We start from the raw sequence: 57,671 nt of genomic DNA on the forward strand, positions 1-57,671 counted from the left end.
TAAGAACCAACAGTTGTTGCCATTGTGAGCACGTAGAAAAAATTATAATTCTTTTATAACCGAACTATATTTTGGTGAGTGACTTTCAGAAAAAAGCTCCGAATTGGGGTTCGGAGCTTTGCTATAAAATAGTATGCAATGTTTTATGCCAGCAGGTGGTCGCTCAAGGCCTGCAGCGTAGCTTGCTTGTCGTCGGTTGAAACCAGCACCGAAATGTTGTGACGGCTTCCTCCGTAAGAAATCATCCGAACCGGAATGCCTTCCAGTGCATTAAATACTTTGGCTGCAAAGCCATGCTCATCGGCAATCAGGTCGCCCACGATACAGATGATGCTTTGGTTTTCGTCAACCTCTACTTCTCCGTATTCTTTCAGTTCACGAACAATGTCGTCCAGTTTGTTGGTGTTGTCGATGGTAACCGAAACCGCGACCTCCGAGGTGGTAACCATATCCACCGGAGTCTTGAAGAACTCGAATATTTCGAACAGGTTTTTCATGAAACCATAGGCCATCAGCATGCGGTACGAACGTACTTTGATGGCTGTGATGCCGTCTTTGGCAGCCACCGCTTTGATGCCGGTGCCACTGGCATCGTGGGTGATCAGTGTGCCGCTGTCCGAGGGGTTCATGGTGTTTTTCAGGCGTACCGGAATGTTTTGAATCTTGGCCGGCAGTACTGTTTGAGGATGTAGGATTTTAGCCCCGAAGTAGGCTAGCTCTGCTGCCTCGTAAAAAGATAGCTGCTCAATCTTTTTGGTGTTTTGCACATAGCGCGGATCATTGTTGTGAAAACCGTCGATGTCGGTCCATATTTGGATCTCATCGGCCGTGATTGCTGCTCCGATCAGCGAAGCCGTATAGTCGGATCCACCCCGTTGCAGGTTGTCCACTTCGCCATCGCTGTTGCGGCAGATAAATCCCTGAGTGATATAGTAGTCTGCATCGCCTGTTGTTTTCAGTGTTTCTTCAATCAGGGGTTTGATGGCGTGCAGGTCGGCAGCCTTTTCGGTGTCAATGCGCATGAAATCGAGTGCCGGAAGGAGCTTGGCGTTGAACTTGTTTTCCTTCATCAACTCGGTGAAAAGAGCTGTCGATATCAGCTCGCCCTGTGCTACAATGGTGCGTTCGCCCAGGTCGTTGAATTCGCCGGCCGTGAATGACTTGATGGTGTCGAAAGCCGTTTTTACCGCTTTTTCTGCGGCCTTTCGGGCGTCGGCTGTTTTATACAACGAGCTGATGACGTTCTCGTAATTTTGTTCAAGTTTAAGAATTCGTACCAGAGCATCGTCCTTGTTGCGTTTTGCCAGGTAATGTGCAATTTCCACCAAGGCATTTGTTGTGCCCGACATGGCCGATAGGACAATCAATTTCTTTTCTCCGTCAGTAATCAGTTTCATTACTGCGTTCATGTTCTCAATGCTTCCAACGGATGTTCCGCCAAACTTTAATACTTTCATCGGTGAATGCTTTTATTTACAGCCCTTGTCCGCAAAGTTTTCAACTTCTTTTTCGTTGCATTGGGACAGGCTGATTTTCAGAGCTCAATTTTTGCTTTTAAATGGAAAGCAAAGATGCAGATTTTATTCTGAAATCTAAATGGATCTACACACGAAGCAGCGGTAATCATCAATTTCTTAAGGAAGGGATTGTTGCGAGGCCTGCCATCGACAGCCGACTGTGTTAACCGTTTTTAGTCCGCTACGTATAAGCTTGCAGAAAACGGCTTTTGCATAGCCTGTTATAGAATATGTTGGCAGAGCCGTAAAATATTTGTTATTTGTAGGAAAACTTTTCGGTGGATGTCCTTTCTTCGTCAGAAGAGTGCAATTAGGGGTGGTTGCACGGACGTCCACCTTTTTTATGAAACTTTCTTCGGGTGATGCGGTTTCCAAACCGCATCGGGGGTGTTTTGAATTGCGATTGAGCTTGAATCAGCAGCCACGAATCACTTTGTAGCAAAGCTGTGTTGGTGAACGTTGTTCCAAACCCGACTGCTTTTTCTATTTCGACTTTTGATCAAGGAGGAACCTTGTCCTACCGGACGGGTTTTCATTTTTGTAGTCCTGCCCGGCCGGTCTGACGGGGACACAAAAACGAAACAAAAAGGTCATGGCTGATTTTTATCTGCAACCGCCATCTGCCGAAAAGCTAAGTTCAACCGGGTGATCTCCGATCCGGCAGCTGCCGGATCGGAGCTTCTCGGGTTCTCTAAGCTTTTCGTTTGATTCCGGCCTTGTATAAAAATAGGCCAACCGGTTCCCAACTTTTTCTCATTGATCGAAACGCCTTCTTTCTTGTTGATGGCCTTTTAGAGCGACAACCCGACAACTTTTGAAAACAACGACAACAGCCTGGTCGAAAAATAGTAAACTTTCATCCCAGTTGGTGATTCCGCGCAATCATACAGGTATTCTGCCTAGAAATTTCCAAAAATAGCGTGTTTCTCCGAGTTGAAATAGATGGTTGAATAAATGTTGAAATTCTCCCGGTTGGTAAAAAGCTTCCGTTCAATATATAAAACAGGATCTCCTTTTTTGATGTTCAGTAGTTTGCCGATTTTAGGATCGGCTTTCAGTGCTTTCAGCTTTTGCTGGCCACCTTTTACCTCAATCTGGTATTGCGTCCGCAGGATCTCGAACAGCGATTTGTTCTCGAAAGTGCGACTTGTAAACCGGGGCAGGTTGATATTGGGGATGTGGTTGATGTCGTAGAAAACCGGTTGCCCGTTTACAATGCGCAGGCGCTCCATATAGATGCAACCAAAATCGCGCTCAACTTCCGAGATCTCGAAATGAAAGGGTTCGGGCCACGACATGATTTCCGGCTTTTGCAATATCTGGGTTTGCAGAAAATCTTTGCCGATGGCAGACGAGGTTCCCGAAATCGACAGGATGCCGATATCCTGCGGTGGTTTGCGAACGATACTTCCTTTTCCCTGCTTTTTCTGGATGAACCCGTCTTGCACCAAGGCTTCCAGTGCATGGCGAACGGTGGGGCGAGTCATGTTGTGCACGGCGCAAAGTTCGTTTTCCGACGGCAATAAACTGCCTTCTTCGTAAACGCCCGAGACAATGTGCTTGCGCAGCGATTCGTATAGTTTCTTGTATTGTGGTAATTTATTCTCAGCCATTCTGTTGTCTTTACAACTTTCCCAAGCTTCAATCTGATTATCGGTTTGTATTAACGTTTCAATAAGAGGTTGAGCCCTTGGGTTTGTGGTGTTTTGTCAAAATTTCAATTCAAAATTAAGAAAAAATATTAAAAGTCAATTTTCAACTTGTATTTACAAGTGGAAAAATATAAGTTTACAATCTGAATCCCGAAAATGACTATGTGATGGATTTGTGGAGGTTATAGTGAGTCGTGGATTCTGAATGTTGTATTTACAAGTTGGTTTTATTGAAGGCCGGTTTGTAAATGCCAACGAACAAGACGAGACTAATTAAACGAAATAAAATTCCACTATGGCTATTCCAGTTATTCTGCCCCGCCAGGGGCAATCTGTCGAGACCTGTATCATCGGCGAATGGTACAAACAGGTGGGTGACGCCGTGAAAAGCGGTGATATCCTTTTCTCCTACGAAACCGATAAAGCATCATTTGAAGAAGAAGCAAAGGAAGATGGCGAGTTGTTGGCCATCTTCTTCGAAGCCGGAGATGAAGTTCCGGTGTTGACCAATGTTGCCGTTTTGGGAACAAAAGGTGAAGCTGTTGACGAGTTTCGCCCGGGAGGCGGAAGCGCACCGGCTGCCGAAGAATCAAAACCTGAAGTTGAAGAGGCTGCGCCTGTTGAGGTGCAGAAAGAAGTTGTGTTGGTTGATAAGCCAGTCGGCGATGTGAAGATTTCGCCTCGGGCGAAAGTGATGGCCGAGAAATTGGGGGTTGCCTACGAACAAATTCAGGGCAGTGGCCCGAACGGCCGTATCATTGCGCAGGATGTCGAAGCCGCAGCTGAAAGCTTCCCGAAGATGACGCCGCTGGCTGCCGAGAAAGCGAAAGCCGAAGGTTTGGAAGCTCCGAAAGAAACAACAGGTTTGGGTGGTCGTGTTGCCGCAGCCGACCTGATGAACTACAACCCGGTTTATGGCGACGACTTCGAAGTGAAAAAGCTACCGAACATTCGCAAGTTGATTGCAAAAGCCATGCACCAGTCGTTACAAAACTCGGCTCAGTTGACGCACCATCTGAGCGCCGATGCCCGCAAGGTGATGGCACTGCGCAAACAATTCAAAAAGAAACTGGAAGCCGGAGAGATCTCTCAAAATATCACGATAAACGACCTGGTTTGCTTTGCAGTTGTTAAAGCATTGAAGAAATTCCCGCAGGTAAACACCCATTTCATTGGCGACAGTATGCGCTGGTTCAAAAAAGTGCATTTGGGCTTGGCGGTTGATACCGAACGTGGCTTGATGGTTCCGGCAGTTAAAAATGCCGACGATCTTTCCATTGAAGGACTTTCGTCTCAGTTGGCATCAGTTGCCGGTGCAGCTCGCAAGGGCAATGTTGATCCGGAGTTGTTGAAGCCGGAAGCGGCAAGTTTCACCGTTTCGAACCTGGGTAATTACGGCGTCGAAATGTTTACGCCGGTCATCAATCTGCCGCAAACGGCTATCCTGGGTGTCTGCACCATTGTTCCCCGCCCGAAAGATTTGGGTGATGGCGTCTATGGTTTTGTACCGATGATGGGCTTGTCGTTGACCTACGATCACCAGGCGCTGGACGGCGGTGAAGCAACGCTGTTCCTGAAAGAGATCAAAGAGCAAATTGAAAATCTGACGATATAAGCCCCCTCCGGCTCCCCCGTGGGGGGAGAGTGAAGAGAGCTCGAAAATAATTAACGAACTGCTGTCTCCATGAACGAAAGCCTCCCCTCCGGGGAGGATAGGAGGGGCTTTTAATTTTAAATCATGAGTACAATATATGATATCGCTATTTTGGGAGGAGGTCCCGCCGGTTATGTTGCTGCCGAACGGGCAGGAGCAAAAGGACTGAGCGTGATCATCTTCGACAAAAGAGCATTGGGTGGTGTTTGCCTGAATGAAGGCTGCATTCCAACCAAGACTTTGCTGAATTCGGCTAAAGTTTTGGAATATGCCCACGAGGCATCAAAATACGGAATCGAGGTCAATGGTGTAGGCTTCGATTTCGGAAAGATCATGGCCCGCAAAGACAAGGTTGTGAAAAAACTGGTGTCGGGCGTGGGCATGAAAATGAAACACGCAAACGCCGAGGTTGTGATGGCCGAGGCTGTAATTAAAGAAAAGCGTGGTGACCTAATTACGATTACTGCCGACGGAAAAGATTACCAGGCCAGCCGTCTGCTGATTTGTACCGGTTCTGAAGCTGCTGTTCCGCCAATTCCGGGATTGGATAAGGAGCTGGTGTTGACAAACCGCGAAATTCTGCAACTGAAAGAATTGCCCAAAAGCCTTGTGATCATCGGAGGTGGTGTGATCGGTACTGAGTTTGCCGATTTTTACAACGCCATGGGAACGAAGGTAACCGTGATCGAGATGTTACCCGAAATCCTGACAGGCGTGGATGAAGAGATTTGTGCCTTTGTGCGCAAAGAATTCACCAAGCGCGGAATCGAGTACCACCTGAATGCCAAAGTAACAGAGCTGAAAGGCAAGGAAGTGATTTTTGAAAAAGATGGCAAAGTGCAGTCGGTGACAGGCGAGCAAGTGCTGTTGTCGGTTGGTCGCCGTCCGAATGTGCAGGGAATCGGACTCGAAAACATTGGCGTTGAGTTTTCACCCCGCGGCGTGAAGATCGACCAGTTTTGTCGCACCAATATTCCGAATGTATACGCTGCCGGCGACATTACCGGATTCTCGCTGTTGGCTCACACGGCCAGTCGCGAAGGGGAAGTTGCCATTAACCATATCTTGGGGCGCAAAGATGTGATGCGCTACAATGCCATTCCCGGTGTTGTGTACACACATCCCGAGATTGCGGGTGTAGGTTTGACCGAATCTGCTGCCAAAGCAAAAGGTATTGAGGTAGAAACCCGCAAATTGCCAATGGCTTATGCCGGGCGTTTCATCGCTGAAAATGAAGGGAAAGACGGCTTCTGTAAGGTTGTCGTTGGTAAGAAATACAAGGATATCCTCGGTGTTCATATCGTTGGTGGAGTCTGCTCCGAAATGATCTGGGGCGCCTGCGCCTTAATCGAAGCCCAGCTCCGTGTTCAGGATGTCGAAGAAATTGTCTTCCCGCACCCAACGGTAAGTGAGATTATCAAAGAAACCATTTTTCAGTAGCCTCCCCCAGCCCCTCCGGTGGAGGGGTGAAAGAAAGGCTCATTCAAATTTAAAATTAACAATAGCTGCTCCGGCAAGTCCCCCTCCGGGGGATTTAGGGGGCTAAAACTAATTAGATATGCCTAAAATTCAATTTATTGATCCGCAAGATGTCAGGAAAGCTGGCGAAGTGACTTTCAAGCCAATTCCTGTTAATCAATACAACAAGACAGTTGAGGAGGAAAAAGCAAACTTCTCGAAAGATGATTTTCTGCGTATTTACCACGACATGGTGGTGATTCGCGAGTTCGAAACCATGTTGAATGAAATCAAAACCAAAGGCGAGTACAATGGTGTGCCTTACAACCACCCTGGCCCGGCTCACTTGTCGATCGGGCAGGAGGCTGCGGCTGTTGGTATGGCTTACACGCTGGGTGTTGAGGATTTCATTTTCGGTTCGCACCGTTCGCATGGTGAGATCCTGGCGAAAGGTTTATCGGCGATTCACAAATTGAACGACGACCAGCTGATGGATGTGATGAACAAGCATTTCGACGGCAAAACTTTTGCGCCGGTGAAAGAGAATTTCAAAGGCACCGTGAAAGAGTTGGCGATCCGCTTCCTGATTTACGGGACGCTGGCCGAGATCTTCGCCCGCGAAACCGGTTTCAATCGAGGTTTGGGTGGCTCTATGCACGCCTTCTTTACACCTTTCGGCGTTTATCCGAACAACGCCATCGTAGGTGGTTCGGGCGATATTGCAGTGGGTGCAGCGCTCTTTAAAAAGGTGAACCGCAAGGATGGCATTGTGGTGGCCAACATCGGTGATGCTTCCATGGCTTGCGGTCCGGTTTGGGAAGGTTTGTCGTTTGCAACCATGGACCAGTTCAACCAGTTGTGGGAAGGCGATATGAAGGGTGGTCTGCCGCTGATCATCAACATCATGAATAACCAGTACGGTATGGGGGGCCAGACTTGTGGGGAAACCATGGGATACAACATTGCTGCGCGTATTGGCGCCGGTCTGAACGACGACCAGTTGCACGCTGAACGCGTAGATGGTTACAACCCGCTGGCGGTGATCGACGCCTACAAACGTAAACGCAAAATCCTGGAAGAAAAGCGCGGCCCTGTTTTGCTGGACGTGCTGACTTACCGTTTCAGCGGTCACTCGCCGTCTGACGCATCGTCTTACCGTTCGAAAGAAGAGGTGGAAGCCTGGCAGGCAGTCGATTCAATTTTGTGGTTTGGCGCCGAATTGGTGAAAGCCGGAATTGCCACCGAAGATGAATTGAATGGTACCCGCTCGGCAACAACCGACCTGATTACCTGGGGTGTGAAACTGGCGATTGATCCGGTCATTTCACCTTTGATGGATATGGAAAAATACCCGGAACTGATTGGTGACATGATGTTCTCGGACGAGTCGGTTGATGCGATGGAAGATCGCCCGGTTGAGGTGAATCACCCCATGGCCGAAAACCCGCGGGTGAAGCAGCTGCAAACGAAAGAGCGTTTTGCCTTCGATAAGGATGGCAAGCCTTTCTCTAAAATCAAACAATATGGTTTGCGCGATGGTATTTTCGAAGCCATTGTCGACCGTTTCTATAAAGATCCGACCCTGGTGGCTTACGGTGAAGAAAACCGTGACTGGGGTGGTGCATTTGCGGTGTATCGCGGCCTGACTGAGGCGCTGCCATATCACCGCCTGTTCAACTCGCCGATTGCTGAAGCATCCATTATCGGTACTGCTATTGGTTATGCCATGTGCGGTGGGCGTGTGATTCCCGAAATCATGTATTGCGACTTCCTGGGCCGTTGCGGCGACGAGGTGTTCAACCAGTTGCCGAAGTGGCAGGCCATGAGTGGTAATGTGATTAAAATGCCGGTGGTGGTGCGTGTTTCGGTTGGTTCTAAATACGGCGCTCAGCACTCGCAGGACTGGACAGCCCTGGCGGCTCATATTCCGGGCCTGAAAGTGTGTTTCCCGGTTACACCGTATGATGCCAAAGGCTTGATGAACTCGGCACTGCAGGGAACCGACCCAGTTATCTTCTTCGAAAGTCAACGTATTTACGATATTGGTGAGCAGTTTCACGAAGGTGGTGTGCCCGAAGGATACTACGAAATTCCGTTCGGCGAGCCGGATGTGAAGCGCAAAGGTTCGGATGTGACCATCCTGACCATTGGTGCAACGCTGTACCGTGCGCTGGAAGCTGCCGACATTCTGCAGGAAAAATATGGCCTAAGTGCCGAAGTGATCGATGCCCGTTCGTTAGTACCGTTTAACTACGAGCCGGTGATCGAGTCGCTGAAGAAGACCGGTCGCCTGGTGATTTCCGGCGATGCATCGGCCCGCGGATCGTTCATGCGCGATTTGGCCTCGAACATCACCGAGCTGGCCTTCGACGAGCTGGATGGCCCGCCGGTAGTCGTTGGCTCGCGCAACTGGATCACACCTGCTTATGAGCTGGAGAACTCCTTCTTCCCGCAAGCCGACTGGATCATCGATGCCATTCACGAAAAAATTGTTCCGTTGAAAGGGCACGTGGTGAAAAGCAACTTCACCGCGCCCGAACAAATCCGGCGTAGCAAGTTGGGCGTTTAGTTGATAGTTGATTGATCGAAATTGAGGGTTTCACTCGGAGTGAAGCCCTCAATCCATTTAGAACGGCGCAGTAGCCGCAGGGATCGGAACAATGACCGTTTCATCGGAAACAACGACTGCTCCGTCGCCCCCGCTGGCCGGCGAGCCAAACAGGAATGGAAATCGCGTTGCTGGCTGCCGGTTGAGTCAAGCACCGATGGAAATTGGCTCCCGAATGGTCGGTCGGGGCAAGCACGCATGGAAAATGCTTCCCGAACGGTCGGTGGAGGCAAGCACGGATGGAAATTGCTTCCCGAACCGCCGGTGGAGGCAAACACGCATGGAAACGACCTCTCAAAAAGAACAAGCTGTTTCCATTTGTTCATGATTGGCTCTTTCGGACCTAATGTCCACTATTTTATGCTGATAAACACCGCTACCGCGCGAATCCCTTCGCGTGATTTAGTCTATTCCTCCAGACTATTATGCAATTGTGCGTTACACTAGGCTATTGCTTAAGTCTCGTTGGGGTCGACCCCAATTTCTCAAGCATCTCGAGAAATTTCGTTTTGCCAATCTTTCCAACGGCGTAATCGAGTACGTTTCCTTTGGGATCGGTGAAAATTGTGATCGGCGTGCCGCCAATGTTATAGCGCTTGACTAGCTCTTGCGAATTGGGAGCATCAACATCAATCATGATTGGTACAACTTGCGAATTGATGGCCTTCATGACTTCCTTATCTGCAAAAACTTCACGCTTCATGATTCGGCAGGGTACACACCACTTCCCCGTGAAAAACAGCAGCATGTTTTTGCCCGAATCGTTGGCTAGCTTTTGTGCTTCGACCATGTCGTCAGCCCAGACGACATCATTCGAAGGTACATAAAACGAATACCAGGCATAGCCTAAGGAGGCGACCAGGAAAGTCAACCAAAACCATCGCCAAAATGGGTGAGACTTCTTTTTCATAGCCGTGGTCGCAGAATTCGTGGGAGAATTGTCTGTTTGTTTCATCGAGCATCATTTTCATATAAATATAACGAATTTGAAACAAAACCTCGCTCGGCCGGGGGACTCGAAGTTCGCTGGAGATAGGGGGGGCGGATCTATAATCCGAGAAAATCGTGCGCTATTTCGCAGGTGTTTCAGCCGGTTGGTCGTCCGGCAACGAAGCGTGCAGTTGCGGCGTTGCTGGTTGTTCATCTCCAAACGGAATGGCCTGCAAGCGGGTCATCAGCGAATCTTTCAGCTGGGTGTATTGCGGCATCAGCGCTTCTTTTACGGGTTCAACAGGCGGCGCTTTCACTTTCAGCGGGTCCATGGCCGATCCGTTTTTAAACACGCGAAAGTCGAGGTGTGGCCCTGTTGCCAGTCCGGTTTTACCGACGTAGCCGATTACTTGCCCCTGGCGGATTCGCACTCCGGGGGCAATGCCTTTGGCAAAGTTGTGCAGGTGCATGTAGCAGGTGGTGTAAACCGAATTGTGCTTGATGTAGACGTAGTTGCCGCCACCGCGTGCCTGGTAGCCCTTGCGGGTTACAACGCCATCGCCAATGCTCTGAACCGGAGTTCCGGTTGGTGCGGCATAGTCGATCCCCAGGTGCGGGCGACGGATTTTGAGCACCGGGTGCAAGCGGCTGCGCGAAAAGCGGGAACTGATGCGCGAGAACTTCAGTGGTGCTTTCAGGAACGCTTTCTTCAGGCTTTTCCCCTGGTCGTCGTAAAAGCTGGTGATGCTGTCCTGCTCAAACTGAAAGGCATAAAAATCCTCGTTTTGATGTTGAAACTGGCAGGCATAAATGGCATTGATGCCCACAGGGATGCTGTCGACATAGTTTTCTTCGTAAATCAACCGGAATTTGTCGCCCTTCTGGATGCCGAAAAAGTCGATGGTCCAGGCATAAATCTCCGACAGCTCGATGGCCAGCACCGGGTTCATGTCGTTATCCTTAAGGGCATTCCAAAGCGATGAGTTGATCACGCCCGAAGCGGTCTTTATCTTCCGGCTGATGGGTTTTTCGCCTTTGTAGATGTTCAGACTGTCGGTCAACTGAAAAACCACATATTCAATGGGGTCGGCCTCGTAGATCCAGTATTTTGCTTCGCTTGTGCTGTCGGGTGTGCAGAAAAAGAAATAGTTATTGCCCTGCTTTATTTTGCGCACATCGAAAATGGTTTTCGATTTTTGGGCGATCTCTGCAATGGTTTGATACGATACCCCATACGGAAGCAGGATGTCCGACAAGTTTTGGTTGCGCTTGATGGTTCCGGCGTCAATCTGAAAGGAATCCACCGGAAGACCGAATTTGAAAACCGGCTCGGGAACCACAACTTCTTCGGCTTCGGGCTGGGGAGCTGGTGTGTCGGTTTTTCCTTTTTGGATAAAAATCCAAATGACCAATGCGACTGCTGCTACTACAAAAACTCCTTCAACCCAATACTTCTTCATACTAAAATTTGATCTTTTCGAACCCGTTGCCATAAACCCCCATGACACTACCCATGGAGATAAAAGCATCCGGGTCAATTTCTTTTAATTTCCGGAATATCATACTCGATTCGCGTTTGCGAACCACCGTCATGATGATTTTTACATCTTCTTTCGAATACCAACCGGTGCCGTCGAGCACAGTAACACCCCGGTGGGCATTTTGGTTGATATAATCGGCGACTTCTGTAAATTTCTTCGAAAATATAAAAATTTGAGCAGAAGCGTTGGCTCCGCTTAAAAAAGCATCGATAGCATAGGAAACCACCCACATGTTCACGTAGCCGTACACCAACTTGGCCGGCGAGTTGAAAATGAAGTAGCTGGAGCCGATGATGATCACATCGCAGTACATAATGATACGGCCCGGGCTGATGTTGCGGTATTTGTTAATAATCATGGCAATGATGTCGGTTCCGCCGGTACTGCCGCCGCGCGTAAAAACCAAGCCAATGCCAACTCCGCCGAGCATACCACCCAATACCGACGATAGGAAGATGTCGTCGATCAGCGGTTCTTTAATCAGGCCCGGGGTGACCCAAAACAGCACGGTGGCAACGGTCATGCTCCAGATGGTTTTGATGCCGAAGCTGGCGCCCAGCATCTTGATGGCTACCAGAATCAGGAAAACATTGATGATGAAATAGGAAATTGCCATGGGGAAACCGGTGCTGTACAAGAGAAGCGCCGACAAACCACTAATGCCGCCGCCGGTAATCTCGGCAGGAATCAAAAACAAAGTCCATCCAACGACATACAAACTCATCCCCATCGTAATGATGAAATAGTCGTACAATAAGATTCTTAGTTTCTGTTTGCGTTCTTCAGTCATCGCCTTTAAATGTTAACTTTTTTCGGGTTTGCGTGTGTCTTTTAAATTGGGCGCAAAAGAAGAATATCTAAGCTGAAAAAATCCTGTTAAAAGTCAGGACTTCTAAAAATTTCGATAAAGTTTATATTCGCTTCAAGCGCTTGGTTGCCAGCGTATCATTGGGGTGGCTAAAAGGTTGATATCTGTCAGGTTTTGCTCGTACTTGCGGCAAGTTGCGGGTGTGGGCCATGGTTGGAGCGATCAGCGCCGTATCTACCAATAACATTGAATGCTTTACAGAAGCGAGAAATGCCGAAGCCGCGGCTTTTTTCTGAAAGTCTTACTCCGCAGAGGTGCTAAGGCGCAATATCAACAACTGGTTTTGATAAGATGTAGACCGACAACCCGACAACTGTTGAAAACAACGACAACAGCCTGGTTGAAAATCCTAAACTTTCATTCCTGTTGGTGATTCCCCGGAATCATGTTTTTTTTTGTTTAGTTCAATCGCCTAAACCGTTCGTGCTGCTTGTGCGTTTCAATTAGCAAAGCCCCCGAATAGCAGAGGTACGATGAAAATACTATTAACCGGAGCAACCGGCTATATTGGCAAGAGACTTTTACCGGTTCTGGTGGAGCAGGGCCACGAGGTGGTGTGTTGTGTCCGCGATCGCAACCGTTTCAATCCGCCGGGCTCACTGCTTCCGAAAATTGAGGTGATTGAAAATGACCTGACGCGCAAAGAGACGCTTGCGAACATTCCCGACGACATTGAGGCGGCTTATTATTTGGTGCACTCCATGTCGGCAAGCCGCGAGTTCGATGATCTGGAAAAGCTTTCGGCCGTCAATTTCAGGGAAGCAATGGAACACACCCGAGTGCGTCAGCTGATTTATTTGAGTGGAATTGTGAATGCGGACGTTTTGTCGCGTCATCTGCAATCGCGGAAGTCGGTTGAGCAGGAGTTGGCGCGTGGCCCTTATGTGCTGACGACTTTGCGTGCCGGAATTATTATTGGCTCGGGGAGTGCTTCCTTCGAAATTATTCGCGATTTGGTGGAAAAACTACCGCTGATGGTGGCGCCCAAGTGGTTGAACATCCGCTGTCAGCCCATTGCTATCCGCGATGTTATTCGTTTTTTAACCGGTGTTTTAGGGCAGGAAAAGCGTTGCGCCGGCTGTTTCGACATTGCCGGCAACGATGTGCTCAGCTACAAGGAAATGCTGCTCACCTTTGCTGAGGTTCGCGGATTAAGACGCCGGATTTTGATTGTTCCGGTGATGACACCCCGCCTGTCGTCCTATTGGCTGTACTTTGTTACCTCCACTTCGTACAAGCTGGCCGTTGCCCTGGTCGACAGCATGAAGGTGGAGGTTGTTGCGCGCGACAGGCGGCTGGCCGATCTGCTGGGCATTCAGCCGTTGTCGTATCGGGAGGCCATTGTGAAGGCTTTCGAAAAGATTGAGCAGAATGAAATTGTGTCCAGCTGGAAAGACTCCACCATCAGTGGGCGCTTAAACTATCGGATTTCCGATTTCATTCACCTGCCGCAGTATGGTTGCCTGCGCGATGTCAGGCGCCGCAAGCTGGGCGACCGCGCAAGGTGCATTGAGCGGATCTGGCGTATTGGCGGAGAAACGGGCTGGTATCACGGCGACTGGTTGTGGCGACTTCGTGGTTTCTGGGATAAGCTTTTTCACGGCGTGGGTCTTAGGCGTGGACGAACAAGCGTTGACCGTCTTCAGGCCGGGGATACGCTCGACTTTTGGCGCGTGTTGTATGCCAATCGCCACGAAGGGCGCTTGTTGTTGCTGGCCGAGATGCGTTTACCCGGCGAAGCCTGGCTCGAGTTTCGCATTGATGGCGATGAGCTGGTGCAGACGGCGACCTTCCGTCCCCGGGGCCTCTCCGGACGACTGTACTGGGCGTTGGTTTATCCTTTTCATGGCTATATTTTCAGCGGATTAATCCGAAAACTTACCGAATAAGAGCCGCAATAGAAAAGGCCTCACCGTAGTGAAGCCTTTCTGTCTGAAATTCGTTGTTGAGATCGTATTATCCGGTAAGTCGACAATCGATGGCTTAATGGTTGTGTTTGTAAACCGTTCCGGGATATGCTTCGAGCGCTTTCTCCAGAATGATCAGCGCTTTGGCCAGATCTTTTTTCTTTAGCACGTAGGCAATACGTACTTCGTTGGTGCCATAGCCCGGGGTGGTGTAGAAGCCCGTTGCCGGAGCCATAAAAATGGTCTCGCCTTCGTAATTGAACTCTTCGAGCAGCCAGGCGCAAAATTTATCCGAGTCGTCAACCGGAAGTTGGGCAACGGTGTAAAACGCTCCCATGGGAATGGGCGAGTACACACCATCAATGCGGTTTAGGCCGTCAATCAAAAACTTGCGGCGCTCAACATATTCGTTGTACGAGGCCATCAGGTAGTTGTCGGTTTCTTCCAGAGAAGCTTCGGCGGCAATTTGGCCGATCAATGGCGGACTCAGGCGAGCCTGGCAAAACTTCATCACGTTGCGGCGCACCTCTGCGTTTTTCGAAATCAGCGCTCCGATGCGGATGCCGCATTCGCTGTAGCGTTTCGATACCGAGTCGATCAGGATGACGTTCTGCTCAATACCTTCCAGGTGAAAGGCTGAGATGTAAGGCGCACCGGTGTAACAAAATTCGCGGTAAACCTCGTCGGAAAACAAATACAGGTCGTACTTTTTCACCAAGTCGCGGATGGCATTCATCTCCGATTGGGTGTACAGGTAACCTGTCGGGTTATTGGGGTTGCAGATCATGATCCCCTTGGTTTTGGGGCTGATCAGTTTCTCAAATTCTTCGATCGGAGGTAAGGCGAAACCTTCTTCAATTTTCGAGGGAATTGATTTGATGACTGCTCCGGCAACAATGGCGAACGCTTCGTAGTTGGCATAAGCCGGTTCAGGAACAATAATTTCATCTCCCGGATCCAGGCACGACATAAAGGCAAAGGTAACAGCCTCGCTACCGCCGGCGGTCACAATGATGTCTTCAACATCGACATTGATTTTGAATTTATGATAATAGGCAGCCAGCTTTTGGCGAAGCGATAAAATTCCTTCACTTGGGCTGTACTCCAGTATTTTTCGGTCAATGCTCCGAATCGCATCCAACGCTCGCTGAGGAGTGGGAAGGTCAGGTTGACCAATGTTTAAGTGATACACATGTATTCCTCGTTGCTTGGCTTGGTTAGCCAGGGGAACCAACTTCCTGATCGGTGAATCAGGCATTTTATTTCCCCGAATCGACGTTGTAGGCATATTATTCTTAAGTATTTATCAAGGAGGGCAAATATACAATTATCAAATTTAAATTGAAATCAGTCGGTCGCGACAAATTTGAAATTGTAAAAGATTTAATTCTTCGGAATTATTAGCGTCAATTGCCCGGTTGCCGTATCTTCTAAAAAGGGGCGGTAAGTGTTGGTACGGACTGCGCATTTTTTTGCGTTTTGTCATGTTTTACACGTTGCTAATGTCCTAAATTTGAAGGAGGATTATTAAAAAAGGATGCGATATGATTATTGGAGTACCTAAAGAAATTAAGAATAACGAGAACCGGGTGGCTTTAACACCCGCAGGCGTTGCCGAGTTAATCAAAAACGGGCATAAAGTGTATGTACAGGAAACTGCCGGTACCGGGAGCGGATTTGCCGACGAAGCCTACCTGGCCGTTGGCGCGCAAATGTTACCGACAATTGAGCAGGTATACGCAATTGCCGAGATGATTATCAAAGTAAAAGAACCGATCGAACCTGAATATAATTTGATCAGGAAAGGGCAGATCTTGTACACCTATTTTCATTTTGCCTCGTGCGAACCGCTTCTGAAAGCGATGATGGAGCGTGAAGCTGTTTGCTTGGCTTATGAAACCGTTGAGCTCGACGATCACTCCTTGCCGTTGTTGGTGCCCATGTCGGAGGTCGCCGGTCGGATGTCGATTCAGGAAGGTGCAAAATACCTGGAGAAAACCTACGGTGGTTACGGGGTTTTGCTGGGGGGTGTAGCAGGTGTTCCGCCGGCCAAAGTGCTGATTATCGGCGGTGGTATTGTTGGTACCGAGGCGGCCAAAATGGCTGCCGGCTTGGGAGCCGATACAACCATTATGGATGTCAACCTGAAACGCTTGCGTTACCTCGACGACATAATGCCGGCTAATGTGAAAACCATGATGAGTAACGAATATAACATTCGCGAGATGGTTCAAACACACGATGTCATCATTGGTGCCGTGTTGATTCCGGGAGCTAAAGCACCGAAGTTAGTTACACGTGATATGCTTTGCAGTATGCGTCCCGGAACCGTGTTGGTTGATGTGGCCGTTGACCAGGGCGGTTGTTTCGAAACAACCAAACCTACAACGCACGATGCCCCCACTTATGTGATCGACGATGTGATTCACTATTCGGTTGCAAATATGCCCGGAGCTGTACCGCGTACTTCAACCCTGGCCTTGACAAACGCTACTCTGCCGTATGCCATTCAGCTAGCCAACAAAGGTTGGCAGAAAGCTTGTAAAGATAGTGTCCCCCTGAAAAAAGGGCTGAACGTGGTTGCCGGGGAAATTGTATATCCCGGCGTTGCCGAAGCTTTCGATATGGCGTTAGCTGATGTGGATACCTTCTTGTAATTGATACGATTTATGACTTGGAGAGCCTCGCCGTTTGGGTGGGGCTTTTTGTTTGGCCGGCGATAGCGGATGTTAGAGATGCGGATGTTTTCGCAATAAAACTTAGAAGTGAACATTCGCCCGAGATTCGCGACGGTAAATAGATGGTTGTGTTGTACAAGCACCATAAAAGTTGCTATCTTGTACTAAGTCTATGAACACACTTTGGAATATTAACAATACGCTCGAGAGTTACCAGCAGCTGATCGATTTGTACAATCAGCATAAAGAGGATCGGTTTGAGGATATCCACCTGGAGCTACGAAATTGGTTTGCCGCCAACATGAGTGCTGCGCTAGGCGCTATATTAGATCGTTTTCAGCAAAATATGAATAGCATCAATTTCGATTACATTAAGCCTGACACCGAGGCAATTCTGTTGAAAAATGATTTCCTGGCTTATTTTGGTTATCCGCATAGGCTAGATAGTTATCACACCACGATTCGTTTCTTAAAACTAAAGCCCACCGACGGGAAATACTTTAATAACTATGTGGTCGAAGAGTTGCTGGGGAGGACTGAGTTACCGGAGATGTCGGATTTGGTGAAAGATAAAGTTGCGGAAGCGATCTATGAGATTTTTGTCAATGCACAGATTCACAGTGAAACGGATTCCATTTATACTTGCGGTCAGTTTTTCCCGGCCAAAAGTAAGATCGAGTTTACGATTGTTGATACCGGAATTGGATTTAAGGAGAAAGTCAATCGTCGGTTTGGGACGAATCTGACAGCAACGCAGGCTATCAAATGGGCAACACAAGATAAGAACACCACAAAAGTTGGAGTTTCGGGAGGTATTGGCCTGGCTTTGTTAAAGGAATTTGTACGAAAGAACAAAGGGAAAATGCAGATTGTCAGTAATGACGGCTTTTATGAGTATTCGCGGGTAGGCGAACAAACTTCATTGTTTAATGGTTGTTTTCCAGGGACAATTGTAAATTTGCAGTTCCGAACAGACGACAGTAGTTCGTATGTGATGCGAACTGAATTAAGTGCAGACGACATATTTTAACGACATGGAAAGAACAAAATTGAATATTGTAAACATTGTAGGTAGTCCCTTTTGCGTTGAAGCAAATGACGGGCAAAAGGTTTACGAGTTGATCCGCAAAGCCTTTCAAGAGAAAAGAAAGGTTGTCCTTTCGTTTTTGAATGTTGATATGCTCACCACTGCTTTTCTTAACACTGCTGTTGGTCAGTTGTACAAGGATTATCCCGAACAAGAGGTAAAAGAGAATCTGTCGGTTGAAAATATGACGCAAAGTGGCTTGGTTTCTCTGAAGCGGGTTGTTGATACGGCAAAACTGTATTACAAAGATCCTGAGGCAATGGAACGGAGTATAAAAGACATTTTAGATGATTAATTATGGCCGGGCGTTATTCTCTATCACGGGTTAATTCAATTTCCGGTCGTCCGGTATTTTTTGACGCCAATGTTTTAATTTACATCTTTTGGCCCACAGGTCTTTATCGCTGGGAGTCAAATTATTCTGCAGTTTTTGGACAATTACTACGTCAAAGTAATGAGTTATACGTCGATTTTCTGGTTATTTCGGAAGTTATCAACCGAATACATCGTGTGGAATATGAAAAGTATTTAGCGATTAGTGGTGCTAATAAAGCAACATTAAACTACAAAGCATACAGGGATTCTGAGGAAGGAGAGCGTGCTCTTGCTGATATCTATCTTATTGTGGAAACCAGTATTCTAAGTTGTTTTACGGTTGTAGGTAAGATGTTCACCGAAGCAGATATTTTGTCGTTTTTAAAAGTAGAGCAATTGGATATTATGGATAAGGCCATCTTATCTATTTGCCAAGAGAATAGCTTTGTTCTTTGTACGAACGACCGCGATTATAAATCTTCGGATATTGATATCTTAACATCAAATCCAGCAATTCTCAATCACGCATAAGTTGTATTCGTAAGATCGGTTATTCTTCAATTCGCCCATCGCGCATACGAATAATCCGGTCGGACTGGCGGGCAAAGTTTTCGTCGTGGGTAACAATGACCAGTGTTTGATTAAATTCGTCGCGTAGTTTGAAGAATAAATCGTGCAGGTCGTCGCGGTTTTTGCTGTCGAGGTTACCCGATGGCTCGTCGGCCATGATTACCGCGGGTTTATTGATCAGCGCCCGCGCAACAGCCACACGCTGGCGTTCACCACCTGAGAGTTCCGAGGGTTTGTGGGTGAGTCGTTGTGAAAGCCCCAAAAAGTCGAGTAATTCTTTGGCGCGCTCTTCGGTTTCTTTTTTCCCTTTTTTGGCAATAAGGGCAGGCAAACAGACATTCTCCAAGGCATTAAACTCGGGGAGCAGGTAGTGAAACTGAAACACGAAGCCGATTTCCCGGTTGCGGAAGGCGGCCAGTTGTTTTTCGCCTAATTTGAAAACCGATTCATCTTTTATCAGCAGTTCACCCGAGTCGGGATTGCTTAATGTTCCCAGAATCTGGAGCAGCGTTGTTTTTCCGGCACCGCTGGGGCCAACAATTGAGTAGAGCTTGCCGGTAGGGATTTCCAGGTCAATGCCTTTGAGTACCTGTAAGTCGCCAAATGTTTTCGTGATGTTTTTTGCGTAAATCAAGGGCTGATGTGTTTGTTTGCCTAAAGATAGTTAAAGCAAAATAATTTCGCGCGCTAAATAGGCGATGTAAAGAGCAAGCAGGATCACTCCGGTTACCCAGTTTATTTTCCATCGTTTTATCAGCAGTAACACGGCAAAGGCGATTAAGGAGGCAAACAAAATTAATGATGAGCCCGTGAGATTTTGTCCGCCGGCAGGAATCCCCTCGCCGCTTGCCAGAATGGCAATCAGGAAAGGTAGGCCCAGCCCCACCAGGATGTCGAAAATGTTGGAGCCAATGGCATTGCTGATTGCCATGTCGCCTCGTCCTTGTTTGGCCACAATCAACGATGATATTAAATCCGGAATCGAGGTTCCGGCAGCTAAAACGGTCAGGGCGATAATGGTCTCGGGGATGTTCAGGGTATGTGAAATATGGATGGCTGCTTCAACCAGTACCCAGCTCATTCCGGCAATCAGTACGATGGAGATGAAAAAGATCCAGTAGTAATGTTCCGGCTTTGGAAAACAAAAGCTTAGCATACGGTCGATCAGGTTTGGCTTTTCATCTTCGTCCTCCTTGTTATCGGCGTCTTTGCCATTGTCGGTATACGGGAGCCAGCGTCGCCACCGTACAACGGCAAATACATAAATCGCGTACAAGGCGAGGAACAATAGCGAGTCGATCAGGCTAAAGTTACCATCGATAATTCCCCACAGAAGCAGTACTACGGCAATGAAATAAAAGGCAATGTCGCGAATCATGGGTTGCCAGGTGAGCGAGGATTTGCGCACCAGGGCAACAATACCGCCAATGGCCAGCAGGTTAAACAGGGCACTGCCAACAATGCTGCCAATACCAATAGCATCGTGATCGCCGGGTTTTATAACAGCAAAAAGCGCTACAAACAACTCGGGAGCGCTGGAACCCACGGCCATTAAGGTTGCGCCTGCCGCGTCCGACGACAATTTCCAATCGTGCGAAATGCGGTCGAGGGAAACCACAAAAAATTTATCGACGATGCTGGCCAGCAGCACAAAGCATAGCAGCATGGCTACGGTGTATAAAATCAGACTAATCATGGATGGGCTTATTTTTTATCGATATCCTCTTCAATTGTTTGGCTGAGCTTTTCGCCTCGTTCTCTCATGTTGGTGGATACCTCCTGGATGTCGTCGGATATTCGGGAGGTTTCCTGTTTTACCGTCGACTGAATATCCTGCACGTTGCGTTTGAAATCGCTGGTGTTGCTTTCCAGCTCGCGTTGAATTTCGTTTGTTGCTTTTTTGAATTCGCGCAATCCCTTACCCAGTGTTTTAGCAATGTCGGGGATCGCTTTCGATCCGAAAAATAAAAGGGCAACCAGAAAAACAACGACAATTTCGCCGCCGCTAATAAATAACAATGAAGTGGTCATGCATCAAAATTTTAGGCAAATATACAAACAGTTTTACGACTTCCTTGGTTTGATCCGGAGCAATCGATATTCTGCTTTATGAGTTCGTGAGTGCTTAAGTTCATACCTCCTTAAAGCTGAATGTCCATAGCTTCATCTGTTCTTCAATTTATCAGTTCTTAGCGCTCCGGTCGGTTTATTGTCTTGTTTGAAGATCAGGAAGTGCTACTCATCCGCAGAGGTGCACCGACTGTAACAAACGAAAAAGCCCCCGGGGGTACCGGAGGCTTTCAGTATGTTGCAGATTGCTGGGAATTACTTCACAGCTTTCTTTTCTTTCGATTTTTCAACACGTTGGTAAGTATCGTATACCACCGGTGTTGCCACAAAAATAGAGGAGTAAGTACCGACCGCAACACCAATCAACAGGGCGAATGTGAAGCCTTGGATTGAAGTACCACCAAACAGGAAGATGGCCAGGATTACCACGAATGTACTTAACGAAGTACTGAAGGTCCGGCGAAGCGTTGAGTTCATGGCTTCGTTCATATTCACTTCCTCAGAACGTTTCGGGTGAATTTGGAAGAACTCACGGATGCGGTCGAACACTACCACGGTATCGTTAATGGAGTAACCCACAACCGTCAGGATTGCGGCGATGAATGCCTGGTCAATTTCCAGTGAGAATGGCAGGAAGCCATGCAGCAGTGAGAAGAAACCAAGGGTGATGATGGTATCGTGCGCCAGAGCGATCAGGGCACCCAAGCCAAACTGCCAGTTGCGGAAACGAAGCAGGATGTACAGGAAGATGATCAACAGTGAGAAGCCGATTGCAATCAAAGCGTCTTTCTTGATGTCATCGGAGATAGTCGGACCAACTTTCTGTGAGCTCATGCGGTATTCCGAGTCAAACTGAGCCATGTTAACATTGCTCTCGATGAAACCACCTTGTTGCAGACCTTTCAACATCAACTCATCAACTTCTTCGTCAACTTCAGTCGATAATTCGTCGATTTTGTATTCGGTGGTGATTTTTACCTGGTTGTTGCCACCAAAGGTTTTCACTTCAGGAGCTTCGCCGTAAACAGCCGCCAGGGCTTTACCAACTTCGGCTACTTTCACGTCTTCATCGAAACGAACAACATAAGTACGTCCCCCTTTGAAGTCGATACCGTAGTTGAAGCCTCGTGTAAAGATTGACAGCAGCGAGATTACGATTAAAATACCTGAAATGATGTAAGCGATTTTCCGTTTTTCCAGGAATTTAATCTTCGCGTTACGTAACCAGTTGTCGGTCATTTTCGAGGTGAAGGTGATGTTCTTACCTTTTGTTAATTGACGTTCGAAGGTTAAGCGAGTCAGGAAGATGGCTGAGAACAACGAGGTGAAGATACCGATAATCAGAGTTGTTGCGAAACCTTTGATCGGACCTGAACCGAACAGGTACAGCACGATACCGGTTAGCAAGGTTGTAACCTGGCCGTCGATGATTGCCGAGTAGGCGTTTTTATAACCGTCGGTGATGGCCAGTTTTAAGCCTTTACCCGATTTGATTTCTTCCTGGATCCGTTCGTAAATCAGCACGTTGGCATCCACCGACATACCAATTGTCAATACGATACCGGCAATACCGGGCAATGTTAATACCGCACCAATTGAGGCCAGTACCCCGATGATGAAGAACAAGTTGGCGATCAGCGCGATGTTGGCGGCCAAACCGGCTTTTTTGCTGTAAAAGAACAACATATAAGCCAATACCAGCGCAAAGGCAATTACAAACGACCACAAGCCGCTGTTAATGGCTTCCTGACCCAATGAAGGTCCAACGATTTCTTCCTGGATAATGTGCGCCGGAGCCGGCATTTTACCCGATTTCAGAATGTTTGCCAAGTCTTTTGCTTCTTCCACCGATTCCAGTCCGGTGATGCTTGAGCGACCGCCGGTAATTTCGCCGTTTACGGTCGGGTAGGAGCGTACAAATCCATCCAGTACGATAGCAATTGATTTACCCACGTTATCTTTAGTCATACGAGCCCATGTTTTCGCGCCTTCGCTGTTCATGGTCATCGATACTTCGGGGCGGCTGCCAAACTGTTCGTAGTCCTGACGGGCATCAACAATCACGTCGCCATCCAGTGGAGCGCGGCCGTCGCGGCCTGTTACTTTAATCGCGATTAAGCGGAAATAGTTGCCACCCTCGTCAATCGGTTTGGAAGTCCACATAAATTTCATGCTTCGTGGAATGACCGACTTCACTTGAGGCATATTCAAATAGGCATCAACGGCTGCCGTGTCTTTAAAGTGCGCTGTACCGGCAATTGGTCCGGGGTACATCTGTCCGTCGGGCGTTGTTGCAGGTTGCAGCACGGCAAACAGTGGATATTGTTTTTTGAAGTCAGCCATTTGGTCAACTGCAGCCGAGTCGGCCGAGCTTTCCATTTCCTGCAGAAGGCTGTTGTCGGTAGCTTCCGCAGTTTCAGCATCTGTTGCTGCGGCTTCGGTTTTCGCCGTGTCTCCATCCAGCGACTGAACTTCTTTGACGATTTCGTTGATTTGCATCAACACCGGGTAGATTTCGTTGTTGCGGTTGTCGTAAGTTTCCCAGAACTCCAGTTTGGCAGTTCCTTGCAACAACTTACGCACACGCTCGGGATTGTCAACACCCGGCAATTCAACCAGGATACGTCCCGGCGTTTGCAGTTTCTGGATGTTGGGCTGAGCAACACCAAAACGGTCGATACGTGAACGGATAATCTGGAAGGCATTGTCAATTGCCGCATTGGTTTCGGTGCGGATTACCTTCATCACGTCAGCGTTTGATGACGTGGTTTTCACTTTGTCCTTCAACTCCCAGGTACTGAAGATTGCTGCCAGTTGTGCATTCGGGTCAATATCCTCGAAGGCCTTGCCGAACAGGGTCACGAAATCTTCCTGGCTATTGCGTTGCATGGCTTTGGCACGCGCCAGCGCTGCATTGAAGGTGGTGTCGCTGCTGTAGTTTGACAACGACTTGATCAGGTCGGCCACGGAAACCTCGAGGGTTACGTTCATCCCGCCTTTCAGGTCAAGACCCAGGTTCATTTCAAGCGCTTTTACATCCTTGTAGGTGTAGTGTTTTAAGCCCAGAAAGTTGTAAACGGTTGTGCCGGAAACAGAGTCGAGGTAAACGAGTTCCTTCATGTTGTCTCCCTGTGCATACTCGCGGGCATCCTTTTCGACCTTGCGGGCGACATAGGTAAAAGCAAGCTGGTAGGCACAAACCAGAGCCAGTAAAATGGCAAAAATTCTGATTAATCCTTTGTTTTGCATTTGTTGTAAATTTAAAATCTATCGTTTTTAAAATGAATTTTCGTCGAGATGTGAAAAAGGCGTAATTCTCCCAAGCCTGAATTGAGGCGGCAGGGAAAAGCGAAGTTAAGCGGAAGCGGAACTGTCGTCGGGGTTGCTGTGGTGACAACAGTTAAATTTCATAAAATGAGCCGATAACAGGAAGTAGACCTCCCGATTTAGCGATTCGGCTTTCAGGAAATGGAATGAGCGGTTGTTGTGCCATTCGGCTAAAAGGTCGCTGCGTGTTCCGGCAAACACCAAGCCCGAGAAAAGCTTGTCGGCGCCGTGGATTAAGCGGAATGTGCTGGCCGGGTTAACACAGAACTCGGGTGTTGAAATAATATTTTGCGATGATTCAGAATGGCTTAGCGGGCTTTTTTCAATTGTTGAGCCTTGATGGTAAGCGTCAAACAATACGGCCGACAAAACCACAGCCAAGCCGAGCAGCAGGCGGTAAACGGTTTTGCGGTTCATGTATTTTCTGACTTTCATCGGATCGGTTTTGTGTTTAGCAGGGATTACCCTCTCAAAATTTTATTCAACAGCTGGCAAATATATTCATTTTTAGGAAAACAGTATGCCTGGTCAATCTATTTTAAAACAGATTTTTTGGCTATCGCAAAATAGGTTTGGTTTGAAAGCGAATGGATTTGGCCAGATAGTCGATTTGGCATCCGTAGTTGGCCAGTACATCACTCCCCAACAGGCCGGCCACTTGTTTGTTGTGGTAGCGCTGGTAAATCTCGTTGACGTGTTTCAGGTCGATCAGGGCAACTTTCAGGTTTCTGATTTTCACCTGTCCGAATTGAATTTTGGCGATGTTGCCCACTTTGGTATCGACCATCCCTTCGTTGATGCCCGCACTTTGGTACTTTTGGCGCGATGTACTTTGCACCAGGCTGAAGTATTGCTCCTGGTTGCAGTCGAAGACGGTTTTGGAGGCTCCGGTGTCGACAATCCACCAGGCTTGGTCGCCGTTCCACAGGCGGCTTTTCAGCATCAGGTGGAAGTTGTGCTCTTCCAGTTCGACAATTTCCAGCGGTAGCTCAATGGTTTTGCGGAACAGTTTTTTCATTCAATCAGCTTTCATCCTTGTTTGAAAGGCTAAAGATAGTTGGATTTTTGGATTCCCCGGGGGTTGGCTGAGCGCTGCGAATGAATGGAAAAAGAAAATGCCACTGCGTGGGCAATGGCATTTTCAGTATGGTGAAATTAATTCGTTCGACCTACAACAAGCCGTTTACTTTTTTCACAGCTTCTGCACTTTCAGCAAATTTTGCTTTTTCAGCATCAGAAAGCTCGATTTCAACGATTTTTTCAATTCCGTTTTTACCCAACACACAAGGTACGCCCAACGAAATGTCCGATTGGCCATATTCGCCATCCAGCAAAGCCGAGCAAGGGAACATTTTTTGAGAGTCGAGTGCAATTGCACGAACCAGCTCCGATACGGCTGCTCCCGGAGCATACCAGGCACTTGTTCCCAGTAACTTGGTCAGGGTTGCACCGCCCACTTTTGTCGCTTCCACAACTTCTGCCATTTTTTCGGCTGAAAGGAATTCGGAAACAGGTACGCTGTTGCGAACTGCTTTTTCAATCAACGGAACCATGCCCGTGTCGGAGTGAGCACCGATAACCATGGCCGATACATCTGATTGGGGACAATCCAACGCTTCGGCAATACGATATTTGAAGCGAGCGCTGTCCAGAGCACCACCCATACCGATAATGCGGTTTTTAGGCAGGCCTGTGGCTTTGTGAGCCAGGTAAGCCATGGTGTCCATGGGGTTACTAACAACAATCAAAATAACGTTTGGCGAGTATTTGATCAGGTTTTCGGAAACTGTTTTCACAATTCCGGCATTGATCCCGATCAACTCTTCACGAGTCATACCCGGTTTACGAGGAATACCGCTGGTGATCACTGCTACATCGCTACCAGCTGTTTTCGAATAATCGTTTGTAGTGCCGGTAACTTTGGTGTCAAAACCATTTAACGATGCTGTTTGCATCAGGTCCATGGCTTTTCCTTCAGCAAAGCCTTCTTTGATGTCGATTAATACAACTTCGTCTGCAAAATCCTTAATCGCAATATATTCAGCGCAACTTGCACCAACCGCACCAGCACCGACTACAGTAACTTTCATAACGTAAATATTTTGGTATTTGAATTTCTAAATAGGCTAACAAAGATAAAATCTTTTGTGGTTTGGCCATCCTTTTTAACTTTCTTTTATACACCCCGATGCCGTTCTTCTGTCAACTTGTTGCACAAAAGTTGCACATTGCTGTAAAAATGAAAACGACGGCTGCCAATTTGCCTGTTACAGTTGGTTTTTGATGTCGGAGATTAATCTTTTTGCTAATTGCTCGGCTTTGTCGGGCGAGGTCGATTCGGCATAGATGCGAATGATTGGTTCGGTATTGGATTTGCGCAGATGCACCCACTCGTCGGCAAAATCGATTTTTACACCGTCGACGGTACTCACTTGTTCTTTCGCATATAGTTGCTCTATTTTCGATAAAATCAGGTCGACATTAATCTCGGGAGTCAGTTCAATTTTATTTTTCGAAATGAAGTAGTCGGGGTACGTTTTGCGCAGTTCTGAACATTTCAAACCCGATTTTGCCAGTTGTGTCAGGAACAGGGCAATGCCAACCAGGGCATCGCGGCCGTTGTGGCTGGCCGGATAGATGACTCCGCCGTTTCCTTCCCCACCGATCACCGCATTTGTTGCCTTCATAGCGGTAACAACATTCACTTCGCCAACGGCTGATGCGGTGTAACTGCCACCATGTTTCCCGGTGATCACCCGCAATGCCCGGGATGAGGACATGTTCGACACCGTATTGCCCGGGGTTTGCGAAAGCACGTAATCGGCCACAGCCACGAGTGTATATTCCTCATTGAACATGCTGCCGTCTTCGCTGATGATAGACAAGCGATCCACGTCAGGGTCTACGACGAAGCATACATCAACCTGTTTTTCCTTCACAATGGCACAGGTCTCAATCAGGTTTTCAGGGAGTGGCTCGGGAACGTGTGCAAACAGTCCGGTCGGTTCTTCGTTGATGGACACAATGTTTTTCACGCCCAAGGCTTCCAGCAAAGCCGGAATGGCGATTCCACCCACCGAGTTCACGGCATCAAAGGCAACCGAGAAGTTGGCTGCTTTGACTGCTTCCACATCAACCAGGTCCAACGCCAGAACCTGACGAACATGTTCTGCGGTGTAGTCTTTTTCAATCATGCAGCCCAAATCGTCAACGTCGGCAAACGAGAAGCTCTCCTCTTCGGCATATTTTAAAATGGTAGCTCCGTCGGCTGCAGAAATGAATTCACCCTTTGCGTTCAGAAGTTTCAGTGCATTCCATTGTTTGGGGTTGTGGCTGGCTGTCAGGATGATCCCGCCGTCGGCTTGCTCGCCTGTTACGGCAATCTCGGTTGTTGGGGTCGTTGCCAGGCCCAGGTTCACCACGTCGATTCCCATTCCCGACAGGGTGGCACAAACCAGGGCATTCACCATTTCGCCACTGATACGGGCATCGCGGCCCACTACTACTTTACATTTCTTCTCGCCGGAAACGCCTTGCAGCCACGTGGCGTAAGAAGCCGTAAATTTCACCACGTCGAGTGGCGAAAGACCTTCTCCGGGTTTTCCGCCAATGGTGCCGCGGATGCCGGAAATAGATTTTATTAAAGTCATATCTGTTATTTTGTATGTTTTGGGTGATTACATAAAATGAAGATAACTGTCAACCAGGCTTGAGAAGTCCTGGTTTTCGCCGTATGTTTTAATATTGTTGATGAGCTCCCGATCGTTGAACGAACGAAGGCGATGGATACAATGATCGATGACCGTTGGAGGGAACACCTGGTCGGTTTCGAACTCGGCGCGGAAGTGTTCCAACTTGTTGGCAGCCTCGGCGCACGAGGAGGGCAGAAAGGCGAAGGGCTGGGCATCGGCTTGTTCAAACAGGTTGGTGTCGGTTTTTAGTTCGTCCGCGTTTTTGATCGATTCGCTGCTTAACAGACCATCGAGGATGCTCATGATCAGGGCTGCGGAAAGCAGATAGGGGTTGGCCGATCCGTCGGCGCCGCGGTACTCGAGGGTTTGCCGCGACGATAAGTCCACCGAGGTCTCGGGCTGGTGATTGGCATGCGCCGAGAGCGATTCGGGGCGGTTCCAGCCCAGCGGCACACGGATCAGGGTCGACCGGTTTTGCATGCCCCAGCAAATTTGGTTGGGCGTTTGCTGGCCTTCCATCAGGCGCAGGTACGACACCGGTGTTGGATTGGCAAAGGCACAAACTGCCGGAGCCAGCTTCAGCAGTCCACCAATCATTTTCAGGCTGGTGGTGGTTAGCATTTGCTGATCCATGAGTATGTTTTTGCCGGCGTGTTCAACCAGAAAATGAATGTGCAGGCCGCTGCCCGGTTGGTTTAGCGCAATTTTGGGGATGAAGGTGACGTTCACCTGATATTTCAGTCCCAGCATTCGCAGGATCCATTTGGCGACGGCCAGTTGGTCGGCAGCATCTTCCGGATCGCTGACGGAAAATTCAATTTCGTGTTGCTCGTATAATTTCCGGTTATGGATGAAGTTTCCGGTTTCGGCATGCCCAAAACGAACTTTTCCGCCGCATCTGGCAATCAGTTTCAACGCCTCAACGCGAAGCTTTTCGTGAGCGGAATAGGGCTCGCCGCTTTGGTAGCCGTTTTCGGCAATCACCGTCTGTTTGTCAATATCGCTAATTACATAGTATTCCAGCTCGGCCATCATCTTAATGGTCATTCCGGTTGATTTGTGAAACTGGTTGCGGGCTTTTTGCAGGATATATACCGGAGAGCTTTGCAAAGGCTCCCCATCGGGGCCGTAAAACGAGCAGAGGATCTCGAGCGAGGGGATCGTTGAAAACGGATTATGAAAGGCCGTTTTATAGCGCGGTATCAGGTACAGGTCGCTGTGGTTGGCCGGTAAAAATGAGAAGATGCTGCTGCCATCGACTCGCTCGCCGGAGGAGAGGAGCATATCCAGTTGTTCGAAGCTGGTGACCATGAAGTTGATGGTTTTCAGCTTTCCGTCTTCGGCAGTGTAGCGGAAGTTTACCATTTCAATTTGTCGTTCCTCGATGTAACGAATCAGATCATCTTTGGTGAATTCGTGAGCCGGTTTTTGCAGGTACTGGACTAGTGGGTTTGGGTTTATGAGCATGATATGGTTAAATTATATCCGAATCAAAAATACGTAGTTTTTAGCGTTTTTGTGATGTTGAAAACGAAAAAAGCCTTCCGCATGGCAGAAGGCTTTGAATAATATCGGAAGGGTTATGTCTTATTTCAGCTTCGCAATTTGTTCTTCCAGAACTTTGATTTTGGCCTCGGCATCGGCTTGTTTGGCGCGTTCTTTCGCCACAACGGCTTCGGGAGCACCGCTCACGAAACGTTCGTTGCTTAGTTTGCCCATCACCGATTTCAGGAAGCCTTTGGTATATTTCAGCTCTTCTTCCAGCTTTTTCAGTTCTTCTTCTACATCCACCAGCTCGCCCAGCGGAATGAAAAAAGTTGATGACTTGACCAGGAACGAACCGGCTCCGCCGACTTCTTCGCTCACTTCGGTATAAGCTGAAAGGTTCCCCAACTTGCTCACCACGGCATTCAATTCAGCATTGTATCCTTTGTCGCCCGGCATTACGGCCAGTTCAAGGCTATCCTTGTTGGCAATGTTGTTTTTTGTGCGGATGTTGCGGATGCCGGAAATAACATCTTTGGCATCTTCGAACTTTTGCAGGAAAGCAGCGTCGTAACCAGTTGATTTCGGCCAGCTGCTGATCATGATACTTTCGCCTTCTTTCCGTTCCTTCAGGTATTGCCAGATTTCTTCGCTCACGAATGGCATAAACGGATGGATGAAACGCAACACCTCGTCGAAGATGTCAATCAATTCGGCGTAAGTTTTTCCGTCGATCGGTTGTTGGTAAGCCGGTTTTACCAGCTCGAGCAACCAGCCTGAGAACTCGTCGCGAACAGCCGTGTAGGCATTCATCAGCGCATCCGAAATGCGGAACTTGTCGAAGTGGCTGTCTGTTTGTTCCACAATCTGGCTGAACTTCTGACGGAACCATTCGATGGCAATTTTTGAATGTTCCGGTTGAGGGATCGTTTGGTCAACGTCCCATCCTTTAATCAGGCGGAACGAGTTCCATAGCTTGGTTACGAAACCGGCGCCTTGTTGCGGCAGGCTTTCGTCGAACAGCAAATCGCCACCGGCAGGCGAGCAAAGCATCATGCCCACACGAACACCGTCGGCGCCGTAGTTGGCAATCAGGTCGAGCGGATCGGGCGAGTTACCCAGCTGCTTCGACATTTTGCGGCCCAACTTGTCGCGCACAATACCGGTAAAGTACACGTTCTTGAAGCAAGGCTCCTGGCGGTACTCGTAACCCGAAACGATCATTCGGGCCACCCAGAAGAAAATAATATCCGGTCCGGTAACCAGGTCGTTGGTCGGGTAATAATATTGAATTTCTTTATTTTCGGGATTGTTGATACCATCGAAAACGGAGATTGGCCACAACCAGCTTGAGAACCAGGTGTCCAGGCAATCTTCGTCCTGACGCAAATCTTCCAGTTTCAGCTCCGGTTGTTTTTCCTGTGCCAGTTCCAGCGCTTTTTCTGCGGTCTCGGCAACAACGAAGGTGCCGTTGGGCAAGTAGTAAGCCGGAATCTGGTGTCCCCACCACAATTGGCGCGAGATGTTCCAGTCGCGAACGTTCTCCATCCAGTGGCGGTAGGTGTTTTTGAATTTCTCGGGAACAAATTTGATGATGTCGTCCATTACGGCGCTCAAAGCAGGTTTCGCCAGGTCTTCCATTTTCAGGAACCATTGGGTTGAAAGCTTTGGCTCGATCGGCACGCCGGTACGCTCCGAGCAGCCTACGTTATTGGTGTAGGCTTCGGTTTTTTCCATCAGGTCCTTGTCGAGCAATTCCTGCTCAATTTCTTTCCGTACATCAAAGCGGTCTTTGCCGTCGTAATGAAGGCCGTGCTCATTCAATGTACCGTTGTCGTTGAAAATGTCGATACTTTCGAGTTGGTATTTTTCACCCAACATATAGTCATTCACATCGTGAGCGGGGGTAACTTTCAAACAACCGGTACCGAATTCCATATCCACGTACTCGTCCTCGATAACCGGAACTACGCGGTTTACAATCGGAACAATTAATTTCTTTCCGCGAAAACGCGCAGTTTTTTCATCATTGGGGTTTACACAAACGGCCACGTCTCCAAAAATCGTCTCAGGACGGGTTGTTGCCACAACCGCAAAATCGTCCTCACCCTCTACCTTGTATTTCAGGTAATACAGTTTGCCGGTTTGCTCCTTGTAAATCACTTCCTCGTCCGACAGCGCTGTTTTGGCCGCCGGATCCCAGTTTACCATGCGAACACCGCGGTAAATCAGGTCTTTTTTATACAGGTCGACAAATACTTTAATAACCGATTCGCTGCGCTTTTCGTCCATGGTGAAACAAGTGCGGTCCCAGTCGCACGAAGCGCCCAGTTTTTTCAACTGCTCCAGGATGATGCCACCATGTTTGTGGGTCCATTCCCAGGCGTGTTCCAAAAACTCTTCACGAGTCAGGTCGGTTTTCGAGATTCCTTCGTCTTTCAGTTTGGCAACCACTTTGGCTTCGGTGGCAATGGAAGCGTGGTCGGTTCCCGGCACCCAGCAGGCATTTTTGCCCAACATCCGTGCACGACGGGTCAGGATGTCCTGAATGGTATTGTTAAGCATGTGCCCCATGTGCAGCACGCCGGTTACGTTTGGCGGCGGAATAACAATCGTGTATGGTTCGCGTTCGTCGGGAACAGAGTGGAAAAAACGCTGATCCATCCAATACTTATACCATTTGTCTTCAACTTCGGCCGGATTATACTTGCTAGGAATCTCCATCGTATCTATTAATTGTGTATTTCGATTGAATTTATTTGAGGCTGCAAAAATATAAAAGTTTGACGAATATGAGGTTATCTACAGGGCACTTAAAATAGAATTGAAGTAGTTGGTTGAACTGCAACTTTTCCGGTGCTGTTCTGTTAGACAAGGCAAAAGTCAAAAGTCAAAAGTAAAGCTATTCCCCGGTGTTCGCGAATGCAAGTAGAACGCTTCTTTCCCGATTGACGATAAATGACAATAGATGACCATGAATGACCATTTCCCTGCTCCTCGTTTAAGCGATGCCGAAATCTTCGACCTGCTGGAAGAAAAGACGCGGCAATATAACTGTCCGGATTTTATTGAGACTGATCCGATACAGATTCCGCGGCAGTTTGCGCAAAAGGAGAATATTGAGCTGGCCGGTTTCCTGGCCGCAACCATCGCCTGGGGGCAGCGGGCAACGATCATTAAAAACGGAAAATGGCTGATGGAGGCGATGGATCATGATCCGTATGCCTTTCTTTTAAATACGTCGGAAGATGAATGGCTGCATTTCGAGGGGTTCAAGCATCGCACATTTAATGGGGTGGATTGCCGGTACTTTTTGCGATCGTTGAAGAATATTTACGAGAATCACGGCGGGCTGGAAGCGGTTTTTACCAACGGATTTCGAAAGGACGAGTCGGTTGCAGGTGCTTTGCGCTATTTTCGCAAGGTGTTTTTTGAAGTGGCAGGGGAGAGCCGCACCCAAAAGCATGTTGCCAACATCGATAAAAATGCTTCGGCCAAACGTTTGAATATGTACCTGCGCTGGATGGTGCGCCGGGATGATGCCGGGGTGGACTTTGGTATTTGGAAGGACATTCCCATGTCGGCGCTTTTGCTGCCGCTGGATGTGCACACCAGCAAACAAGCCCGCCAGCTGGGCTTGCTGGAGCGCAAACAGGATGACTGGAAAGCGGTGCTGGAAGTGAGTAATCGCCTGTGCCAATTCGACCCGAACGACCCGATTAAATACGACTTTGCACTATTTGGCTTGGGGGCCTTTCCGCAGGAACCTGCCGATCCGGACTAGGATTTTTTTAACCCTGGCAGGATCTTCTGAAATGGTTTTCGATATGTTAAGAATTACAAATCGATTAAATAGCCTGATTTATTTTTTAATTTTGCGGGTCGTATATTAATCCGTAAAAGCAGATGAAGAAAGTTATCCTTTCGTTCCTGAAATACTATTTGTTCTGGCTGTTGTTTCTCACAGCCTTCAAAGTTCTTTTTGTTGTTTATAATTATCCGCAGGTGGCCAATTTGCCGGCTGCCGACTTCTGGGGAATCTTCACCCATGGTATTGTCATGGATTTGTCGGTCGCCGGCTACTTCAGTATGATTCCCGGGCTAATTTTCAGCCTGGGCTTTGTGGCAGGCAGTCGGTTCAGTACGCAGCTTTTGAAATATTATACCTTGCTGGCCCTGGCTTTTTTAACCGTGCTGGGCTTAACCGATGCCGGCCTTTATCCGGCTTGGGGAACCCGCCTGAATGCCCAGTTTTTAATGTACCTGGAAACTCCCGGTGGAATTTATGCCTCCATGGCCTGGTGGCAGCTAATCCTTTTTCCGCTGATGACCGTGGTCATTGTATGGCTGGCCTTCAAGGCTTATAACTGGTGGCTGTCGGGCGAAAAGCTGGCTGCTATGCACCTGAAATGGTGGGCGATTCCGGTCATGCTGTTCCTGACGGCAGCGCTGATAATTCCCATTCGCGGAGGGTTGGACCGTGCGCCGATGAACCACAGTAATGTGTATTTTAGCAATAGCCTCGAAGCCAATCAATTTGCCTATAACTACTTCTGGAACTTTATGCACGATGTGCTGAAGAATAAGAAGGCTCAGGTTGAAGTGCATTATATGTCCGACGAGGAAGCAACGGCCATTTTGGAAGCCGATGATAAGATGAATGTTGAGGCGCCGCAGATTATTCAGCCTGTTGCCGGGAAGCCAACCAATATCATCCTGGTGTTTCTGGAGAGCTTCTCCAATAAAGTGATTGAACCGTTGGGCGGACTGCCCGAGGTCACTCCCCGGCTGAATGAATTTTGTCGTGAGGGCATCGCTTTTAAATCGTTCTTTGCCACCGGGCGTCGATCCGACAAGGGTATGTCGGCCTTAATTGGTGGTCGCCCCTCCGATATGAGCCGTACCACGGTGCTGGCCTTTCCCGATAAAATGAGTAAGCTCGACTATTTCCCGAAATACCTGGCCAGCCAAGGGTACAATATGTCGTTTTATTATGGTGGCGATGTTAACTTTTACAACACCCGGGCGGTGATGATTCAGTCGGGGATTGACAAAATTATTTCGAAATCAGACTTCCCGCTCGAAACCGGCCTGAAACAAAAATGGGGCGTGCCCGATGAGTTTCTTTATGCCCGGATGTTCGACGACCTGAAGCAGGAGAAAGAACCCTTCTTCAGCATGGTTTATAACATTAGCAGTCACGAGCCTTTCGATATTGAAGGTTACCGGAAATTTCCAACCAATAATACAGCAAACAAGTACCTCAATGTGGTGTCGTATGCCGACAGCTGCCTGGGGGTATTTATCGATTCGCTGAAACAAACAAGCCTTTGGGAGCATAGTCTGGTGGTGATTACTGCCGACCATACCTCGCTGGAGCCCGGGCCAACCAACATTACCGAGCCGGGCAGCTACCGCATTCCGCTCATTCTCGTCGGCGGGGTGGTGAAACAACATCTCCTGTCCGATCGTTTCGGAAATCAGAACGATCTGGCTCCAATGTTGCTCAAACAGCTTGGATTACACCATAAAAAGGACTTACTTTCGAAAGACTTTCTGACGGACAATAATTATGCTTTCTATTTCAACGGGCAGGGCTGGGGATTTATGGCTCCCGAGGCCGGTTGGTTTTTGAATACGAATACCGGAAAGCAGGATTTCTTCTATAATAATGCTCCGGCGAAGGTCGATTCGCTGATGCATTTTGCAAAAGCTTATGTGCAGTATTTGCACGACGGACATCTTCAAGAGTAGTTAGAAGACATGAAGCGAACTTATCAGTTTATTGTCAATCCGGTTGCCGGACCTAAAAATAACGTTCGGTATTTTAAGGCGCTGAAGGCGGTGTTGAATCAACGCGGCATTGCTTTCGACAGCCAAAAAACCAAACGAGCAGGTCATGCTACCGAGTTGGTGAAGAAACTGCTGGGGCAGCAAACGGGCATCATTGTGTCGGTGGGGGGCGACGGAACATTTAACGAAGCAGCCTCCGCGCTGGTCGGAACCGACCAACAGATGGCGCACATCCCCCGAGGCTCGGGCAATGGCCTGGCACGCATGCTGAAAATTCCCAATAAGATTGACCGGATTGGCGACTACCTGGAATGGGGGAAAGCAAAAGCAATTGACGTGGGGAAAATTGGCAATCATAACTTCTTCTGCACCTGTGGCTTTGGCTTCGATGCCCTGATCGCTCATCATTTCGATGGAAGCGAAAAGCGGGGACTGAAAGGTTATGTGCACTATGTGGCCAAGTCGTTTTTTCGATTCAAGGGTGTTGAGGCACAGTTCGCTCTGGATGGCAAAGCCTACCAGGGACGGTACTTTACGGTAACCATTGCCAATGCCAATCAGTACGGTAATGATGCTTTTATTGCACCCTCGGCTGAGTTGGAAGATGGCCTTTTGAATGTGACCATGATTAAACCGTTCCCGGTGTGGTATGCTCCGGTTTTGGCCGTCGCTTTGTTCGGAAACTGGATCGACAAGGCACGTTATGTGGAAACCTGCAAGGTGCGCGAAGTCGAGATCCGATCGCTCTCTCAGCCATATTTTCATGCCGACGGAGATGTTTATCAACTGCAATTGCCGGCAAAGATCACCGTTCAGCCACAGGCTTTAAACTTGCTGGTGCCTTCCTTGTAGTTTCAGAAGCTCTCCTTTCTTCTTTGGCAAAAATTTGTCTGCCCCCTTATTGTTTGTGTTTGAATTATCGTTAAATTAGTTGACTGTTAGTCTGCTGCAAATGGTTATCACTATTTATGGAGCCTGGCAAAAATCACGAATTCAATCACTAATTCTCAGAAAAAATGAAAAATCTACTTTGCGTATTGGTCTGCCTGGTTGGTTTGCAGCTTGCTCAAGCCCAAAAAACTGAACTCGGGCTGAATCTGGAGGTTGGTCACAGCTACACCACCCAATCGGTGTCGGTTGGCACAATAAGTCAGGAAATGATGGGACAGGACATCCAGATCGACCTGGAGGTTGTCGCTGCTATGTCCTTTAAGGTGTTGGAGGAGTCGGCCGCCGGCTACAAGCTCGATGTGCAATATACATCGATGGTGATGAAAATGAAGATGCCGCAGATGGAGAAAACTTTTAGCTCGGAAACTCCCGAGGCGGCAGATCCGTTGTCGGGCATGCTGGCAAAAATGACCGACAAAAGCTTTCAGCTGGTTTTGAGTAAAAAAGGAGAAGTGCTCGGCGTGAAAGACCTGGATGTGTTGATGAATGAGGCGATCGATGCCTTGGGCGATTTACCTGAGGCTCAAAAGCAACAGCTTCAGAAGCAGCTAGGCGATAGTTACGGCGAGAATGCCTTTCGCGGCAATATGGGCAGTATGCTCACCATCTTTCCGGCCAAGCCTGTGGCCGTTGGCGAAAGCTGGAGCTCGGAGCTGAAGCTGGATGCCGGTATGGCCATGAATCTGGCTATGACCTATACGTACGATGGCGAGCAGGGCGACTACTACCTGGTGTCGGGACAAGGCAGCTTGTCAACTCCTGAGTTGGGAGCAACGGTCGAAAGCAATGGCATGGCCATGTCGTTTGAAATGACCGGGAGCATGAGCTCGCACCTGAAGATTGATAAAAAGACCGGCTGGGTGATGGCCGGTACGGCAGAACAAACGATTGACGGGAAAGCAACAATCGCCGGTAACGATCAGATGCCCGAGGGAATGGAAATTCCGATGAAGATGAAAACAACAACAAGTTATACCGGTCATTAGGCCATCGCCGGAACAAGGAAAAAGCGGCAATCGACCCTAAGGTTTTTTGCCGCTTTTAGCATTCCTTTCTTAAGCGTTTTTAATTTCGTTTCAATGATAACAAATCAGCAACGTTTTCCCAAGGAATCAGTTTGAAATTTTGTGCAGCAGCTTTGCCTTCTTCGTTGTTGTAGCCATCCTGTACAACCAGCAGGCCATGCTTGAAGTCCGCATTCAGGTAGGTGCTGAACAGGTCAATACCGTCGGTTTCTTCAACGCCGTCCACCTTGCCATCGGTAATGCGGAAACTGCCCAGGTAGTTGTGTGGTGCTTTCCGCTCGTAAACTGCATAGCTGTAATTGCCTTGGCTCGAAGCCAGCAGATAGCCTTGTCCGTCCGGCAGGTAGTAAATCGATAGGCCTTCAAGGTCGTAGGCAATATTCTCATTGTCCGCCTCGCTCGATTGAGCCAGTTTTGTGCCTTTCGTGCTCGCATCGGGTTCGGCATCAAATTTCCAGATACCATCGTTTTCGGCGCCCACGAAAAGCAGCCCGTTTTGGTCGTCGGCAATCATGCCTTCAACCTGTGTATTTAGGTTGAAGCTGCGCACTGGTTTGGCGTCGATCATGGTGCCCGAAGCAAACAGTTCCCATTGTTCAACTTCGCCTTCTTTACTATTCATATAAGCAAAAATGGTTTGGCTCGAAGGGCTTTTGTACAAGGCAAAACCATAAACTTCGCCCTTCATTGTTGTGTGAATCAAACGGGCAGCGATGTTGGTCAGCTGCCCACCCGCGCTAATTTTATATATCGAAAGGCTTTGGCTGCTTCGGTTCGTTGCGCAAACCAGGTCGATGGTGTCCCTATTCAGTACAAAACCGGAACGAACATCCACATTATTCATGTTGCCGTCGGGGTAATAGTGCAGTTGTGCGCCTTGCAGGTTATAAACGGCCAGGCCTCCTTTTTTGTCGGTCCCAATGATGCAGGCATCCGTTGAATCGTTGGGGTTCACCCAAATTGCCGGGTCGTCGGCAGCATCTTCGCTAACCGGTTGAGGCATTGGTGTGGTTTCGAAAAGGGCGGTTGTTGTGAGTGTAATTTTTTTTGCTTTTTCGGCCGAACCTTCGCTGGCTCGCTGGCACGAAAAGCTGATTGTGAGCACTGTTGCCAGGCCAAGCAGTTGGTATGTTAATACAAATGGTTTCATGGTGTTGTGTTTTCAGCAATAAAATATAGTTATTAAATGGAGGATTGAAAATGCCTGCCCCCCAAAACGGACAGACATTTCGGGCTGTTTAATTAGAAATCGAATTTCAGGCCTACATTAAACCGCAGATCGTAGTATTCGGCTTGCATGGTGTATTTCGATTCACCCTGATAGTAGCGCAGGGGTTGATCCAGGATGTTATTTGCTTCGGCATAGAGGCGGAGTTTCTTGTTGAATGCATAGCTGGCGTTCACATCCAGGTGGCTTACCTTGTCGTAATAGCGATCTTCAAAAGCTTCGCTGCCAAATTCGTCGATGAAATCGCTGGCGTAGTTAAACGAAACACGGGCCGAAAGCTTCGGCCCCTCGTAGTATACGGAGGCGTTAAAGGTATTTTCGGGTGTTCCCGGAAGTGTTACATCGTCTTCGTTATGTCCTTCAATTTGGAAGTTGTTAACCGTTGATTTGGTATAGGTGTAATTGGTGTAGAACCCCATTTGTTTGAGGAAACCCGGCAGAAAGTCGAACTGACGCTGGAAGGACGCTTCCAGGCCGTACAAGTTCGCATCGCCCGCATTGATGGGCTGGGTGAATTTATCCCAGATGTTGTTCAGATAGCTGTAGTCTTCCTGGCTGCGATCAACAATGAAGTCGTTGATATCCTTGAAGAAAACGCCGGCCGAGAACATTCCAACCGAGCTGTAATAGTGTTCAAACATCAGGTCGAAGTTCATCGATGTTGTTGGATCTAACCCGGGGTTGCCGATGTTCAGTTCGTTATCCTCACGGTTTGTTTCAACAGCCGGAACCAGATCAAAGTAACGGGGACGAGCAATGGTGTTGGTCCAGCCAAACTTGATTTGTGTGTTTTTGCTGAATTGATATTTAAACATCAGTGAGGGCAGGATGTTGGTATAACTGCTTTTTACCCGGGGCGTTTTATCCAAGCTCTCAAAGTCGCCGTCCTCATTCAGGGTGATGGCGTAACCTTCGTATTTTAAGTGGGTATTCTCCAGGCGAAGGCCGGCAACCAGATCCATATTGCCGAAGCTTCGGTCGTAACGGATGTAGCCGGCTGTCACATCCTCGCTGGCATCGAAGTTCCCGGCTAATTCTTCCGGATCCTGATCTTTGTCGAACGAGGATGAGTTATTCAGATTCAAGTCCGCAACAAAACCTTTGGTAACAAAAGTTCCGGCAACGTAATCACCGGCGCGGTAGTCGCTCTTGGTTTGCATTTTGGTATTGGCTACAGCCGCGGCTACAAAAGCATCTTCATCGGTTGGCTCGTAGGCGTAGAAGTCGTTGTCGCGCAACTTCGATTTGCCTTTATACTTGGCGCCAAAACGCAATACGTTCGATTTGCTGCTTTCGGCCAGCGGCAATTTGAAATCAACTTTAAATGCCTTATCAATATCTTCGGTGTACTGATGTTCTTCGCTCAGCTCATCAAATGCCCAGTTGGGATTGAAATCGCGCGCATCAGCATTGTTGACAAGCACCTGTGGTTTTTCGGTATCTGTTAAGTCTTGGTCAATGTCAACATGTTTATAAACGAAGTTCAGATAGCGTTCGTTGGGACGGTCTTCATTGGCCTTCGAATAGGACGCTTGCCATTTAGCTTCGAGTGCTCCCAGTTGGTGATCTCCTTTCAGGGCGATGTGCCAGGTACGTTGATCTTCCAGACGGGCATTTTTGTTGGTGCCGGCTTTTACTTCACGCTCAATTTTGGAGTCCCCGGCTTCGTCTAAATCTTTGTATACAACGCGGAACCGGTTTTCCCAGTCGTTGCGGTGATTGTACATTACTTTTGCTTCAATCTTGTGAGAGGGATTGAATGCATAGTCGAAGGCTGCCGAATAGCTCTGACGCAAGCGTTGTACCCAGTAAGTGCGCACTTGCAGTTCGGTCATAATTAGGCCATTGTCGCTCTGATCCCATTCTGCTTCCAGGTCGTCGGCGCCCAGTTTGTTGTTCTGACGCGATCCGGCCAGCGTCATCCCCAGTTTGTTGTTGAAGAAGCGGTCGGCATACAAGAGCGAGATGTTTTCGGTTGCTTCCTCCGAGAGCATACTGTAGCTTGTTCCGATTGTTCCGCTGATGCGTCGGGCGTAGGGATTCGATTTGGTGACCAGATTTACCGATCCGCCAATCGCATCGGCATCCATATCCGATGTGACTACTTTGTTTACTTCAATGCTCTGCACCATGTCCGAGGGGATGAGGTCGAGCTGAATGGCACGCGTCTCCGCTTCGGCCGAGGGAATACGGTCTCCGTCAACAGTTACGGAGTTGTATTCGGGAGAGGCTCCGCGGATTGAGCCGAAGCGAGCTTCGCCCATGTCGTACTGCACGCTGATTCCGGGAATCCGTTTCAAGGCATCGCCAACATTGGCATCCGGGAAACGACCAACCTGATCGGCTGAGATCACATTTGTAATATTGATATTGTTTTTCTGTTGGTTTAATGCTTTGGACTGGCCTTGTAACGATCCGTTGACAACAACTTCATTCAGGTCGATGCCGGCCTTCAGGTAGAAGTTCATGGTGCTGGTTTTACCGATTTCAACAGGAACCTTTTCCGCTGTTTCGGTGAAGCCAATGTAGCTAACAGTAAGTTCAAAAGTGCCGGCCGGGAGCTTGACGAACCGGTAAAAACCGTTTACATCGGAAACAACGCCTTGGTTAAGGCTTTTAATGAAAATGGTGGCGCCGGGTAAAGGTAATTTATCCTGATCCAGAACGCGGCCGGTTATAATGCCGTAGTTGCTAGGTATGTCCTCATCGTTTTCGGTTGTTGCAAAAATAGTCTGATTTATACTTAACGAAAAAAAGAAAATCAGAAAAAGAAATTTCCAGTTCATTGTGATGTATTTTGGTTATGATGAGCGCAAAAGTAGGGGGCTGTCGGGGCAGGGGATGTTAGCCTTTTGTTAGCGAATTGCTAAAGCTTTGTTTGGTAGTCGCGACTTTAAATTGGTGTTTTAGTGACCATTGGTGCTTTTGGTGTTTATTAGGAAATCATTAAGCAGTCTCGGTTTGTATTATCGTAATATTAAGTGATTGAGTCTAATTTATTGAAAGCGTAGGTGATATGATTTGAAGGGAGGTGGTGTTTTTGTGTAAATTGTATTTTAACAAAATGTTGCAGAAGTGTTGCATTGAAATTGCAGAGCAGATAAGAGAATGTTTTAATTTTATTTAGCGTATTGCAGAGCGATTAGCAGTCCGGAAAATCGGGATTCGGGAGCCGGTAAAAGGTAGATTACGATTGGTTGATGCTGTTCGAAGGATGAAAGTTGAATGGGGGTGCTATTATGGTTGTTGCCTTGTTGGATATTGCGGCGGGAAGGACATTCAGACCAATGAATAAGGTCGTCAGATTCCGGCCATCGATCATGGGCACTCCAACGAAGAAATGCGAAAAGCTATTGCGCTTTGGGGGCAAAGTTCGGATGCGGCCAGGTTGTCCGGAAGCTGATCGTAGTCGAAGAGGGCGATTCCTTAGATCTCGGCTTTATTGACTTTTAAAGGTATGGTTTGCAACGAATCGGGAGAAGCAGCGCTGTTTGCTGCATTTTGAGATTCAAGTTTGTTGGGTTGTTGAGCATTGCTTTCGGCGAAGGAACGACGGTTAAGCATGGCGTAAACAACCAAGCAAGCTAAAAATGCCAGAATATAGTAATCTCTTTTCTTCATAACATGATTTCGAATGAAACGCCGCTGCGTTCAATTTTTCGGGGGGCAAAAGTAGGAAATACTCGTAATCAGCAAATAAAAGCTGGTAAAAAATCGGTTGCCGAACATTGTTAATTAAAGTTTGAATAACAAGCCTTGCATAACGGCTTGATAGCGAGAGTTTGTGTTGTTCTTTAAGGTGCTGGGCAAATGTGTCAGAATTGTTAAATTTACCGCCGATGAAGCTCTTGCTGCCCGTGGCAGAGCAGAAGAGGGCGAAAAATTATTGATTTGAAGGATCGAAAATGGGACGAAATAACTTTTTTCAGTTTAAGCAATTTAAAATCGTTCAGGAAAAGGCAGCCATGAAGGTCGGCATCGACGGGGTGCTGTTGGGAGCCTGGGCCAGGATGGATGCAGAACGCCATATTCTGGATGTGGGCACCGGCACGGGTTTGTTGGCCTTGATGGCGGCTCAGCGAACTGCTGCTTTTGTTGATGCGGTGGAAATTGAGGCCGATGCAGCCCACGAAGCCCGGGATAATTTCAACCAATCGCTCTGGACGGAACGTTTGCGTTTGTTTGTAACGGCTTTTCAGGATTTCGACGCCGACAAAAAGTATGATCACATCATCGCCAATCCGCCCTTTTTCGATCATCAGAAAACACCCAAGTCGGGCGATGCCAAACGAGCTACGGCTCGCCATGCCGATTGTTTGTCCATCGAGGAACTATTGGCTAAAGCAGTAGCGCTGTTGAGCGACAGCGGGCGCATCAGCCTGATTTTGCCGGCCGACCAGGAGGAACGTTTGCGTGCAGCAGCGCGTCATGTTAAGCTGTATGTGAATCGTTGTGCTAAAGTGTTTCCCGACGAAACACGGCCGGCTCATCGTATTTTGGTGGAGTTGTCGGCCGAAAGCGGATTGGCATTTTTAGAGAGCATCTACATCCGCAAGCGCGAAACCGGCGATTATACCGAGCAGTACCGGCAGTTGACCAGCGATTTTTACCTGGCCTTTTAAGCCCGATCGGGATCGGATATTGTTGACTGTTTCATTTTGTCGCTAAACCGGCGTATGGCATCCTGGTTAATGCGAACCGTTGTCTTGGTTGTGCCGGTCATCTTTTTGACCAGGAAACGTTCCACAAAATTCATCTTTTCAAAATAAAAAGCTCCGCCCATAATCGCTTCGGCCTTGGCATGCCGGTGTAAGGCCTCGGGAAAGGCATTTCGCAGTTGCACTTCCGCTTGCACGCCCTTGTACATGCAGCAGATATACAGTCCCAGTTCTTTTTGGGTAAGCTTGTCCAGGTTGCGTTCGCAAAAGCTCCGAAGTTCTTTCTGGATTTTCCCCGCATGGATGGAGCCTCCCAGGATGATCCGATCGTAATCGTCGAGGCGGACACGGGGCTTGTTTTTGAGGTTGATTAAATCGACTTCTCCGCCCAGCTTTACCGCTATGCGGTGGGCCACATTAATGGTGCAGCCGTGCGTTGATAGATACAGGATGGCAGTTTTCATGGAAAGGTTTTCTTTAAAAATACAATATTTGTCGGAAACAATGTGCCCCCTTACCGGTTTAGTACTCAATTAACAACTGTAAAGAATTTGAATAAGATAGCTATGTCCGTTTTAGAAAAAATCAATATCTTTGCAGCCCAAATTATTGAGCCATGACAATGGAGTTTAAACCAGACATTCAATTGGATGAGACCTTTTACAAGGTTCAGGAGGTCAGAAAACTAACAGAAGAAGCATTTTCAATTCGTTTGCCACGCAGTCGTTTTAAATATCATGCGGGACAGCACGTCTCGTTGGGTATTCACGGCGACTATCAAAGTCGCGAGTATTCGATTTACAGTGGCGAGAACGACGAATGCCTCGAAGTATTGGTGAAGGAAGTGAAGGATGGTTACTTTTCACCCAAACTGAGCAAACTAAAGGTAGGCGATTTGGTGGAGGTGAGTGGTCCGTTCGGTAAATTTAGGATCGACGAGAAGAAAATTGCCGATCACAAGTTTGTGTTTATTGCCAGCGGTACCGGTATTGCGCCCTTCCGCAGTATGGTGCGCACGCATCCGCAGCTGGATTATACCTTGATTCACGGTGTGCGCTACGGCAGCGAAGCCTACGATAAGCAGGAATATGCAGCCGATCGGCATATTCTGTGTACTTCGGGCGACAGAAGCGGCCAGGTGCACGGGCGGTTAACCACTTATCTGGCTGATGCGACTTTCGAAAAGAACACCCAGTTCTACCTTTGCGGAAACAGTAACATGATTTTTGATGCGATAGAAATTCTGAAAAACAAAGGTTTCGATCGCGATCAGATTCATTGTGAAGTATATTTTTAAGAAGAGTCGGGAGTAACGAGACGCGAGTCTTGAGTTTTACTGCTCTTGGATTTTTGGAATTTGAAACCTGGAATTTTACAAATGAAATACCATTTAATTACATTGGGCTGCCAGATGAATATTTCCGATAGCGAGCGCGTTGCGGCGGTGTTGGAAAGTATGGGCTACCAGCGGACGGATAACGAGGAAGAAGCCAATTTGTTAGGCATGTTGGCCTGCTCGGTGCGGCAAAAGCCCATCGACAAGGTGTATAACAAGATTGCCCAATGGAATAAAGCCAAGAATAAGCGCAACCTGATCACTTTTTTGTCGGGCTGTGTGCTGGCTGCCGATAAGGAGAAATTGCTGAAACAGTTCGACATCATTTTTCCGATGAGCGAACTGAGCCAGTTCCCGGATATGATCCGCAGTTACGGAGTGGTAAATGCGCATTCGCTGAAGATGGAAGAGCCCAAGCCGGTGATGCCCAAGAATGAGCATATTGTCGACCTGTGGCAGATCAAACCCAAATATCAATCAACCTACGAAGCTTTTGTGCCCATTCAGAATGGCTGCGATAAGTTTTGTACCTATTGTGCGGTGCCCTATACCCGTGGTCGCGAGGTGTCGCGTCCGTCGGCTGATATTGTCGATGAAGTTCGCCACCTGGTGAACCAGGGCTATAAGTCGATTACCTTACTGGGGCAAAATGTGAACTCGTACGGACTGGACAAGAAAGGCGAGGAAGTTTCGTTTGCCGACCTGCTGCGTCAGATTGGTGAATACGGTAAGGCCTCGGGCGAGGAGTTTTGGGTTTATTTCACCTCGCCACACCCGCAGGATATGACCCGCGAGGTGATCGAAGTGATTGCCGAATATCCTTGTTTGGCCAAACAAATTCACCTGCCCATGCAAAGTGGCGACGAGAAGGTGTTGATTAAGATGAACCGAAAACACTCGATGGATAAATACCGCGGCATTGTGGACGATATTCGCGAATTGTTGCCAACAGCGACTTTGTTTACCGACATTATTGTTGGTTTCACTGGCGAGGGCGACAAGGAGTATCAGAACACCGTGGCTGCTTTCCACGAGTTCAAATTTAATATGGCTTACATTGCGATGTACTCGCCGCGCCCGGGAGCTGCCAGCTACCGTTGGGACGATGAGGTGTCGCAGGATGTGAAAAAAGAGCGTTACCACGATTTGTCGGAGGTAATGAAAATTTATACCCGCGAGTACAACGAAAGTATGGTTGGTAAAACAGTTCGCCTGTTGGTGAATGGCTCCGACCGGAAAACAGGCCACTCCATGGGCTTGACGGAAGGAAAGATTCAGGTGCGTTTGGATCGCAAAGCACCGGAGTTGATGGGACAAATTGTCGATGTGAAGATTACTTCAGCGGCAGATTTTTCGATGAGTGGGGAATTGGTACTTCAGGAAGAAACGGTGAAATAGAAGATGAGTTCAACAAAAAAACGTATTGCTTTTAAAACCCTCGGTTGCCGCTTAAACCAATACGAAACCGATGCTTTGGTGTCGGACTTCGACAAAGCGGGTTACGAGATCGTCGACTTTAAAGATCGGGCCGATGTGGTGGTGGTAAATACCTGCACGGTAACCAACCAGAGCGATCAGAAGTCGCGCAATACCATCAGTCAGGCAGCCCGGAACAACGAAGGTTCGGTGGTTGTGGTAACCGGCTGTATGGCCAATAATTACAAGGAAAAGCTCGAAGGCGAGGAGAAGATCACTTATGTGGTGGAGAACAACCGCAAGGGATCGATTCTGAATTTGGTGGATGCGCACTTCGGCGGAGAGGTGATGCACCCTGCCAAACTGCATGCCGATGTATTTCAGTTTCATGCGGTGGATAAGAGTTTGCACACCCGCAGTGCCATTAAAATTCAGGATGGCTGCGACAACTTTTGTACTTTCTGTATCATTCCGTCGGTTCGCGGACGGGCCACAAGCCGCCCCATTCCGGATATTATCGAGAATGTAAAAGATACCTTGGCCAATGGGTTCAAGGAGTTGGTGATTACCGGCGTGAACATTGGCCGCTACGATTGGGAAGGCAAGCGTTTTGAAGATGTGCTGGAAGCCATTCTGAATGTTGAGGGTGATTTCCGCGTTCGTATTTCATCGCTCGAGCCCGATGGCTTTAGCGACGACATGGTGAAGTTGTTTGCTCATCCGAAGATGACACCACATCTGCACCTGTGCCTGCAAAGTGGTTCCGACAAGGTGCTGCTGCGCATGCGCCGCATGTACGATTATGCGCGCTTCGAGCATGTGGTGAATCTGTTCCGAGCGGAATATCCCGATTTCAACTTTACAAGCGATATGATTGTGGGTTTTCCCGACGAGAGCGAAGAGGAATTCCGCGAGAGTGTGGAGGCCGTGAAGCAGTTTGGCTTTGGCCATGTGCACACCTTTAAATATTCAGTTCGTCGCGGCACCCGCGCCGAGCGAATGCCCAATCATATTCCGGAAAAGATCAAGACCGAACGCTCGGCCATTCTGCGCGAAGCATCGGAGGACTGTCGCGATCAATTTCTGAACTCCTTCATTGGTAAAACCCAAACCGTTTTAATTGAAGGTATTGACGACAACGGAATTGCCAATGGTTATGGCGAGCACTATATTCCGGTTCACTTTCAGGGGGAAGGACTGAGCAAAAACACCTTCCACAAAGTGAAATTAATAAAGGTTGAAGGCCGTGGTGAAGATGCTTTTGTAACCGGCGAATTGATCGATTAAGCGATAATAAGAAGAAGAAATGAAAAAGAGCTCGCATCCCCGATGTGAGCTCTTTTTATTTTTGGCGTGACGCGGTTTCTAACCGCGTTTAATCATTTCGCTGGATCAGATTTGCAATCCCATCCTATTTAGCTCGGGATTTGGACTCCTGTTTTATCTGTCCTTTATGCGAATTACAAATCCGCCGCTAAAGTCGTCAGGATTGCAGATCATGACGAGCGAGAGCGGATCTCACTTTCGCGAATTTTCGCCCTTTGCAGATATTCTGTAAATTTAGCGGTCTAAAAATCAAGGGCTGCTTGTGTCGGCCTACCCAAAAACGATGATAAAACAATGAATGCTACAAACACAAAATTCACCCGATACGATGATAATGGCAAGGTGTGGTTGTCTCAAAACAGCGATCAGCCCTTTCAATTGACCGATTATGGCATAGAGCCGACGGTACTGGCTACCGAAGCTGAAGTAGGGCAGGCTATGCTGGAAGAACTTTATGCAACGGCGGCAGCCAAAGAAGGTGATATCAATATTGCCCTGTTGGGTGGCCGAGGTGCACAGCAGTTACACCGATTGTTGGGTGAGTTAGCGAAAACAAACCAGGCGGATGAGCTCCTCGCCCGTCTGAACGTGTTCACGCAGGATGCATTGGCCCCGATGGCTATGGGCAACGGTTTGAGTTTTGTTCGGGATTTTGAGCGCATCCTGGGCGATGCTTTTTTCGAAAAGATTAAAAGCTTTACGCCCATGCGGACCGATACGCCGGATTTGGAGTCAGCCCTGATTGACTACTTGACAAAACTGGAAGAACTGGGAGGATTGGATATCTTTTTTATTGGTCACGGACCGGAGGAAAATGCAGCGTCGCACCTGGCTTATATCAAACCATTCTCGGGAGCACAGTTTCACTATCTGGCCGGCATTATCCCGATTTCGAGCAGTATTTTGGAGCACCACATCAGCAAGTTTAAAGCGGGTGGCAGCAAGGTAAGCGAGTCCGATGAAAAGGAGTGTCGTTCGGCCGAATACATTCTCACGCTAGGGCCCGCTGCGATTTTGCAGGCAAAGAAGATTGTGCAGTCGGTGGTCGATGCCGATTCGGCTCCGGCGAAGGTGCAAACTTATGCCAATGTGCTGAACACAACCTTCAGTACCAATGCCGATGAAGTTCTGGAGCAGTTAAATGCCAATCCTGGTTTATGGATCAGGCTGCATTCGAATACCAAGTCGTTTATTTTGCCCAACCTGGGATTATAAAGGCAGTTGCGGTTACTTCTTCCGCCTAATGAAATAAGATTATAGCAAGTATGAAACAAAAGGAACTAACAGCCTTATCAGATCAGGAATTATTGCAAGAGGCGAAGAAATTGAAGTCGGCTGCCCGAACGAATGCCGTATTAATTGGATTTCTGATCGGAATTATAGTTTACAGTATCCTCAAGAATAGCTTCGGGTTTTTAACCTTGATCCCCTTATTTTTGGTTTATAAGTTGGTGAATAACTCGAAATACGATAAAAAAGAGTTGGAAGCCATGTTGACAGAGCGAAAATTGAAATAGGAAAGGATCCAGGTTGTTGGAACCCGGTCTGATAGGATTCAAGGGACGGAAGAATGAGTTTCTCAGGCAGTAATTTGCAGTCGATATAAAGAGAAAACAGGCAAAGCCGCAGCCCTGCCTGTTTCACTCTTGAGAAATTATTTCGAATTGTAGCATTCTAGCTCAATAAAACTCGAACAAAGGTCTTCCGTTGGCATCAAATTTCACTTTTAGCACGCGTGCATGGCGGTTAGGGTCGTATAAGGGATCTGCCACGATTTCTTCCAGCGGGCGGGTGTCGCTTTGGGGCACAACTGCCGGGTCGCCAACGGCATTTTCGTAGTCGCGGGCATGGTAAATGCACAAGGGGGTCCGGCCGTCCTCGGCAATGGTAAAACAGTTGTGTCCGGGGCCATATATTTTCTTGTCGTAGTCGGTGGCCAGTACCGGGTAACGCGATTTCTTCCACGAATTACGGTCCAGCAGGTCGGCTGTTTCATCGGCTTCCATTAAGCCCATACAATAACAGGCGCCTGTAGCGCTGGCCGAAAAGCTAATATAGATCTTGCCGGCATTTTTAATCACGGCCGGTCCTTCATTCACCCAAAAGCCAATGCGTTCCCAATCGTAGTCGGGGGTTGTCAGCATAAATTGAACGGTTTTCAACTTAACGGGCGATTCCATTTCGGCTAAATACAGGTTCGAAGCCGCAAATTGTCCTCCGGTTTTCTCGGCCCAGCAGTAATAGCGTTTGCCGCCATTCTCGAAGATGGTTGCATCGAGCGAAAAATCGATAAAACTCTTCTCGTCGCCGTCCGCAGCCTGCATTTGTCCCAGTTCGATCCATTCATCGTTTAGCGGGTCTTGCCCGGAGCATTCCAGCACGTAAGGGCGCAGTGCCCAGATGTCTTCTTCTTCGCTGGCGGCAAAATAAATATACCATTTACCGTCCAGATAATGAATCTCGGGCGCCCAGATATGCCGGCTCATCGGCCCCGTTTCGTGCTTAAACCATACATCGAAGGTCTCTGCATCCTTCAGCCCGGCCAGCGTTTTCGAGCGGCGCAGCTCGATGCGGTCATAAGTCGGCACCGAACCGGTGAAATAATAATAGCCGTCAGTATGTTTGTAAACGAACGGGTCGGCGCGTTGCTCGACCAGCGGCGCATTTGTTGCTGTCGTATTCATTAAATATGTATTTGAGCTTTAATAACAGTTTCGTAGTATTCGTCGGTAATTTTGTATTGCTTAATCAGCAAGCCGTTAATAACATGGAAGACGGCAGGGATAAGCGTGAGCATGAGTGCAATGCCCAAAAGGGCCGTGTCGGATTGAACCGGGTTTGGAATGCCCTCGGTTGGTGCCGTGTAGTTAAAGGCGCTCAGCAACAAGCCAACAACGCCACCGGCAATACCCATTCCGGCTTTCTGAGCAAATGAAATGCCCCCGAAGGCCAGTCCCGAAACGCGAACGCCGGTTTGAGCCTGTCCATAGTCCACCGCTTCGGCAATGGCCGTCCAAAATACCGGGGCATGAACATCGACTACCAGCGATAGGATGAAGTATAACACATAAGCCAGCATCATGCTGTCGGGCTGTGGTTTAATCAGGAAGAACATGAATGCACTGAGGATGCCTACGCCAAACTGAGAAATCCAGAAGAGTTTCACCTTGCAAAAGCGTTTGGTAATTAAGGTTGAAAGCGGCATGGCCAAAATGGCTGCGGCCACACCTGTTCCCATAAAGGTTGACTGCACAATCTCGTCGCCTCCCAGGTAATATTTGGCGTAATAAATAGCTACCGACGCGCGGATAACATAGCCTGTGGTTCCCGACAAACACGAACCAACCAGCAACATCCATTGCCCGTTTTTAACCAAATACTTTAGTTGCTTCAGGTAAGGCGTTTTTTCAACGATATGCTCCACGCGCTCTTTGGTTGTTACAAAGCAAAACAGGAACAGCAGGGTTCCCATTAAGGCCATCACACCCATGGCCAGTTGGTAACCACGGGCCAGATTGCCGGCGCCCAGGCTTTTGGCCATAATAGGCACCAAGATAGAAACCCCGAAGGCGGCCACTTTGGCAAAAAACAACCGATAGCCACTGGCCTCCAACCGCTCCTGCGGATCGTTGGTGAGCACACCAATCAGCGAAATATAAGGAATGGTAACCGAGGTAAACATGAGGGTAACCAGGATATAGGTGGCATACGCCCAGATGAGCTTGCCGGCATAATCGAAGTCGGGCGTGGTGAAGGTCAGGAAAACGGAGATGCCGAACGGAACCGACAGATAAAGAAAGTAAGGCCGGAAACTCCCCCATTTTTCGGATTTGTATTTATCAGTGATGATTCCCATCAGGGGGTCGCTGATGGCATCGATTAAGCGGACCAGCCCAAACATTAAGGCAACATCGGTTGGTTTAATACCGAAAATGTCAGTATAAAAGTAAGTAATGATCAGGAACATGGACGAGATGACCACATTGACGGCGGCATCGCCCGAGCCATAACCGATCTTTTCAAGAATGCTTAGTTTTTGAGATTTCATTGGTTTGTTGCTAAATAAAAATTCGTTTGTGTTTGTTTGCCAAGTCTCCGGTTGTTTAATCCGCGCATCAATCGGGCGGAAACAATTGTCGGTTTCAACCCTTGCTTTCACCCTTTGCGGATAGGCGGGGGTACGACTTGCACTTCAGCACAAAGATTGCTGAATTGCGAAAGAAACAGGTGGATGATTGGTGCCGATAGGTGGAGTTTTGAGTAAAGCGGATGCGAATTTGCCCTCCTGACGGGGTAAAATGCCGGTCAGCTGAGGTGTGGCGACCGGCTGCTTTCGTTACCGCGGTAGCGGGGGAAATAGATAGTGCGCAAGAAATTCCATTTTTGACTTAAAAGAAGGTACTTTTGAGCTCTCTTATAAAATGATGTTTAAACATGCCTTTCATTCTATTTAAAAATCGTCGGTTAAACAAAGCAACGTATGCCTTAAACAGCGGTAAATACCAACAGGCACTTAAGCTTGCACAGCCTTTGGTGAATTCGCGCAATAACGAAATTGCTTACCGGGCAAATTTCATTGGTGGTTTAGCACTGTATAAACGAAAGAAATACGATGATAGTCTTCCGTTTCTCGAAAAAGCATGCCAGCTAGGGAATTACCGGCACGATTGGTACAACCTGGCCATGGCTTCGGTGTTTGCCGGCAAATTAACAGAGGCTGACGAGGCATTTAAAAACATCTATCGTACCAATGTGCAACCCGGCTATGTATATGCTGTGCCGGTTCCGGGTTTGCTTTTTCAATATATGAAAGCTTTAAAGCGCAACCAGTTTATCGATGCCGCAATAACACGGGCAAACGAGTTAAAGCAGATGTATGTTGGTGTTGGATCGGATACCACGAAACAAGTTCAGAGAGGGCTGCCCGCCTACCCCGCCTTCCGAGTGGAAGTTGAATCCTTATTTCACCCGGAAAAATTTATTGTCTGGGAAAAAGACGTTAAAGGATAGCACCAGGTTTATCCCTCCGCTGCCGAACGATTGTATCGTGTGGCGAAATAAACTAAACCACGCGAAGGATTCGCGCGGTAGCGGTGTTCGTGCGGTAGCGGTGAAACTACTTCGTAACTTTCGTTTCCCCGGCTTCAATCGAATCCTTTTGCAGTAAGCTTTTGCGGATGATGTCTTCCTTTTGAAATACATTGAAGAGAATCTTTCCCATTTTTTGATGTCCCTCGATGCTCGGGTGCAGGTGATCGGTGAAATATTGAAGGCTGTCCTGAAAAGGAGTGTGAAAATCGACGACTGTCAGCTGATTGTTGCGGGCAATGGAATCGATTAGCGGAATGGTGTAATTTACCAGTAGGGTATCGTTATGCGGGCTGGTTGGCGAATAGGTATGTCCCTCAAAAATCGGGGGAGGCAGGCATACCACAACCGTAACGTTTGGATTGATAGACCGGAAAGTGTCGATCATTGCCTGGTAGTCGTTGTAAAATTCCTTTTGAACCAGATCGAAAAGTACCGGCTTCGAGTCATTGGTTCCCAGAGCAATTAGGCAGATGTCGGGCGCAAAGTCCAAAGCCTTCTTGAAGGCTGGTTCAATCCAGATGGGCTGAGTGCCATGCTTGGTCATCATGCGCCCCGATACACCGGCGTTTAAAATTTCGAGCGTATCGCCGTAAATTGCAGTCATAAGCTTCCCGAATTGCGTGGCGTACGAAACCTGCAAGTCTTTTTTACCATGATCGTAAACCCCGGCGGTAATGCTGTTGCCAATGCAGGCCATTTTCACTTTACTGGTTTGGCCATTAGCCGACGTAGCCGCCATAAAAAAAGCCATGGCGCACCACAGCATTGCAATACGGGTTTTCAGAAGAAACATAGTGTCTGGTTTTTTAGTGAGCAATCATCCAAGCTTGGTTAGACGATCCGATTGAGCGTTAAAAGTAGGATTAATTTTTCTTTTGGGCGCGAATGGAGGGCTCAAAAGCTTTGTCCGGCTACGATTTTTGCAGGTTTATTCGAGGCTAACTGTCATATTTTTGAATGGAATGTTTTCTGTTGCAGAAAAGCCCGTTCAAATGGTTTTCATACAGCAATTAACGGCACAGCTCTTTTTTCCAGCAAGGCCAATGGAATTTGAAAATGGCGCAAAGATCGATTCTGTCAAGGTGTAATTGTGTTGAATGTTCATTGCTCGTGATTTTTGATCAGGCTTAACCGTATGAGCTGTTTTGCTTGCCTTTTCGTTTGTCGAATATCATTATAATCCAGGCTCAGTTTTTCATTTTGCTGATCTGTTTTTAATGTCCTCCACTGTTTTTTTGAAAGCCCGAATACTCCAATTAAGGGAAATGGTCACCTTATGCGTCTTTGCTTTTGACCGTCTTTTGTTGGTTGAAGGACTGAAGCTTCTTGTGTTTTATACAATTCTTAAAGCTGTTGAAAATTGGCTGCCAGGAGTTTAGAAATTTCCTAAATAAGCAAATCGGATGTTTTTGGATATTTAGTGTAACTCGCATGTAGCTAGTTGTTTGTTGGTGGTTTGTTCGTGATTGCAGCTTTTGGGTTCATCTTCGGGATTGTACAATTTAAAGAAAAAACGTACTTTTTACCTTTAAAAATCGAAAGACGAATAATTTCAAACTTAAACGATCAAATAAAATGAGATTTCTGAATTTTCTTCCCGCGATTTTCTTGCTTGGGATTTTGGCCTCCTGCCAACCCGCCAAAAAGAAAGCCGAACCTTTTGCAAAGGGCGAATTTAAAAGCTGGGCACAAACCCCGCCAATGGGCTGGAACAGCTGGGACTGCTACGGACCGACCGTTGAAGAAGCCGAAGTAAAGGCGAATGCCGATTATATGGCTGAAAAGCTGAAAGACTACGGCTGGGAATACATCGTGGTGGATATCCGCTGGTTTGTGGAGAATGATAAAGCCGGTGGTTACAACCAAACCGACCCGCGTTATGTGATGGATGAATACGGGCGTTACCAGCCGGCTGTCAATCGTTTCCCTTCGGCTGCCGACGGGAAAGGTTTCAAAGAATTGGCTGACTACATTCACGCCAAAGGTCTGAAATTCGGTATCCACATCATGCGCGGAATCCCGAAAGTGGCCGTTGAAAACAAACTGCCTATTCTGGGAGCTGACGGTATTACGGCCGATCAAATTTATTCAACCGAACTGCAATGCCAGTGGTTGCGCGACAACTATACGATTGTTGCCGACAAACCGGGAGCGCAGGAATATTACAATTCAATTTTCGATATGTACGCCGAATGGGGTGTTGACTTTGTAAAGGTTGACGACCTTTCCCGTCCGTACCATAAAGGCGAGATTGAACTGATCCGAAACGCGATCGACCAGTGCGGACGCCCGATTGTGCTGAGTACTTCGCCGGGTGAAACGCCGGTTGAAGATGCCGACCATGTAAAAGAACATGCCAACATGTGGCGTATGGTCGATGATGTTTGGGACACCTGGCCTCACTTTACGCACTTGATTGATATTTGCCAGAAATGGTATCCTTATATCGCTCCGGGAACCTGGCCCGACTGCGACATGATTCCTTTGGGACGTATTTCGATTCGCGGCGAGCGTGGCAACGACCGTATGACCCGCTTGACCAAAGATGAACAATACTCGCTGATGACTTTGTTTACCATTTTCAAATCGCCCTTGATGTTTGGTGGTGATCTGCCGAGTAACGACGATTTCACCCTTTCGCTTTTGACCAATAAAGAGGTGCTGAAGATGCACGCTGAAGCCACCAATGTGCACCAATTGTTTAAAGAAGATGGCAAAGTGGCCATTGTTTCGGAACACCCGGCGAATGGCGACAAATACATGGCGCTCTTCAATATTGCCGACGAGCCGCAAACCATTACCATCGATATGACGACGCTTGGCTACATCAGCGATTGTGGCCTGGTGAACCTGTGGACTGGAGAAGATTCCGGGCAGATTTCGGGTGAGTACAGTGTTGAGTTAGCACCGCATGCCAGTGCCCTTTATAAACTTGTTTACTAAATAGTGCGATTCAACCATGAAATTACAAGCAACGATTATGCTGTTTATTGCGATTCTTGTGGGATCGCAGGTGCGGGCTAACGAACCGGATTCAGCCTACGTTTTTTCGTACGCGACACTAAAAGATAAGGGGCACAACGGGCTGCATTATGCCTGGAGCGTCGACCGCAAACACTGGACCGGCATTGGCCCGGAATTTCGCTTTCTGTTTTGTGACTTCGGAACATGGGGCCCGCAAAAGCGGATGATTACGCCTTTCTTGTTTCAGGACCAAAAAGGAAGCTGGCACCAGATCTGGAGCCTGAACGAAACGATAGGGCAATTTGCTCACGCAGCAACCGATGATTTATTTACCTGGCAACCGCAGGAGTATCCGGAAGTGATGACCAAAGGCAATGTTGTGTTGCCGGAAGTTTCGTATCAACCGGCAGAGGATAATTATCTCGTTACCTGGTTGAGCGATCAGGATGGCGAACAAAAGGTTTTCAAAACGACAACGACTGATTTCAAAAATTATACTGAAACCGTTGAAGGAAGCGAAAGCGACCGCTTGAACGCTCGGGAAGAAGTGATGATTGACGGTGAGAAACAGTTGGGCGTGGTCGCGAAAGTTCCCTGGTCGCTTCTGCAGGGGGCTATTCAATTTTATGATTTGACCAAGTACCACGAGCAGCAACGCGCCGAGCGATTGACGGATGATGCAACCCGCTTTGCCAATTTAAAGCCAGTGGATGCTGAAATCACAGCGATTCCGGAAGACAAAAAAGCGATTAGCGATATGCTTATCGGCGTTTTTTTCGAAGATATCAACTACGCTGCCGATGGTGGTTTGTATGCCGAGCTGGTTCAAAACCGCGGTTTTGAATATACGCCGGCAGATACCAAAAACAGAAACCCGGATTGGAACAGTTCTTATGCTTGGACGTTCATCGGGCAAGAGGATGGTTTTACAATTGACACGGTGGCGCCGGTTCATCCGAACCAGAAACACTATGCGGTATTGACGATTGCCAAAATTGGCGATGCGCTTCAGAACGAAGGCTTCGATGGTATCGCCTTGAATGCCGGCGATAAATACGACTTTTCGGTATTTGCCAAAGGACTGGATGGCGCCAAAGGAAAGCTGTTGGTGCGTCTGGTTGACGAAAATGGAACGATTTACGCTGAAGGCATGAGCAAATCAGTCGGAGCTGATTGGAAAAAACTGACGCTAACCGTGACTGCTAAAGAGGCTGTTGCCAAAGCGCATTTGCAGGTCATCCCTCAGTTCACCGGGAAAGTGGCCCTGGATCTGGTTTCGCTTTTCCCGGAAAAGACGTTCAAGGGGCGCAAAAATGGACTGCGCGCCGACCTGGCTCAGACCATTGCTGATTTGCATCCGCGTTTTGTGCGTTTCCCCGGAGGTTGTGTTTCGCATGGCGACGGCTTGGATAACATCTACCGTTGGAAAAACACCATTGGTCCGCTGGAAACCCGCAAGGGCGATCGCAATATCTGGAATTATCACCAGTCGATGGGACTCGGTTATTTCGAATATTTCCAGTTTTGCGAAGATATTGGCGCCCAGCCGCTGCCGGTTATTGCTGCCGGCGTGCCCTGCCAGAACTCGTCGACCGGTGGTCACGGCCAGCAAGGGGGAATCCCGATGTGCGACATGGACCAATATGTGCAGGATATCCTCGATTTGATTGAATGGGCCAATGGCGACAAAAACTCCCGGTTGGGAAAACTGCGCGCCGAAGCTGGTCATCCGGAACCTTTCAACCTGAAATATGTGGGTATTGGAAACGAAGATTTGATCAACGATATTTTTGAAGAGCGTTTCACGATGATCTTCAATGCCATCAAGGAAAAGCATCCCGAGATTGAAGTGATTGGTACGGTTGGACCATTTTCGGAAGGAACCGATTATCGTGTGGGCTGGGAAATTGCGTCCAAGTTGCAAGTGCCTTTGGTTGACGAACATTATTACCAACCACCGGGCTGGTACTTGAATAATCAGGATTATTACGATCGTTACGATCGCACGAAACCCAAAGTGTATTTGGGTGAATATGCCACGCACATTCCCGGTCGCAAACTAACGACTGAGACAGCACTGTGCGACGCGCTGCACCTGATTAATGTGGAGCGAAATGCCGACGTGGTGCACATGACTTCGTACGCGCCTTTGTTGGCCAAACATGGTCACACGCAGTGGAACCCCGATTTGGTTTATTTCAATAACACCGAAGTGTTCCTGACACCGGATTACTACGTGCAAAAGATGTTCGGGCAGAATTCCGGTCAAGAATACATTGGCTCTCAGTTGAGTTTGAGCGATAAGGCTCAGGATGTGAAAAAGCGGGTGGTGACTTCGCTCGTTCGCGACGCCAAAACCGGCGATTACATTCTGAAACTGGCAAACTTGCTGCCGGTAGCGGTGAATTCCACAATCAATCTGGCCGACCTGCCGATTGTGGCGGGCGATGCTGAATTGACCATTCTGGAAGGAGAGGTTTCCGACCAACACGCTAAGGCGGAAACGAAGACGATTGCGGTTTCT

Annotated in this window: 44 protein-coding genes (1 of these 44 running past the window's edge); 21 read left to right on the plus strand and 23 right to left on the minus strand. The window is 48.1% G+C overall.

Going from position 1 to position 57,671, the window contains the following annotated elements:
• Positions 1-143: 143 nt before the first annotated feature.
• Together C8N47_RS08060 and C8N47_RS08065 are read right to left on the minus strand one after the other, a co-directional pair.
• On the minus strand, positions 144-1,457 hold the full coding sequence (locus tag C8N47_RS08060; protein WP_107822042.1) for an aspartate kinase: 1,314 nt from the start codon (positions 1,455-1,457) through the stop codon (positions 144-146).
• A gap of 959 nt (positions 1,458-2,416) precedes the next feature.
• Entirely contained in the window at positions 2,417-3,130 is a 714-nt protein-coding gene (locus C8N47_RS08065) for a GntR family transcriptional regulator (RefSeq protein WP_107822043.1), read from the minus strand.
• Positions 3,131-3,464: 334 nt separating this feature from the next.
• Between C8N47_RS08065 and C8N47_RS08070 the strand changes: the two genes are divergently transcribed.
• The 3 genes from C8N47_RS08070 to C8N47_RS08080 all read left to right on the plus strand — a co-directional run bounded on the left by C8N47_RS08070 (position 3,465) and on the right by C8N47_RS08080 (position 8,850).
• Positions 3,465-4,784: a dihydrolipoamide acetyltransferase family protein gene (locus C8N47_RS08070; protein WP_107822044.1), complete on the plus strand. Its 1,320-nt coding sequence runs from the start codon at positions 3,465-3,467 to the stop codon at positions 4,782-4,784.
• A 123-nt stretch (positions 4,785-4,907) separates the two neighbouring features.
• A complete protein-coding gene (gene lpdA, locus C8N47_RS08075) occupies positions 4,908-6,263 on the plus strand; it encodes a dihydrolipoyl dehydrogenase (RefSeq protein ID WP_107822045.1) in 1,356 nt (451 codons plus the stop codon).
• 118 nt (positions 6,264-6,381) lie between these two features.
• Positions 6,382-8,850, plus strand: coding sequence for an alpha-ketoacid dehydrogenase subunit alpha/beta (locus tag C8N47_RS08080; RefSeq protein ID WP_107822046.1), 2,469 nt, complete (start codon positions 6,382-6,384; stop codon positions 8,848-8,850).
• A gap of 487 nt (positions 8,851-9,337) precedes the next feature.
• On the opposite strand, the gene C8N47_RS08090 is transcribed toward C8N47_RS08080, so the two are convergent.
• From C8N47_RS08090 to C8N47_RS08100, 3 genes are all read right to left on the minus strand, one after another.
• Positions 9,338-9,844 (minus strand): thioredoxin family protein, encoded by a 507-nt coding sequence (locus C8N47_RS08090; protein ID WP_107822048.1) that lies wholly within the window; start codon positions 9,842-9,844, stop codon positions 9,338-9,340.
• A 115-nt stretch (positions 9,845-9,959) separates the two neighbouring features.
• On the minus strand, positions 9,960-11,279 hold the full coding sequence (locus C8N47_RS08095; RefSeq protein WP_107822049.1) for a M23 family metallopeptidase: 1,320 nt from the start codon (positions 11,277-11,279) through the stop codon (positions 9,960-9,962).
• A gap of 1 nt (position 11,280) precedes the next feature.
• Positions 11,281-12,150, minus strand: a complete 870-nt coding sequence (locus C8N47_RS08100) for a YitT family protein (protein ID WP_107822050.1) — start codon at positions 12,148-12,150, stop codon at positions 11,281-11,283.
• 551 nt (positions 12,151-12,701) lie between these two features.
• Here C8N47_RS08100 and C8N47_RS08105 point away from each other — a divergent pair.
• Positions 12,702-14,117 (plus strand): SDR family oxidoreductase, encoded by a 1,416-nt coding sequence (locus C8N47_RS08105; protein WP_107822051.1) that lies wholly within the window; start codon positions 12,702-12,704, stop codon positions 14,115-14,117.
• A 94-nt stretch (positions 14,118-14,211) separates the two neighbouring features.
• On the opposite strand, the gene C8N47_RS08110 is transcribed toward C8N47_RS08105, so the two are convergent.
• On the minus strand, positions 14,212-15,423 hold the full coding sequence (locus C8N47_RS08110) for a pyridoxal phosphate-dependent aminotransferase (RefSeq protein ID WP_107822052.1): 1,212 nt from the start codon (positions 15,421-15,423) through the stop codon (positions 14,212-14,214).
• Between the two features lie 256 nt (positions 15,424-15,679).
• On the opposite strand from C8N47_RS08110, the gene ald reads away from it, so the two are divergent.
• The 4 genes from ald to C8N47_RS08130 all read left to right on the plus strand — a co-directional run bounded on the left by ald (position 15,680) and on the right by C8N47_RS08130 (position 18,746).
• On the plus strand, positions 15,680-16,792 hold the full coding sequence (ald, locus tag C8N47_RS08115) for an alanine dehydrogenase (RefSeq protein WP_107822053.1): 1,113 nt from the start codon (positions 15,680-15,682) through the stop codon (positions 16,790-16,792).
• A 193-nt stretch (positions 16,793-16,985) separates the two neighbouring features.
• Positions 16,986-17,843, plus strand: a complete 858-nt coding sequence (locus tag C8N47_RS08120; RefSeq protein WP_107822054.1) for an ATP-binding protein — start codon at positions 16,986-16,988, stop codon at positions 17,841-17,843.
• A gap of 4 nt (positions 17,844-17,847) precedes the next feature.
• A complete protein-coding gene (locus C8N47_RS08125) occupies positions 17,848-18,195 on the plus strand; it encodes an STAS-like domain-containing protein (RefSeq protein WP_107822055.1) in 348 nt (115 codons plus the stop codon).
• 2 nt (positions 18,196-18,197) lie between these two features.
• Complete coding sequence (locus C8N47_RS08130) at positions 18,198-18,746, plus strand: PIN domain-containing protein (protein ID WP_107822056.1); 549 nt, start codon at positions 18,198-18,200, stop codon at positions 18,744-18,746.
• Between the two features lie 19 nt (positions 18,747-18,765).
• Here the strand turns inward: C8N47_RS08130 and C8N47_RS08135 are convergent, their stop codons facing one another.
• The 10 genes from C8N47_RS08135 to C8N47_RS08180 form a co-directional block, all read right to left on the minus strand.
• A complete protein-coding gene (locus tag C8N47_RS08135; protein WP_107822057.1) occupies positions 18,766-19,419 on the minus strand; it encodes an ABC transporter ATP-binding protein in 654 nt (217 codons plus the stop codon).
• Positions 19,420-19,449: 30 nt separating this feature from the next.
• Positions 19,450-20,481 (minus strand): calcium/sodium antiporter, encoded by a 1,032-nt coding sequence (locus C8N47_RS08140; protein WP_107822058.1) that lies wholly within the window; start codon positions 20,479-20,481, stop codon positions 19,450-19,452.
• An 8-nt stretch (positions 20,482-20,489) separates the two neighbouring features.
• Entirely contained in the window at positions 20,490-20,816 is a 327-nt protein-coding gene (locus C8N47_RS08145) for a twin-arginine translocase TatA/TatE family subunit (RefSeq protein ID WP_107822059.1), read from the minus strand.
• A 294-nt stretch (positions 20,817-21,110) separates the two neighbouring features.
• Positions 21,111-24,104, minus strand: coding sequence for a protein translocase subunit SecDF (gene secDF, locus C8N47_RS08150; protein WP_107822060.1), 2,994 nt, complete (start codon positions 24,102-24,104; stop codon positions 21,111-21,113).
• A 105-nt stretch (positions 24,105-24,209) separates the two neighbouring features.
• Positions 24,210-24,617: a hypothetical protein gene (locus tag C8N47_RS08155; RefSeq protein ID WP_107822061.1), complete on the minus strand. Its 408-nt coding sequence runs from the start codon at positions 24,615-24,617 to the stop codon at positions 24,210-24,212.
• Between the two features lie 121 nt (positions 24,618-24,738).
• Complete coding sequence (locus C8N47_RS08160; RefSeq protein WP_107822062.1) at positions 24,739-25,200, minus strand: aspartyl protease family protein; 462 nt, start codon at positions 25,198-25,200, stop codon at positions 24,739-24,741.
• A gap of 151 nt (positions 25,201-25,351) precedes the next feature.
• Positions 25,352-26,272 carry a malate dehydrogenase gene (gene mdh / locus C8N47_RS08165; RefSeq protein ID WP_107822063.1) on the minus strand — a complete coding sequence of 307 codons (921 nt, stop codon included), beginning with the start codon at positions 26,270-26,272 and terminating at the stop codon, positions 25,352-25,354.
• 177 nt (positions 26,273-26,449) lie between these two features.
• Positions 26,450-27,832 (minus strand): phosphoglucosamine mutase, encoded by a 1,383-nt coding sequence (glmM, locus tag C8N47_RS08170; RefSeq protein WP_107822064.1) that lies wholly within the window; start codon positions 27,830-27,832, stop codon positions 26,450-26,452.
• Positions 27,833-27,859: 27 nt separating this feature from the next.
• Positions 27,860-29,341: a glutamine synthetase family protein gene (locus C8N47_RS08175; RefSeq protein ID WP_107822065.1), complete on the minus strand. Its 1,482-nt coding sequence runs from the start codon at positions 29,339-29,341 to the stop codon at positions 27,860-27,862.
• Between the two features lie 120 nt (positions 29,342-29,461).
• Complete coding sequence (locus tag C8N47_RS08180) at positions 29,462-32,083, minus strand: valine--tRNA ligase (protein WP_107822066.1); 2,622 nt, start codon at positions 32,081-32,083, stop codon at positions 29,462-29,464.
• 250 nt (positions 32,084-32,333) lie between these two features.
• Here C8N47_RS08180 and C8N47_RS08185 point away from each other — a divergent pair, with 250 nt between their 5' ends.
• The 4 genes from C8N47_RS08185 (at position 32,334) to C8N47_RS08200 (ending at position 37,089) form a co-directional block, all read left to right on the plus strand.
• Positions 32,334-33,143: a TIGR02757 family protein gene (locus C8N47_RS08185; RefSeq protein WP_107822244.1), complete on the plus strand. Its 810-nt coding sequence runs from the start codon at positions 32,334-32,336 to the stop codon at positions 33,141-33,143.
• 122 nt (positions 33,144-33,265) lie between these two features.
• On the plus strand, positions 33,266-35,113 hold the full coding sequence (locus C8N47_RS08190; RefSeq protein ID WP_107822067.1) for an LTA synthase family protein: 1,848 nt from the start codon (positions 33,266-33,268) through the stop codon (positions 35,111-35,113).
• Between the two features lie 9 nt (positions 35,114-35,122).
• Positions 35,123-36,004: a diacylglycerol/lipid kinase family protein gene (locus C8N47_RS08195; RefSeq protein ID WP_107822068.1), complete on the plus strand. Its 882-nt coding sequence runs from the start codon at positions 35,123-35,125 to the stop codon at positions 36,002-36,004.
• A gap of 164 nt (positions 36,005-36,168) precedes the next feature.
• Entirely contained in the window at positions 36,169-37,089 is a 921-nt protein-coding gene (locus C8N47_RS08200; RefSeq protein WP_146161470.1) for a DUF6263 family protein, read from the plus strand.
• 79 nt (positions 37,090-37,168) lie between these two features.
• Here C8N47_RS08200 and C8N47_RS08205 read toward each other — a convergent pair whose 3' ends face one another.
• From C8N47_RS08205 to C8N47_RS08215, 3 genes are all read right to left on the minus strand, one after another.
• Positions 37,169-38,278 (minus strand): phytase, encoded by a 1,110-nt coding sequence (locus tag C8N47_RS08205; protein ID WP_107822070.1) that lies wholly within the window; start codon positions 38,276-38,278, stop codon positions 37,169-37,171.
• Positions 38,279-38,370: 92 nt separating this feature from the next.
• Entirely contained in the window at positions 38,371-41,142 is a 2,772-nt protein-coding gene (locus C8N47_RS08210) for a TonB-dependent receptor (RefSeq protein WP_107822071.1), read from the minus strand.
• Positions 41,143-41,782: 640 nt separating this feature from the next.
• A complete protein-coding gene (locus tag C8N47_RS08215; RefSeq protein ID WP_107822072.1) occupies positions 41,783-41,977 on the minus strand; it encodes a hypothetical protein in 195 nt (64 codons plus the stop codon).
• Between the two features lie 284 nt (positions 41,978-42,261).
• Between C8N47_RS08215 and C8N47_RS08220 the strand changes: the two genes are divergently transcribed.
• Entirely contained in the window at positions 42,262-42,978 is a 717-nt protein-coding gene (locus C8N47_RS08220) for a tRNA1(Val) (adenine(37)-N6)-methyltransferase (RefSeq protein WP_107822073.1), read from the plus strand.
• Here the strand turns inward: C8N47_RS08220 and C8N47_RS08225 are convergent.
• Positions 42,975-43,478 (minus strand): flavodoxin domain-containing protein, encoded by a 504-nt coding sequence (locus C8N47_RS08225; protein WP_107822074.1) that lies wholly within the window; start codon positions 43,476-43,478, stop codon positions 42,975-42,977. The two genes, C8N47_RS08220 and C8N47_RS08225, sit on opposite strands and share 4 nt — an antisense overlap.
• A 152-nt stretch (positions 43,479-43,630) precedes the next feature.
• Here C8N47_RS08225 and C8N47_RS08230 point away from each other — a divergent pair, with 152 nt between their 5' ends.
• The 5 genes from C8N47_RS08230 to C8N47_RS08250 all read left to right on the plus strand — a co-directional run bounded on the left by C8N47_RS08230 (position 43,631) and on the right by C8N47_RS08250 (position 48,609).
• Complete coding sequence (locus tag C8N47_RS08230; RefSeq protein WP_107822075.1) at positions 43,631-44,311, plus strand: ferredoxin--NADP reductase; 681 nt, start codon at positions 43,631-43,633, stop codon at positions 44,309-44,311.
• A gap of 81 nt (positions 44,312-44,392) precedes the next feature.
• Positions 44,393-45,748 carry a tRNA (N6-isopentenyl adenosine(37)-C2)-methylthiotransferase MiaB gene (gene miaB / locus C8N47_RS08235; RefSeq protein WP_107822076.1) on the plus strand — a complete coding sequence of 452 codons (1,356 nt, stop codon included), beginning with the start codon at positions 44,393-44,395 and terminating at the stop codon, positions 45,746-45,748.
• 3 nt (positions 45,749-45,751) lie between these two features.
• Complete coding sequence (gene mtaB, locus C8N47_RS08240) at positions 45,752-47,053, plus strand: tRNA (N(6)-L-threonylcarbamoyladenosine(37)-C(2))-methylthiotransferase MtaB (RefSeq protein WP_107822077.1); 1,302 nt, start codon at positions 45,752-45,754, stop codon at positions 47,051-47,053.
• Between the two features lie 333 nt (positions 47,054-47,386).
• Positions 47,387-48,307 (plus strand): sugar phosphate isomerase family, encoded by a 921-nt coding sequence (locus C8N47_RS08245; protein WP_107822078.1) that lies wholly within the window; start codon positions 47,387-47,389, stop codon positions 48,305-48,307.
• Between the two features lie 50 nt (positions 48,308-48,357).
• A complete protein-coding gene (locus C8N47_RS08250) occupies positions 48,358-48,609 on the plus strand; it encodes an FUSC family protein (RefSeq protein ID WP_107822079.1) in 252 nt (83 codons plus the stop codon).
• Between the two features lie 162 nt (positions 48,610-48,771).
• On the opposite strand, the gene C8N47_RS08255 is transcribed toward C8N47_RS08250, so the two are convergent.
• Both C8N47_RS08255 and C8N47_RS08260 read right to left on the minus strand, forming a co-directional pair.
• Positions 48,772-49,776, minus strand: coding sequence for a glycoside hydrolase family 43 protein (locus C8N47_RS08255; RefSeq protein WP_107822080.1), 1,005 nt, complete (start codon positions 49,774-49,776; stop codon positions 48,772-48,774).
• Complete coding sequence (locus C8N47_RS08260) at positions 49,776-51,140, minus strand: MFS transporter (protein WP_107822245.1); 1,365 nt, start codon at positions 51,138-51,140, stop codon at positions 49,776-49,778. The genes C8N47_RS08255 and C8N47_RS08260 overlap by 1 nt, the downstream gene beginning before the upstream one ends.
• Before the next feature lie 386 nt (positions 51,141-51,526).
• Between C8N47_RS08260 and C8N47_RS08265 the strand changes: the two genes are divergently transcribed.
• Positions 51,527-52,102, plus strand: a complete 576-nt coding sequence (locus C8N47_RS08265) for a tetratricopeptide repeat protein (protein WP_107822081.1) — start codon at positions 51,527-51,529, stop codon at positions 52,100-52,102.
• A gap of 106 nt (positions 52,103-52,208) precedes the next feature.
• Here the strand turns inward: C8N47_RS08265 and C8N47_RS08270 are convergent, their stop codons facing one another.
• Positions 52,209-52,976, minus strand: coding sequence for a GDSL-type esterase/lipase family protein (locus C8N47_RS08270; RefSeq protein WP_107822082.1), 768 nt, complete (start codon positions 52,974-52,976; stop codon positions 52,209-52,211).
• Between the two features lie 782 nt (positions 52,977-53,758).
• Here C8N47_RS08270 and C8N47_RS08285 point away from each other — a divergent pair.
• Together C8N47_RS08285 and C8N47_RS08290 are read left to right on the plus strand one after the other, a co-directional pair.
• A complete protein-coding gene (locus tag C8N47_RS08285) occupies positions 53,759-55,126 on the plus strand; it encodes a glycoside hydrolase family 27 protein (RefSeq protein WP_107822085.1) in 1,368 nt (455 codons plus the stop codon).
• Between the two features lie 16 nt (positions 55,127-55,142).
• A protein-coding gene (locus tag C8N47_RS08290; RefSeq protein WP_107822086.1) for an alpha-L-arabinofuranosidase C-terminal domain-containing protein crosses the window boundary here: on the plus strand, positions 55,143-57,671 show its 5' portion. Its footprint extends 63 nt past the window's final position; 2,529 of the gene's 2,592 nt are visible here — the first part of the coding sequence; the start codon lies at positions 55,143-55,145; its stop codon lies off the right edge, out of view.

Source organism: Mangrovibacterium marinum, from assembly GCF_003046625.1.
Lineage (GTDB): Bacteria > Bacteroidota > Bacteroidia > Bacteroidales > Prolixibacteraceae > Mangrovibacterium > Mangrovibacterium marinum.

Bases quoted from the DNA above. Each gene is read 5' to 3' on its own strand.
- C8N47_RS08105 (WP_107822051.1), top strand. From the start codon at position 12,702: ATGAAAATACTATTAACCGGAGCAACCGGCTATATTGGCAAGAGACTT.
- C8N47_RS08260 (WP_107822245.1), bottom strand. From the start codon at position 51,140: ATGAAATCTCAAAAACTAAGCATTCTTGAAAAGATCGGTTATGGCTCG.
- C8N47_RS08190 (WP_107822067.1), top strand. From the start codon at position 33,266: ATGAAGAAAGTTATCCTTTCGTTCCTGAAATACTATTTGTTCTGGCTG.
- C8N47_RS08145 (WP_107822059.1), bottom strand. From the start codon at position 20,816: ATGACCACTTCATTGTTATTTATTAGCGGCGGCGAAATTGTCGTTGTT.
- C8N47_RS08155 (WP_107822061.1), bottom strand. From the start codon at position 24,617: ATGAAAGTCAGAAAATACATGAACCGCAAAACCGTTTACCGCCTGCTG.
- miaB (WP_107822076.1), top strand. From the start codon at position 44,393: ATGAAATACCATTTAATTACATTGGGCTGCCAGATGAATATTTCCGAT.
- C8N47_RS08080 (WP_107822046.1), top strand. From the start codon at position 6,382: ATGCCTAAAATTCAATTTATTGATCCGCAAGATGTCAGGAAAGCTGGC.
- C8N47_RS08255 (WP_107822080.1), bottom strand. From the start codon at position 49,776: ATGAATACGACAGCAACAAATGCGCCGCTGGTCGAGCAACGCGCCGAC.
- C8N47_RS08250 (WP_107822079.1), top strand. From the start codon at position 48,358: ATGAAACAAAAGGAACTAACAGCCTTATCAGATCAGGAATTATTGCAA.
- C8N47_RS08180 (WP_107822066.1), bottom strand. From the start codon at position 32,083: ATGGAGATTCCTAGCAAGTATAATCCGGCCGAAGTTGAAGACAAATGG.
- C8N47_RS08095 (WP_107822049.1), bottom strand. From the start codon at position 11,279: ATGAAGAAGTATTGGGTTGAAGGAGTTTTTGTAGTAGCAGCAGTCGCA.
- C8N47_RS08185 (WP_107822244.1), top strand. From the start codon at position 32,334: ATGAATGACCATTTCCCTGCTCCTCGTTTAAGCGATGCCGAAATCTTC.
- C8N47_RS08265 (WP_107822081.1), top strand. From the start codon at position 51,527: ATGCCTTTCATTCTATTTAAAAATCGTCGGTTAAACAAAGCAACGTAT.
- C8N47_RS08110 (WP_107822052.1), bottom strand. From the start codon at position 15,423: ATGCCTACAACGTCGATTCGGGGAAATAAAATGCCTGATTCACCGATC.
- C8N47_RS08090 (WP_107822048.1), bottom strand. From the start codon at position 9,844: ATGAAACAAACAGACAATTCTCCCACGAATTCTGCGACCACGGCTATG.
- ald (WP_107822053.1), top strand. From the start codon at position 15,680: ATGATTATTGGAGTACCTAAAGAAATTAAGAATAACGAGAACCGGGTG.
- mdh (WP_107822063.1), bottom strand. From the start codon at position 26,272: ATGAAAGTTACTGTAGTCGGTGCTGGTGCGGTTGGTGCAAGTTGCGCT.
- C8N47_RS08205 (WP_107822070.1), bottom strand. From the start codon at position 38,278: ATGAAACCATTTGTATTAACATACCAACTGCTTGGCCTGGCAACAGTG.
- lpdA (WP_107822045.1), top strand. From the start codon at position 4,908: ATGAGTACAATATATGATATCGCTATTTTGGGAGGAGGTCCCGCCGGT.
- C8N47_RS08270 (WP_107822082.1), bottom strand. From the start codon at position 52,976: ATGTTTCTTCTGAAAACCCGTATTGCAATGCTGTGGTGCGCCATGGCT.
- C8N47_RS08210 (WP_107822071.1), bottom strand. From the start codon at position 41,142: ATGAACTGGAAATTTCTTTTTCTGATTTTCTTTTTTTCGTTAAGTATA.
- secDF (WP_107822060.1), bottom strand. From the start codon at position 24,104: ATGCAAAACAAAGGATTAATCAGAATTTTTGCCATTTTACTGGCTCTG.
- C8N47_RS08140 (WP_107822058.1), bottom strand. From the start codon at position 20,481: ATGATTAGTCTGATTTTATACACCGTAGCCATGCTGCTATGCTTTGTG.
- C8N47_RS08195 (WP_107822068.1), top strand. From the start codon at position 35,123: ATGAAGCGAACTTATCAGTTTATTGTCAATCCGGTTGCCGGACCTAAA.
- C8N47_RS08225 (WP_107822074.1), bottom strand. From the start codon at position 43,478: ATGAAAACTGCCATCCTGTATCTATCAACGCACGGCTGCACCATTAAT.
- C8N47_RS08175 (WP_107822065.1), bottom strand. From the start codon at position 29,341: ATGCTCATAAACCCAAACCCACTAGTCCAGTACCTGCAAAAACCGGCT.
- C8N47_RS08160 (WP_107822062.1), bottom strand. From the start codon at position 25,200: ATGAAAAAACTGTTCCGCAAAACCATTGAGCTACCGCTGGAAATTGTC.
- C8N47_RS08200 (WP_146161470.1), top strand. From the start codon at position 36,169: ATGAAAAATCTACTTTGCGTATTGGTCTGCCTGGTTGGTTTGCAGCTT.
- C8N47_RS08065 (WP_107822043.1), bottom strand. From the start codon at position 3,130: ATGGCTGAGAATAAATTACCACAATACAAGAAACTATACGAATCGCTG.
- C8N47_RS08230 (WP_107822075.1), top strand. From the start codon at position 43,631: ATGACAATGGAGTTTAAACCAGACATTCAATTGGATGAGACCTTTTAC.
- glmM (WP_107822064.1), bottom strand. From the start codon at position 27,832: ATGACTTTAATAAAATCTATTTCCGGCATCCGCGGCACCATTGGCGGA.
- C8N47_RS08130 (WP_107822056.1), top strand. From the start codon at position 18,198: ATGGCCGGGCGTTATTCTCTATCACGGGTTAATTCAATTTCCGGTCGT.
- C8N47_RS08285 (WP_107822085.1), top strand. From the start codon at position 53,759: ATGAGATTTCTGAATTTTCTTCCCGCGATTTTCTTGCTTGGGATTTTG.
- C8N47_RS08125 (WP_107822055.1), top strand. From the start codon at position 17,848: ATGGAAAGAACAAAATTGAATATTGTAAACATTGTAGGTAGTCCCTTT.
- C8N47_RS08120 (WP_107822054.1), top strand. From the start codon at position 16,986: ATGAACACACTTTGGAATATTAACAATACGCTCGAGAGTTACCAGCAG.
- C8N47_RS08100 (WP_107822050.1), bottom strand. From the start codon at position 12,150: ATGACTGAAGAACGCAAACAGAAACTAAGAATCTTATTGTACGACTAT.
- C8N47_RS08245 (WP_107822078.1), top strand. From the start codon at position 47,387: ATGAATGCTACAAACACAAAATTCACCCGATACGATGATAATGGCAAG.
- mtaB (WP_107822077.1), top strand. From the start codon at position 45,752: ATGAGTTCAACAAAAAAACGTATTGCTTTTAAAACCCTCGGTTGCCGC.
- C8N47_RS08220 (WP_107822073.1), top strand. From the start codon at position 42,262: ATGGGACGAAATAACTTTTTTCAGTTTAAGCAATTTAAAATCGTTCAG.
- C8N47_RS08215 (WP_107822072.1), bottom strand. From the start codon at position 41,977: ATGAAGAAAAGAGATTACTATATTCTGGCATTTTTAGCTTGCTTGGTT.
- C8N47_RS08070 (WP_107822044.1), top strand. From the start codon at position 3,465: ATGGCTATTCCAGTTATTCTGCCCCGCCAGGGGCAATCTGTCGAGACC.
- C8N47_RS08060 (WP_107822042.1), bottom strand. From the start codon at position 1,457: ATGAAAGTATTAAAGTTTGGCGGAACATCCGTTGGAAGCATTGAGAAC.